The organism is Paraburkholderia sp. SARCC-3016 (assembly GCF_031119615.1).
In the GTDB taxonomy this organism is placed as follows: Bacteria; Pseudomonadota; Gammaproteobacteria; order Burkholderiales; family Burkholderiaceae; genus Paraburkholderia.
In genome coordinates, this window is sequence record NZ_JAVHZD010000010.1 from 170,840 (window position 1) to 212,902 (window position 42,063).

The 42,063-nt window shown below is 59.2% G+C and carries 37 protein-coding genes (1 of these 37 running past the window's edge); 17 read left to right on the forward strand and 20 right to left on the reverse strand.

Annotated features, from left to right (window positions below; translation table 11 throughout):
• From QYH69_RS12525 to QYH69_RS12535, 3 genes are all read left to right on the forward strand, one after another.
• Positions 1-479, forward strand: the final stretch of a protein-coding gene (locus QYH69_RS12525; protein ID WP_308832174.1) for a hypothetical protein. Its footprint begins 2,035 nt before the window's first position; only the last 479 of its 2,514 coding nucleotides appear in the window; its start codon lies beyond the left edge, outside the window; its stop codon occupies positions 477-479.
• A 204-nt stretch (positions 480-683) separates the two neighbouring features.
• Positions 684-1,856, forward strand: coding sequence for an acyltransferase (locus QYH69_RS12530; RefSeq protein WP_308832211.1), 1,173 nt, complete (start codon positions 684-686; stop codon positions 1,854-1,856).
• 1,094 nt (positions 1,857-2,950) lie between these two features.
• A complete protein-coding gene (locus QYH69_RS12535; RefSeq protein WP_308832175.1) occupies positions 2,951-4,069 on the forward strand; it encodes an acyltransferase in 1,119 nt (372 codons plus the stop codon).
• Positions 4,070-4,352: 283 nt separating this feature from the next.
• On the opposite strand, the gene QYH69_RS12540 is transcribed toward QYH69_RS12535, so the two are convergent.
• The 4 genes from QYH69_RS12540 to QYH69_RS12555 all read right to left on the reverse strand — a co-directional run bounded on the left by QYH69_RS12540 (position 4,353) and on the right by QYH69_RS12555 (position 9,300).
• The gene (locus tag QYH69_RS12540; RefSeq protein WP_374992397.1) at positions 4,353-5,048 is read right to left on the reverse strand and encodes a sulfotransferase domain-containing protein; all 696 of its coding nucleotides are present in this window, start codon (positions 5,046-5,048) and stop codon (positions 4,353-4,355) included.
• Between the two features lie 471 nt (positions 5,049-5,519).
• Complete coding sequence (locus tag QYH69_RS12545; RefSeq protein WP_308832177.1) at positions 5,520-6,524, reverse strand: glycosyltransferase family 2 protein; 1,005 nt, start codon at positions 6,522-6,524, stop codon at positions 5,520-5,522.
• 133 nt (positions 6,525-6,657) lie between these two features.
• Positions 6,658-7,719, reverse strand: coding sequence for a glycosyltransferase (locus QYH69_RS12550; protein ID WP_308832178.1), 1,062 nt, complete (start codon positions 7,717-7,719; stop codon positions 6,658-6,660).
• Between the two features lie 129 nt (positions 7,720-7,848).
• Complete coding sequence (locus QYH69_RS12555) at positions 7,849-9,300, reverse strand: mannose-1-phosphate guanylyltransferase/mannose-6-phosphate isomerase (protein WP_308832179.1); 1,452 nt, start codon at positions 9,298-9,300, stop codon at positions 7,849-7,851.
• A gap of 207 nt (positions 9,301-9,507) precedes the next feature.
• On the opposite strand from QYH69_RS12555, the gene QYH69_RS12560 reads away from it, so the two are divergent.
• From QYH69_RS12560 to QYH69_RS12580, 5 genes are all read left to right on the forward strand, one after another.
• Positions 9,508-10,689, forward strand: a complete 1,182-nt coding sequence (locus QYH69_RS12560) for a glycosyltransferase family 1 protein (RefSeq protein WP_308832180.1) — start codon at positions 9,508-9,510, stop codon at positions 10,687-10,689.
• A 447-nt stretch (positions 10,690-11,136) separates the two neighbouring features.
• Positions 11,137-13,014 (forward strand): nucleoside-diphosphate sugar epimerase/dehydratase, encoded by a 1,878-nt coding sequence (locus QYH69_RS12565; protein ID WP_308832181.1) that lies wholly within the window; start codon positions 11,137-11,139, stop codon positions 13,012-13,014.
• A gap of 128 nt (positions 13,015-13,142) precedes the next feature.
• On the forward strand, positions 13,143-14,327 hold the full coding sequence (locus tag QYH69_RS12570) for a glycosyltransferase family 1 protein (RefSeq protein ID WP_308832182.1): 1,185 nt from the start codon (positions 13,143-13,145) through the stop codon (positions 14,325-14,327).
• A 27-nt stretch (positions 14,328-14,354) separates the two neighbouring features.
• On the forward strand, positions 14,355-15,308 hold the full coding sequence (locus tag QYH69_RS12575) for an NAD-dependent epimerase/dehydratase family protein (RefSeq protein WP_308832183.1): 954 nt from the start codon (positions 14,355-14,357) through the stop codon (positions 15,306-15,308).
• Positions 15,309-15,314: 6 nt separating this feature from the next.
• Positions 15,315-16,334: a glycosyltransferase family 4 protein gene (locus QYH69_RS12580; protein WP_308832184.1), complete on the forward strand. Its 1,020-nt coding sequence runs from the start codon at positions 15,315-15,317 to the stop codon at positions 16,332-16,334.
• Between the two features lie 23 nt (positions 16,335-16,357).
• Here the strand turns inward: QYH69_RS12580 and QYH69_RS12585 are convergent, their stop codons facing one another.
• Positions 16,358-17,461 (reverse strand): glycosyltransferase, encoded by a 1,104-nt coding sequence (locus tag QYH69_RS12585; RefSeq protein ID WP_308832185.1) that lies wholly within the window; start codon positions 17,459-17,461, stop codon positions 16,358-16,360.
• Between the two features lie 200 nt (positions 17,462-17,661).
• Here QYH69_RS12585 and QYH69_RS12590 point away from each other — a divergent pair, with 200 nt between their 5' ends.
• Positions 17,662-19,296, forward strand: a complete 1,635-nt coding sequence (locus QYH69_RS12590; protein ID WP_308832186.1) for a methyl-accepting chemotaxis protein — start codon at positions 17,662-17,664, stop codon at positions 19,294-19,296.
• Between the two features lie 18 nt (positions 19,297-19,314).
• Here the strand turns inward: QYH69_RS12590 and waaC are convergent, their stop codons facing one another.
• Positions 19,315-20,340 (reverse strand): lipopolysaccharide heptosyltransferase I, encoded by a 1,026-nt coding sequence (gene waaC, locus QYH69_RS12595; protein WP_308832187.1) that lies wholly within the window; start codon positions 20,338-20,340, stop codon positions 19,315-19,317.
• Positions 20,341-20,535: 195 nt separating this feature from the next.
• Here waaC and QYH69_RS12600 point away from each other — a divergent pair, with 195 nt between their 5' ends.
• The 3 genes from QYH69_RS12600 (at position 20,536) to QYH69_RS12610 (ending at position 23,596) form a co-directional block, all read left to right on the forward strand.
• Positions 20,536-21,318, forward strand: coding sequence for a glycosyltransferase family 2 protein (locus tag QYH69_RS12600; RefSeq protein WP_308832212.1), 783 nt, complete (start codon positions 20,536-20,538; stop codon positions 21,316-21,318).
• 60 nt (positions 21,319-21,378) lie between these two features.
• Positions 21,379-22,275 (forward strand): glycosyltransferase family 2 protein, encoded by an 897-nt coding sequence (locus QYH69_RS12605; RefSeq protein ID WP_308832188.1) that lies wholly within the window; start codon positions 21,379-21,381, stop codon positions 22,273-22,275.
• An 85-nt stretch (positions 22,276-22,360) separates the two neighbouring features.
• Positions 22,361-23,596 (forward strand): O-antigen ligase family protein, encoded by a 1,236-nt coding sequence (locus QYH69_RS12610; protein ID WP_308832213.1) that lies wholly within the window; start codon positions 22,361-22,363, stop codon positions 23,594-23,596.
• A gap of 33 nt (positions 23,597-23,629) precedes the next feature.
• Here the strand turns inward: QYH69_RS12610 and QYH69_RS12615 are convergent, their stop codons facing one another.
• From QYH69_RS12615 to QYH69_RS12625, 3 genes are all read right to left on the reverse strand, one after another.
• Complete coding sequence (locus QYH69_RS12615) at positions 23,630-25,438, reverse strand: hypothetical protein (RefSeq protein WP_308832189.1); 1,809 nt, start codon at positions 25,436-25,438, stop codon at positions 23,630-23,632.
• A 75-nt stretch (positions 25,439-25,513) separates the two neighbouring features.
• Positions 25,514-25,903 (reverse strand): GtrA family protein, encoded by a 390-nt coding sequence (locus QYH69_RS12620; RefSeq protein WP_308832190.1) that lies wholly within the window; start codon positions 25,901-25,903, stop codon positions 25,514-25,516.
• Entirely contained in the window at positions 25,896-26,864 is a 969-nt protein-coding gene (locus tag QYH69_RS12625; protein ID WP_308832191.1) for a glycosyltransferase family 2 protein, read from the reverse strand. Before QYH69_RS12625 ends, QYH69_RS12620 begins: the two co-directional genes overlap by 8 nt.
• Before the next feature lie 233 nt (positions 26,865-27,097).
• On the opposite strand from QYH69_RS12625, the gene QYH69_RS12630 reads away from it, so the two are divergent.
• The 4 genes from QYH69_RS12630 (at position 27,098) to QYH69_RS12645 (ending at position 30,503) form a co-directional block, all read left to right on the forward strand.
• A complete protein-coding gene (locus tag QYH69_RS12630; RefSeq protein WP_308832192.1) occupies positions 27,098-28,531 on the forward strand; it encodes an O-antigen ligase family protein in 1,434 nt (477 codons plus the stop codon).
• 223 nt (positions 28,532-28,754) lie between these two features.
• The gene (locus QYH69_RS12635; protein WP_308832193.1) at positions 28,755-29,234 is read left to right on the forward strand and encodes a DUF3331 domain-containing protein; all 480 of its coding nucleotides are present in this window, start codon (positions 28,755-28,757) and stop codon (positions 29,232-29,234) included.
• A 113-nt stretch (positions 29,235-29,347) separates the two neighbouring features.
• On the forward strand, positions 29,348-29,701 hold the full coding sequence (locus QYH69_RS12640; protein ID WP_308832194.1) for a BON domain-containing protein: 354 nt from the start codon (positions 29,348-29,350) through the stop codon (positions 29,699-29,701).
• Between the two features lie 295 nt (positions 29,702-29,996).
• Positions 29,997-30,503 carry a response regulator gene (locus tag QYH69_RS12645; RefSeq protein ID WP_308832195.1) on the forward strand — a complete coding sequence of 169 codons (507 nt, stop codon included), beginning with the start codon at positions 29,997-29,999 and terminating at the stop codon, positions 30,501-30,503.
• A gap of 107 nt (positions 30,504-30,610) precedes the next feature.
• Here the strand turns inward: QYH69_RS12645 and QYH69_RS12650 are convergent, their stop codons facing one another.
• The 5 genes from QYH69_RS12650 to QYH69_RS12670 all read right to left on the reverse strand — a co-directional run bounded on the left by QYH69_RS12650 (position 30,611) and on the right by QYH69_RS12670 (position 34,545).
• Positions 30,611-31,288, reverse strand: a complete 678-nt coding sequence (locus QYH69_RS12650; protein ID WP_308832196.1) for a response regulator transcription factor — start codon at positions 31,286-31,288, stop codon at positions 30,611-30,613.
• A gap of 172 nt (positions 31,289-31,460) precedes the next feature.
• Positions 31,461-33,356, reverse strand: coding sequence for an ATP-binding protein (locus tag QYH69_RS12655; protein ID WP_308832197.1), 1,896 nt, complete (start codon positions 33,354-33,356; stop codon positions 31,461-31,463).
• Positions 33,357-33,699: 343 nt separating this feature from the next.
• Positions 33,700-33,996: a LysR family transcriptional regulator gene (locus QYH69_RS12660; RefSeq protein ID WP_374992398.1), complete on the reverse strand. Its 297-nt coding sequence runs from the start codon at positions 33,994-33,996 to the stop codon at positions 33,700-33,702.
• A 28-nt stretch (positions 33,997-34,024) separates the two neighbouring features.
• The gene (locus QYH69_RS12665; protein ID WP_308832198.1) at positions 34,025-34,318 is read right to left on the reverse strand and encodes a hypothetical protein; all 294 of its coding nucleotides are present in this window, start codon (positions 34,316-34,318) and stop codon (positions 34,025-34,027) included.
• Between the two features lie 80 nt (positions 34,319-34,398).
• Positions 34,399-34,545, reverse strand: coding sequence for a DUF3563 family protein (locus QYH69_RS12670; RefSeq protein WP_308832199.1), 147 nt, complete (start codon positions 34,543-34,545; stop codon positions 34,399-34,401).
• A gap of 348 nt (positions 34,546-34,893) precedes the next feature.
• On the opposite strand from QYH69_RS12670, the gene QYH69_RS12675 reads away from it, so the two are divergent.
• Positions 34,894-35,325 carry an HPF/RaiA family ribosome-associated protein gene (locus QYH69_RS12675; RefSeq protein WP_308832200.1) on the forward strand — a complete coding sequence of 144 codons (432 nt, stop codon included), beginning with the start codon at positions 34,894-34,896 and terminating at the stop codon, positions 35,323-35,325.
• A 121-nt stretch (positions 35,326-35,446) separates the two neighbouring features.
• Here QYH69_RS12675 and QYH69_RS12680 read toward each other — a convergent pair whose 3' ends face one another.
• The 6 genes from QYH69_RS12680 to QYH69_RS12705 form a co-directional block, all read right to left on the reverse strand.
• Positions 35,447-37,765, reverse strand: a complete 2,319-nt coding sequence (locus QYH69_RS12680) for an FdhF/YdeP family oxidoreductase (protein WP_308832201.1) — start codon at positions 37,763-37,765, stop codon at positions 35,447-35,449.
• Between the two features lie 141 nt (positions 37,766-37,906).
• On the reverse strand, positions 37,907-38,137 hold the full coding sequence (locus QYH69_RS12685; RefSeq protein ID WP_308832202.1) for a hypothetical protein: 231 nt from the start codon (positions 38,135-38,137) through the stop codon (positions 37,907-37,909).
• A 78-nt stretch (positions 38,138-38,215) separates the two neighbouring features.
• On the reverse strand, positions 38,216-39,214 hold the full coding sequence (gene cydB, locus QYH69_RS12690; RefSeq protein ID WP_308832203.1) for a cytochrome d ubiquinol oxidase subunit II: 999 nt from the start codon (positions 39,212-39,214) through the stop codon (positions 38,216-38,218).
• A gap of 104 nt (positions 39,215-39,318) precedes the next feature.
• A complete protein-coding gene (locus QYH69_RS12695; protein WP_308832204.1) occupies positions 39,319-40,707 on the reverse strand; it encodes a cytochrome ubiquinol oxidase subunit I in 1,389 nt (462 codons plus the stop codon).
• Between the two features lie 305 nt (positions 40,708-41,012).
• Positions 41,013-41,339 (reverse strand): helix-turn-helix domain-containing protein, encoded by a 327-nt coding sequence (locus QYH69_RS12700; protein ID WP_308832205.1) that lies wholly within the window; start codon positions 41,337-41,339, stop codon positions 41,013-41,015.
• A gap of 524 nt (positions 41,340-41,863) precedes the next feature.
• Positions 41,864-41,977 (reverse strand): DUF2165 family protein, encoded by a 114-nt coding sequence (locus tag QYH69_RS12705; protein ID WP_308832206.1) that lies wholly within the window; start codon positions 41,975-41,977, stop codon positions 41,864-41,866.
• Positions 41,978-42,063: the final 86 nt, after the last annotated feature.

Genomic DNA, 42,063 nt, shown 5'->3' on the forward strand with positions numbered 1-42,063 from the left:
CAGAAATATTTCGCTCGACCGCACGAATGTTCCGTGGAGATGGCAGTCGACCTATTTCCCCCATCTCTGACGTAAAGGGTGATTTCCAATGCGTCGTTGGGGGCAAGTCCGATCATAATGACGGCGGCATGCTTTTTCTCGATATCGAAAATCGTAGCGATTTTGACTGGTTCCTAGATCAAGGTGCACATCCTTTACGAATCGGTGTGCATTTTAAAGCCCAAAATGGACAAATTTTGAGTTGGGACACCGGGTATCGCGTTCCGTTGGGCAATGAGAAGTCGGATTCGTCAAGTGGCGGCAGGCCGCGTATGGTGGTTCCAGCAGGTGCATCGAGACAAATAGCCATTCCGACGGAACAGCTATTTGCGGCGTTACCGGCCGGAGGTACGCACGAGGCTGTTGCAGAGATCCGGCTGGTGCAAGACGGAGTTGCTTGGATTGACGGCGTTGGTTGCGACGTCAAATTGAAGCGGTGACTTGCCAATTTCACCGCAAGAAGATGATTGCTTCAGCCAAGACGAACATATTTTACTTGGAGTCGCGTAAAAGTATGGTTGGCATGCACGAACATGGCACTGCCAGCAGGAGGGCGAGTAGTGACTCTTGGTCACTAATCCCCTGTTATCACGAATGTCTTGCGCATCTGCCGCGATGCGTTAATCTTTGGGCTGTCTCTCATTATGTTGAAGGCGAAAACCAATGAGCGCATCGTTTTCCTTGACTACTTACGAGCGTTTGCGTGCCTACTAGTTGTGGTCGGACATATCTACTTTGTCGGCCCCAATGATCCAAAAACCGTAAGTAATTGGCTTCCCGACGTGTCAAGCTATATTTTTGGGCCCGATCCGAATGCCGAGAATCCGTATGGGCATGCTTTGGCGATGCTTACGATACATACGGGCATCGGATTGGGTTCGCTTGGGGTGGGGTTGTTCTTCTTGATCAGCGGATTTGTGATACTAAGAGCTCTTGACCGAGAGGCATGGCGAATTTTTATGACGCGACGCTTCTTCAGGATATTTCCGACCAATGCGACTTGCATGGTACTAATCGGTCTTGTCACGGCAATGTATTGTCGCTTAGCCAACGTGACCGATCCGATCCATCTACGTAGCGTTGTCACATCTAGTCTGCTGCTCATCAATCTGACGCAGGATTTTCCCGCAACGCCGGTGTTATGGACACTTGAAGTCGAGGTCCTATTTTATCTTTTAATGGGCGCACTGGCATGGCGATTCACGAGATTAACGCAGAGAATTCTTCTCGTTGCGTCGCTCGTGTGTATCTTCGTAAGCGCTATTGCTGATTTTTCCTCTAGATCGTCGATGGTCTTAAGTGCGCATGCTATTCAACTAGCACATTTAGGACTTTTGCTAAGCAATGTAACGATGTTATTAATTGGATCAATGATCTACAGAAATTTTTCTGATGGATGGTCGAAAAATTCGTGGATTTCGGTGTTAATTTCAATCGGGCTGTATGTGGTAGCGGTGACTAGTCATGAGATGATCACAGGTGCTTCCACCGGAATTGACATTGTAAATTCAGCCGTTGCACTAGGCATATTTAGTGCGGCTTTTGTCGCGAGAATGGAGTGGAAGTGGATACGCCCTCTGAGATGGATCGGGGATATCAGCTATCCGCTGTACTTACTCCATGTGCCGTTGGGTTGGATGGTTTTGGTCATGTTAGCAAAAGCTGGATGGAATATTCACGCGGCAGGAATATCGGCGGTGTTGACTGCAATTGCTTGCGCGTGGGTTATGCATGTTTTAGTGGAGAGAACCTCTCAACGTGTTGGGCGCAGGGTGGCCATCCAATTATTTTCGACAAAGTCCACGGTGGCCAAATAAGGGTGTGCCGGGAATTCTCGTCAGGTGCATGAATGATCAGGAACTGATTGACGTAAATTGGATATGAAAGGTCCCCAGCAAACCGATCATATTTGTTTCCGCTTGTCAGCGTGAACAAAAGCGGGATAATCCCACCAGTGCTAGAAATTCCCACCATGGGAATGCGGGATTCGTGAACAGAACCGCGAGTCGTACGAATACTACGGGCCCATTGCAACGCAGACGAGGCCTGCGGTCACATACCCGCGTCTGCTTCCGTCCCGCCAAGCCAATAGACGTGTGCAAGAGCGACTCGGATGATGAATATCCAAAGGACTTCGGCGCCTAGCGCGGCCCAGACGGAATGACGCTCAAGGCAAGTAGCAGACGCAACGTACCCATACCGTCATCCCGTTTTTTAGGCCGCCGGGATTGTACGCTTCCGGGCGCGTAGCCGTAGTCCCCTTTGAGGGAAGCTCTTATTTCTTGACGGGCGTAAGTCATAGGCACTTGAAAATCTTGCCTTGAAACGCGCATTTCGCCGGACTTTTGCGACTTTGAACCATTCAATCGCTGCGTGCCAGCCGCGTACGTGGCGAAGCGTGCTGTTAGGTCGGCTCGGAATACCGGCAGACATGGATCCTGCAAGCTTGTCGAGCATAATTAATGTCGCAAGCACCCCGGCACGGATGGGACTACGGGCGAGTCAGCTCATGAGTGCTCTTCCATGATCGAATGTGGTTATGAGTCTCCGACTCATCGCGCAATAACCCAACGAGCTTACGAAATGGCAGATTGCGTTTTGCGTTGAGCACGACCGGTTGCCGGCACAAGATGCGATAAGTCCACGGCACTTTCTGACTACGCCCAATGGCGTGTACGTGTTGATGCACTCAATTGGCACGATCGGTTGTTTTGGGTCCGCGTGAACTCCTATTGATGGCTTGATGAAGCTTACGTGGCAGATGCTGATTGTGCTTGGGAAATTGAACTCGAGGACAGTCAAGGTGCCGAGCGCGCATCGTGGTAGCATGCGGTCCTGTTGCGCATGCACGTCGCAGCGGTGGCGTGATCAACGCGCGAGCCAAACAAACGGACAAATAGAGCTGAATGACATGCCATTAAAAAAAAGCATAGATTGCCTAACAGGCATGCGGTTTTTCGCCGCTCTCTGTATTGTTTTCTGGCATTCACAGGGGGGATTTTTCTTCCGAAATTATGCTTTCAGGCCATTTCAGCTTGATGGTGCGGTTCAGCTTTTCTTTGCGCTATCGGGTTTCGTTTTGACCATTAGTCGAAACGATGAAAAGGGGTACGCAGAGTTTATGGGAGGGCGGATCGCTCGGATATGGCCCACTCACCTTGTGGCTTTCGCGTTCTTGATTTGCGTATTCTACTCAGTAGATAGCCCGCATTGGGTAATAGATCATCCTCTAGATTCGGGGCTCTTCGTGTTTCTGCTGCAAGCATGGGTGCCCAAGACTGAAGTCATATTTGGGTTCAACGGTCCGGCATGGTCTCTATCGGTGGAGTTGTTTTTTTATGCCGTGTTTCCGGTCTGCGTGATATTGTTGCGCAGAAATCCGGTGCTACGCTCAGCAGCTCTATTTGCATCAACATTGATAGCGATCTTACTTATTGGGAGATGGTTTCCGAACGTAAACGCGGTATGGCTTGGCTATGCAAACCCGCTCACTAACCTCTGCGTGTTTGCGATGGGGATTTCGGCTGGTTTGTTATGGAGGGACGCGCCTCCCGCGGGCACGAGCTTAACGAGAGCAACTGCTCTTGAGGTAGGCGCTATTTCTATCGCGCTACTGGCAAATTCAGCGTTTAGCGCACCTTACCAGGTGGATCATCCCACGGCAATTGGGTGGTTTATGCTAACTACTGCCGCTGCTCCAACGTATGTACTTGTTATTTATGTCTTGGCTCGCTACCGGGGGATTATTAGTTTGATACTGTCGCGCAAGCCTATCGTGCTGCTTGGGCAGGCGAGTTTCGCCCTATATTTGTTTCACCAGATTCTGTTGAAGATGTACTGGCAATACCGAGATTTTTTCGGGGTCTTAGGCCATTGGCCTTCGTTTGCACTTTTTCTTCTGTCATCGCTTGGGCTAGCCTTCGCGGCGCATTTTGGGGTTGAAGTTCCGACCTATCGGATCGTCACTTCGTGGTTACGCGCTAAGCGGCCAGTCGTGGAGGGTGGAAAAGTGCGCCTAACACGGCAATAGCGCTTGCACCGTGCTTAGTTCGACCGGCGTTGATAGCTCTCCCGAAACAGACGCCGATCTTGCCGAACAGCTTGAATGTTCTCACCGAGACACTTGGCATCTCGTGGTGGGATAACTAGCAAGACGAGAGCACTTTCCATAACTGCTATGGCTTCGTGCTTCGGACCAGCTCATAAGATGCTGGAGCGCAGTGTGACACGGTCATTGATTGACGTGAAGTGCTAAAGGGAAAGTGCTGAGCGCGGCCATGCGGCGGAGCGGCGGTATGGCGCAAACGTTTCACTTAGAGATAGGAATATACGAGGTCCATTCGCTGCAACTGTTGCTTGATATGGGCGGTTGTCTCCTTATCCAGCGACACGCGCTTCTCTTGGCGCACGTGTCTGCGATGGAAGAAATTTTCGTTGTCGTAGTAGGTGAAACCCAAATCAGTCGTGCTGCCAGCTTGCTGCGACATCTTGTTGGATACCTTCATTACGCGTTTCTTGTCGTACTTGCGGCGCAACCGCAGAACCTCCAGTGGGCCTGGCGTGACGCCTAAATACCTGGCAATCCGTAAAATGACCTTCATAGGTGAGGCGTTAATGGTTTTGTAGGGAATTACTAGCACATGGTCGTGAAAAGCATTGAACGAGTCGACCCAGAGCTGGAATGCGTGGATAGATTGTTGGATATCGAACCCAAAGATGTCCATCAAGGATTCAATAGCATCGAGAGGATCACGCACGGTGCAGATGCCTTTCATTGCCCCTGTCTTCAACAACTCGATGCCCGATTCATGGACGTTATGATTTTTGATGATGATGCTATCTGCATGTGACTGCGCGACAACGCGTTCAATTTCTTCCGTCGGTTCGGAATAGATCGAACCCCTACTGGCCAGTAATTCTCGGGCGATATTGAAAGAAAACGTTGATCCGCTCCTTGGCATACCACAAATGGACAGCAACATTATCCTTTTCCTCTTTCGATTTAACATGTTCGCACGCAATTATACTGGTGGTCGCATTGCGACGTGAATTCTGAAAATGGGACGGTGGTCGAACGAGGTACACGGCAATCGAATCCGGTAGTAGGCGGGACTAAGCCTGTGGGTATCGTGGATCCACTTCCGCGCTGTATATGTCGATGCGTCGGCGCCGGCACATAACTGTCCACAATGATTATCGAAACCCCCTCGGCTTGACGCGGCGGCTCCGAGTGCGCTGGCTCATGTGCGGGTCGCCCGGACTCTGATTGCGAGTACCTACATCAACCTGGCTTATGTTCTAAAGCCAGTTCGTCAACAACGAATGATGTGCCGCGCAGTGCTTTGATGCGGCTCAAGATAGAGCAGCGGTCGGCGACCGGGACTATTCTGTCGCTTTGAATTTGGTTTTCTGCGGAGTAATTCGGATCTGCCTGGTCAGCAGCGATATTCAGCTCCTGTGTAGCAATGCTTCGTTGACCCTTAATGCGATGGATGGGCTGGCTCCGCCCGTGCGCCGACTGAACGGGTCGTCACGATTTCCTGAATAACGAAAAGAGGCCTGCCTTTGGTCTCAATGTATAGGCGCCCCAAGTACTCACCGAGGATACCTACGACAACAAGCTGGCAACTGCCCATTGTGAGCATGATGATGGCAAGCGATGACCAGCCTGGGACCGATCGATCGAGCAGCCACGCCACGAAGACATACAGCATTAGCGCCCCGGACAGAGCGGCAGCGAAGAAGCCCATATACGTCGCAATCCGCAGCGGCTTTGTCGAGAAGCCTGTAATCGCATCGACAGCGAATTTCAACATCTTGATCAACGGGTACTTTGTTTCGCCGGCAAAGCGAGCAGACCGCTCATAAGGAAAGGCTTCTTGCTTTAGCCCGATCCAACTGACCATGCCGCGAATGAATCGATGGTTTTCCGGCATTGCATTGAGGGCGTTGACGGCCCGTCGGCTCATCAACCTGAAATCACCGGTATCGACGGGAATATCGATGTCAACCAATCGGTCGAGTAGGCGATAAAACGCAGATGCGGAAGTCTTCTTGAAGCGGCTTTCACCTTCTCTTTTGATACGTTGACCGTATACAACGTCGATACCTGCATCCATGCGTGCCATCATGGCAGGCAGCAGTTCGGGAGGATCTTGAAGGTCTGCGTCGATAACAAAAACGCGCCTGCCGGTGCAAATTTGCAGGCCGGCAGTGAGCGCGAGTTGGTGCCCAAAGTTGCGCGACAGATTGATCGCGACGATATGACTATCTTGTGTCTGCAGTTCGAGCATGAATTGCCATGTGCGGTCGCGGGATCCGTCGTTGACGAGTACGATTTCATAAGAACCGGCATTCATGCCCTTGCAAACATCGGACACACGCCGATGCAGCTCCGTAATTCCCTCCTCCTCGTTGTAGCAAGGTACAACGATTGAGAGGTCGACGTTATCGGCCTGTTCGGCCAGACTGTTGGTTGCGCGCATAGTAGATGCTAATGAAGAACGGGTTCAGAACGGATACCCGTTTAGATTTCGTAATAATAACGCAGTCGTATGAAGCCGAATGTAGTAGTAAAGAGAGGTTTTTGCGAACACTGTCACTGCGCTTCAGAAGGCATTACCGCGCAAGTCGTCGATAAAGGCTGATATAGCTGTCGACCATGCGTTCGGCAGTAAAGCATTTTTCGAACCGCATCCGTGCGTTGGTGCCGAGCCGAATGGCCAATTCGGGTTCGTTGTACAGTCGCGCCATAGCGTTGCGCAGAGCCGCGGAGTCGCAAGCGGGCACAACAAAGCCAGTTTCGCCATCTATGTTGACGTAAGACGTTCCTGTTCCGATTTCGGCGGTGACTAATGGCTTGCTGAACATCGCTCCCTCGAGCAGTGAAATACCGAACGCTTCCGAACGAAGATGAGACGGAAAGGTCAGCGCATGACAAAGGGTCAGCAGCGCAATCTTGTCAGAGTCATCTACGGGTCCAAGGAAGTGCACATGGCCCAGTGCAAGCCGCCCAGCTTGTTGTCGGAGAACATTTTCTACCGGACCGGCGCCTACGATTAACACGGGGAAATTTGTGCCTCGGCATGCTTCGAGCAGGATGTGCAACCCTTTGTAGTACCGCAAATTGCCGACGAAGAGAAAAAACGGCTGAGGAAAGCGTGCTCGCCAATGCTTCAACCGCTCTTCGCTTGGTTCCGGGTAACTGGCCTTGTCCAATCCTATGGGGATAATTTCCACCTTATCGCGAAATCGCTGCAGTACATCGCTCGTCGCAACGTAGTTCGGAGACGTTGCGACAATGCGATCAACGCTCCCCAGGAAACGGTTCCGAAGGGGTTTATAAATCTCATTGAGCGTCCGTTGCCTCACTATGTCCGAATGGTACGTCACAATCGATGGCTTCCCGCTGCGCGTCGCGAAGTGCACAAGGTCGGCGAATGGCCACGGAAAGTGGTAGTGGATCAAGTCGGCCTGCTTGGAAAGCGCGGCGAATCTTGAGAAAGCTCGCATCGAGAATGCGGTCGACGCGATCTTCACGTCCAGCTTCACGCGGTGATGCACATGATCGCCAAAATCGACGGAGGTTGTGTCGTGGCTGGTTGTTAGCACGTCACTCGATATCCCCCGTTTAGCCGCGCCAGAGCATATTTGATTGATCAGTTCCTCGACGCCACCCATCGAGTCTGGTTTATACGTTTTATAAAAATGTAGAACGCGCATAGGTAACGGCTAGGGCGCCTGACTTGCGGCGCTAAGGGGGGCTCGCATGAGGTCGGCGAGCCTCGCAGGCAAGTACATGCGGGCAATTTAATTCACGGGAGCCCGACCGTACACATCCTCAAAGCGAACGATATCGTCTTCTCCTAAATACTCTCCGCACTGCACTTCGATGAGCACGAGAGGTACAACGCCTGGATTAATAAGGCGATGCCTGTGGCCGGCCGGAATGTAAGTGGATTCGTTCGGTTGGAGTGATATGGTCTGTTCTCCGTTGACGATTTCAGCGCAGCCCCGCACGACGATCCAATGTTCGCTTCGATGGTGATGCATCTGCAACGAAAGAGCGGCCCCGGGCTTGACGACGATGCGTTTCATCTTGAATCGATCACCTTCCTCCAGCACCGTATATGTGCCCCACGGTCGATGTACCGTTCGGTGAAGCCGGTAAGCGTCGTGATTTGCGGCCTTAAGCTTGCTCACAATATGCTTGACGTCTTGCGCCCGATCACGCGCTGCGATTAGCAGGGCATCTTCCGTATCGACAACGATAAGGTCGTGTACGCCGACCACCCCTATCAATCGGCCGTTGCTGCGCACGAAGCAATTGTCCACGTCATGGAGTTCCGCTGTGCCGTGTACGCGATTGCCGCGTTCGTCTGGTTGCGTGAGTGCGCTGATTGATTGCCAGGAACCGATGTCGCTCCAGCCCATTTCGCAAGGGACGACGGTCACCTTGCTCGAGCGCTCCATCACTGCATAGTCGATAGAGATGTTCTCGGCACTGCGGAATCGGGCGGCATCAAGTTCGACGACGTAGCCTTCATCTGACGAACTCCGCTTCGCTTCGGCAACAGCTGCTAGTGCGGGCCGGAAAACATCCGGTGCAAACGTCTCGAGTTCATCGAGAAGGCTGTCCGCACGGAAACAGAACATGCCCGCATTCCACAGATGACGACCGTCAGCCACCAATTCCTTAGCGACGTTTAGCTCGGGCTTTTCGACAAAATGCACCACCTTATGGACGACCTGTGTGCCCTCAATCGGCAACTCTTCGTGTCCAATATAGCCGTAACCGGTCTCGGGCGAAGTCGGGCGAATACCAAACGTTACCAGGGCGCCGTGCTGTGCCGTCGCCGCAGCATGTTCGACAGCCGTGCGAAATGCCGACTCATTTTCGATTAGTTGGTCCGCTGGCATCACGAGCATGATCGCATCGGGTCCGTGCCGCTCGCGTACCACTTCGGCTGCGACGCCAATAGCAGCCGCGGTATTGCGCGCCATGGGCTCGAGTATGAAGCCGATCTGCGAGACGTTATGTTCTAGTTCAATGCACTCGTCCTTCGTCAAAAAATAGGTGTCTCTGCTCGTGACGAATAGCACTTCCGTTGTATCGGCCACGTTCGAGGCGCGCACGAAGGTTTTTTGGAGGAGGCTTTGACCGTCCGCCAGTTTCAGCAGGGGCTTGGGGAATGCTTCTCGCGAGACGGGCCACAGGCGTGTGCCGGCGCCCCCGCAGATAATAACGGGAATAATCTTCATGAAAATTTGGGGTGCACCTTACAAGATCGCACAATTCTATCGGAATTCGCCGGCCAGGTCGCCTGTTTGACAGTTCATCTGCCTGTGCGGGCTCTATCGATCCAGCGTCACCTCTGCGCGCTCGATATTTCCAGGCGCTTAACGTACGATTTCGCCTTTCGGCGTCGCTACGCGGTTGCCGTTCACTCTGTTCAATAAGTGTCCCGCATGAAGCTGCTATTCGATCTCAACTCCCTACGTCCACCCCGAAGCGGTATCGGCTACTACACCCAACACTTGCTCGAGGGGCTCAGCGCACTTCCGGACGTTGATGACATTGCAGGTTGGGCAGCCGACAGGAGATTTTATGGGGAGGAGTTTGACGCTGTAGTTCGCGGCGAAATGGATTTATGGAAGGCGATACCGCCTAGCTCCGAGAAGCCGGTTGGCCTGATTAATCGGCTCAAGAATTGGCCAGCGATTCAGCCGCTGCGCACAGCTGTTCATCGGCGCAAATCGAAGGATCTGCGCCGAGATTTCGCACGAAGCGGCTACATCTATCACGAGACGAATTTCATCGCCTCGCGGTACAAGGGGCCAACGGTAGTGACGGTGCACGATGTGTCCCATGTGCCTCACCCGGAGTTCCAGGCGCGCGTAACGGTCGAATACCTCAACCGTCATCTGCCAGGATCGCTCAAGCAGGCGCAAGTGATCATCGCCGACAGTCTGTACACCAAGAAGGACCTGGTCGAAATTTATCGTGTCCCTGAGCAAAAGGTTGTTCCAATCCATCTCGGCGTGGAGGCGTCTTTTCGGCCTTACCCAAACGAAGTCTGTTTGCCAGTGCTTGAGGCATTGGGTCTGAAGCGGGGCGGGTTCGTGCTTTCGGTTTGTACCTTGCAACCGCGCAAGAATCTCCCTCGACTCGTGCAGGCGTTCGCGAAGCTACCTGCCGATATGCGTCAGACCTTTCCGCTCGTTCTCATCGGCGCGGACGGATGGCAAAACAGCGAGCTGTTGACCCTGATCGAGCCGCTTCTTGAAAGCCGGGAAGCGGTCATGCCAGGGTATTTGCGTCGCGACGACCTTCTCAAGCTTTTCGCATCAGCGGCAGTGTTTGCCTATCCGTCGTTGTATGAAGGTTTTGGGCTACCGGTAGCTGAAGCAATGGCGAGTGGCGTTCCGGTGTTGACCTCGAATCTGACATCGATCCCGGAAGTCTGCGCTGGCGCTGCGCTGGAAGTCGACGCTTATTCTGTCGAAGACATCGCGTCGGGCCTTCAGCGGCTTCTCTCTGATTCCACCTTACGCGACCAACTCGTTCAGAAGGGGCTGCGCCGGGCCGCAGAATTGACTTGGGAATCGACGGTCGCGCAGACATGTAGCGTCTACCGAAGCCTCATATAACCGTACAAGCGAGTTTGTTACGAAGCTTAACCGTGCGTCTTCTGATGGTTTAACGATTTCGATGAATTGAACAGTGACGCATATTTTGCGGGGCGCCCGTTTTGTGCGCTTGGTCGAAATGCGTTATCACGTCAAGTACCGGAGTTGTCAAAAAGGTACATATCGTTACTCTTTTTGCAACCTTTACCGATTCGCCCGTCGCCACACGTACCGCAGTCGCGGTATCTTCGCCACTGTAGTGCGCCTATCTGCAAATGCGCACATACCGCTGACACGTTTGTTTGCCCTCTGAGCGAAGCCATTGGCATAATGCTTGCTGTTTGAGGCTCAGTTTTGGTTTCCGCAATGCGGCCGGATCCGTCGGCCGAGCCATCAAATGCCGGGAGAGCGGCACGCGGACTTAGCTTCGACTATATAAATCCACAAACATCAGAGGTACCCCGGGATATGTATCGACTCAGGTCGTCGTGGCTATCGTTATGCGCGTTTGCCTTCGATACGTGCGCGGTCGCGCTTGCATGGATTGCGGCCTATGTGCTCCGTTTCAATGGCGCCGTTCCGGATGAGTTCCGCATGGGCGGCATGCATGCTTTGGCCGGTGTTGTTGTCACCTACGCGGTCCTGTTCCGCATCTTCGGTCTGTATCGCGGCATGTGGGTCTTCGCGAGCCTGCCTGATCTGATTCGCATATCGAAAGCGGTCTGCGCTGGCGCGTTGCTCGTCATGATCGGAGCGGTGATGTTCCAGCCCACGCCGATCATCCCGCGCTCGGTCCTGCTCGTCTCGCCACTGCTGCTCTTTCTCACGATGGGCGGCTCGCGCGCCCTCTACCGCACCACCAAGGAATTCCGCCGCTATGGTGGCCTTGTCGCGCAAGGCAAGCCGGTTGTCGTGTTAGGCGCCGGCACAGCCGGTGCCAGTCTCGCACGCGAGTTGTCCCGCTCGGCCGAATGGCGTCTCGTCGGCCTGCTCGACGATGAACCTGCGAAGCAAGGTCGCGAAATTTACGGCTACAAGGTGCTCGGCAGCATTGGCGACCTGCCGCGCATCGCTGCTGAACTGAAGACCGAATACGCGATCATCGCCATTCCCACGGCGTCCGTCGAGGCGCAGCGACGTGCCGCGACATTGTGTGTGCGCGCGGGGGTCCGCGCGATGGTTTTGCCGGCGCTGACCGCGATGTCGCAAGGCCAAGGCTTCCTGTCACGCATCCGCCAGATCGACCTCGAAGATCTGTTGGGCCGCGAACCGGTACGCATCGACACGCCTCACGTCGAAGCGCTTCTGCGGGACCGTGTAGTGATGGTCACCGGGGCCGGCGGCTCGATCGGCTCGGAGCTATGTCGCCAGATCTTGCGCTTCGAGCCCGCGCAACTTATTGCATTCGATATTTCCGAATTCGCCACGTACCAGCTGGCCGAAGAACTGCGCGAACGCTTTCCGACCGTACCGCTAATTCCCGTAGTCGGCGACGCCAAAGACTCGCTGCTGCTCGACGAAGTGATCTCGCGCCACACGCCGCACATTCTCTTTCACGCAGCCGCATACAAGCATGTGCCGCTCATGGAAGAACTGAACGCATGGCAGGCCGTGCGCAACAACGTGCTCGGCACTTATCGCGTCGCGCGCGCAGCGATCCGCCATGACGTGAAGCATTTTGTGCTGATCTCGACGGACAAGGCGGTCAATCCTACCAATGTGATGGGCGCGAGCAAGCGGCTCGCGGAGATGGCCTGCCAGGCGCTGCAACAGACCACGACGCGCACGAAGCTCGAGACCGTGCGCTTCGGCAATGTGCTTGGCAGCGCCGGCAGCGTGATACCAAAGTTCCAGCAGCAAATCGCGAAGGGCGGCCCGGTGACCGTTACCCACCCGGAGATCACGCGTTTCTTCATGACCATTCCCGAGGCGTCGCAACTGGTGTTGCAGGCATCGAGCATGGGCATGGGCGGCGAGATTTTCGTGCTCGACATGGGGCAGCCCGTGAGGATCGTCGATCTCGCGCGCGATCTGATTCGGCTCTACGGCTTTAACGAAGAGCAGGTGCCGATCGTGTTCAGCGGATTGCGCCCCGGCGAAAAACTTTACGAAGAACTGCTGGCCGACGACGAGGCCACGGTCCGCACGCCGCATCCGAAACTGCGTATTGCCCGGGCGCGTGAGGCAGCCAATAATCTGCTCGATGAATTGTTGCCTTGGCTTATGCAAAATCGCGTGCCGCAGGACGACGAAGTACGGCGCGATCTGCGGCGGTGGGTGCCTGAATATCAACCGGTTACCCCGCCTCTGCTGCAACCCGTGCAGCCGGCACGGCAGGCCATGTAGGGCTGACACCGGGCGCCAGGTCTTTCGCTTCAGAAACTCCAGAATTCAAATCCGCCGCGGCGGCGCTTGCAGGAATGCGCCGCACGCGGCCTGTTTATTTGCCCGATGCGACGGCTCGTTCTCGACTAATGAAACTTCTCTATGATTTGAACTCGCTGCGGCCGCCCCGTAGCGGCATCGGCTACTACACACAGCATCTGATTGAAGGGCTGCTCCGGCAGCCGGACGTGGAGGACATCGCGGGTTGGGTCGGATCGACGGTGTTTCAAGGAGCAAGCCTCGACGCATTGATGCGCACCGACGCCGCCCTCGGCAAAGCCGCGCAATTCAGCGATGGCCTGACTGCGTCGATGTTGCGCGCTGCGCGCCACGTGCCGGGTGTCTACAAGTCGCGCACCATCGTGCGCAACATCATGTCCGCAAGCGCGCGCAAAGACTTCGGCAGCCGCGGCTATCTGTACCATGAAACCAATTTCGTCGCGTCGCCGTATAAGGGGCCGAGCGTCGTGACGATTCATGATCTGTCCCATCGCCGCCATCCCGAGTTTCATCCGCGCGTCGCCGTCAAGTATCTTGACGACGGTTTGCCGCCGACGTTCCGCCAGGTGGGAAGGGTGATCGCAGATAGCCACTATACGAAGCGCGAGATCCACGATATCTACGGCTTGCCTGACGAGAAGGTCGTGACGATCCATCTCGGCGTCGAATCGTCGTTCCGGCCTTATTCGCAGGAAGAGTGCGCGCCCGCGCTCGACGAACTGGGATTGCGACATCGCGGCTTCGTGCTCTCAGTGTGTACATTGCAACCGCGCAAGAATTTGCGCAGGCTTGTCGAGGCGTTCGCCCGGCTGCCGGCCGACTTGCGGCATGCGTTTCCGCTCGTGCTGATCGGCGCGGACGGCTGGATGAATTCGGCGCTGATGCGCGACATCGAACCGCTCGCAAACGCAGGCCAGATCATTACGCCGGGGTATGTGTCGCGCGCGACGTTGCTGAAGCTCTACGCGTCGGCCGCGGTATTCGGCTATCCGTCGCTCTATGAAGGATTCGGCTTGCCGATTGCCGAAGCGCTCGCGAGCGGCGTGCCGGTGCTGACGTCGAACGTCACGTCGATTCCCGAAGTGGTGGGCGATGCGGCGCTCGTCGTCGATCCGTATTCGGTCGAGGAAATCGAAGCCGGTCTCGAGCGGATGCTGAACGACGAGCCGCTGCGCAACGATCTGATCGCGAAGGGACTGCGCCGTGCGGCTGAACTCACATGGGAACAGACCGTGCAGAAGACCGCCGACGTGTATCGTTCGCTAGTCGGGTAAGCGCGCGACGAATACAAGAGGATCACGATGCGGATCGCAGTAACAGGTGCCAACGGTTTCGTCGGCCGTACGCTTAGTACGGTGCTGTGCGATGCCGGTCATGAAGTGACCGCGCTCGTGCGGCGGGAGGGTGCACACGACCCGCGCGTGCGCGAGCTGGTCGTCGCCGACGATAACTTCGCAAGCCTTGCTGCAGGCAAGCCCGCGCTCGAACCGTGCGACACGCTGATTCTTCTTGCCGCGCGCGTGCACCTGATGACTGACGATGCGTCGGACCCGTTGGCCGCGTATCGCGCGACCAATGTCGAAGGGTCGATGAATGCGGCGCGTGCGGCAGTGAGCGCCGGTGCATCGCGCATTGTGTTCGTCAGCAGCGTAAAGGCACTCGGCGAAGACGAACCCGGCCGCCCGTGGCGCGAAGACGATATTCCCGCGCCGGTCGATCCATATGGCGTATCCAAATACGAAGCCGAAGCGGCGCTAATCGATTTTGGCCGTGCGAATGGCGTCGAGGTGGCGATCGTCAGGCCGCCGCTCGTCTACGGACCCGGCGTGCGTGCAAATTTCCTCGGGCTCGTCAAGGCGATCGAGCGCGGCTTGCCGCTGCCGCTTGGTTCAGTGGAGGCGCGCCGCAGCATGGTGTACGTCGGCAATCTGGCGGACGCGATCCGAGCATTGGCCACGCACGTGGGACCGGTCCATGGCGTCTTCCACGTCAGCGACCTCGACGATCAGACCGTCGCAGGCATGGTCCGCGCGATCGCGACGGAGCTGCATCGCCCCGCGCGTTTGTGGCCAGTGCCGGTGACGTGGCTGCGTGCAGCCGGCAAGCTGACCGGGAAGGGGCCGCAGGTGCAGCGCCTGACGAGCTCATTGCGTGTCGATTGCGCTCGGCTGCCGCGCGAATTGGGCTGGACTCCGCCGTGGTCCGTATCGCATGGACTCGCGGAGACGATTCGGGCGTTCAGGGCATCGCGCTGATCTGATATGAGCACCGACATCTACATGGCACACCCGCTCGCTCTGCTCGCCATCGCTCTACTTGCTGCGGTGCTCAGCTTCGGCATTCTTGCCGTGCTGCTGCGCACAGGCCTGGCATGGAAGATCGCGATCGACGTGCCGAACCAGCGTTCGCTACACACGCGGCCGGTGCCGCGTATCGGTGGATGGGGCTTGCTGCCTGCCGCTTCGATGCTGATCGCGCTGGAGGCGCCGTCGATGCGCGCGTTAGCCGGTGGCGCCGTGCTGCTTGGCATCGTCTCGCTGATCGATGACCGGCGAGGGCTGCCGGCGCGCATCCGGTTCGCCGCGCATATCGTGGTTGCCGCAGCGGCCGTGATGTTTTCGGCGGTCGACATCAACTGGTGGCTGGCAGCGGCTGCGGTGCTCGTGATCGTATGGCTCGTGAATCTGTATAACTTCATGGATGGCTCGAACGGGCTCGCAGGCGGGATGGCGGTGTTCGGCTTCGCCACTTATGCAGTGGCCGCTGCGCCATTGGAGCCCCAGCTAGCGCTCGCTGCTGCCGTTGTCGCGGGCGCGGCGCTCGGCTTTCTGGTGCTCAACTTCAATCCGGCGCGGATCTTTCTCGGCGATGTCGGTTCGATTCCGCTCGGCTTTCTTGCCGGTGCGCTCGGCTTTTGGGGTTGGCAGCACGGCGTTTGGCCTGTGTGGTTTCCCGCGCTGGCCTTTGCGCCTTTTATCGCGGACGCGACCGTCACGCTGCTGCGTCGGCTCGCGCGGGGAGAAAAGGTCTGGCAGGCGCATCGCGAACACTACTATCAACGGCTCGTTCAACTGAACAGCACGCATGTGCAGGTCGCTTTGCTTTATTACTGGCTGATGCTCGTCGGGTCATCGATCGCGCTGCTCGCGCGCAACCTGCCGGACGCACTTCAGTGGATGATGGTTGCAGTCTGGTATGGCGTGCTCGCAGTCGTCGGCTTCGCGATCGACAGGCGCTGGCAAGGGCATCTGCGCGCCCAGCGCGATAGCGGCGGCAGGTAGCAGCGTCGAAACCGACTCTGCCGCTATCCCTTGTGCCCCTTACGCACCACCAACCACCGCGGCGACTTGAACCGCACGATACTCACATAAAGCCACACATAAGTCGCCGCAAACACCACAACAAAGCAGAACAGGTGCACCGTATGCCGCCAGAACAGCGTCGCCGGAATCACCGCGATCAGACACAGCAACCATAAATACGGCGACGTCAGCGAATTGCGCTGCGTCAGCTCCCGCGCCGTCTTCACGCCCACCGCCCAGCGCATCAACCGCTTATAAACGAGCATATGCAGGTGCACGCCATCTGGAATGCCAGGCGACATCCCGCGAATAAACTTCTTCCGGTAGATCGAGAAGCACGTCTCGAAGATCGGGTACATGAACAGCAGCACCGGATACCACGCCGATACATCGCGATTGCGCATCACGAGCATGATCGACAGCTCGCCGAGCATGAATCCCACGAAATAGGCGCCGCCGTCGCCAAGAAAAATCAGCCCCGCCGGGAAGTTCCAGATAAAGAAGCCCATCACCGCGCCCATCATGATCAGCGACGCCGAGAGCACGACCGGGTCATGCACCTGGAACGCGACATACCCGAGCGACGCGAACATCATGAACGCGACCATCGACGCAAGCCCGTTGAAGCCGTCGATGATGTTGATCGCGTTCGCGAGTGCCGCGACCGCAAGCACGGTGACGCCGCACGAAATAGCCGCGTAGGTCAGCAGAAAATCGAGCGGCGGCACGCTGATGCGTGTAACCGCGATATGCAGAAGAAAGTAGGCGAGCGCCGCGGCAGCCATCGTGCAGATAAGACGCGCCAGCGGCGAGACGCGCTTCGTCAGGTCTTCGATCAGTCCGGCGCCGAACGCGGGCAATCCGCATGCAACGAGAAACAGAATGCCGTTCGACACGGCCGGATATGCATGCTGCAACTGCACGGCCGAGGCAACGAGGCCCAACAGAATGCCGATCCCGCCGACACGCGGCACCGGGTGCGCATGGAATTTCTGGGCGCCCGACAGATCGTTGTCTAGCGAGAACCGTTCATGCAGATGCGCGTAGCGGACGATCAGCAGCGTAATCAGCAGGGAAACGATGAAACCGAGCGCGAAGCTAAGCATGAGAAGAGGCCGGGCAGTGGGCCGGCAAGTGCGGCCCGAACACAAAACGCACGATTATACAAATGATCCATGACGCATCCGGCATCGCGCTTGACCGCCGGCTTCTCATGGATTGTCCCTATCAGCCGGCAAGGCCCCGCTGCCGATATGACGAGTGCGGAGATCTCAGCACGCATCCGCGATCATGTTCGGGAGACTACATGCTTAAACACATCACCATCCGCGGGGGACTGACTTTCATTATCGTCCTGTTCGTCGCGCTGCTGCTGACCGTGATCGGCGTCGGTTACGGTTCGCTGAAGGCGACCAACGACGGTCTGCGCGATGCGCAACGCGGCTCCGCGTCGCTCGCTTCATTGAATGCGAGTTCGGAAAAGCTGCTCCAGGTGCGGCTTGCACTTGGCAGCTATGAAACGCTGTTTAGCGTCGGCAAGGCGACCGAAGCGATGCTCAATGCCGCCCATAAGCTGCTTGCCGATTCGAACAACGACTTCCGTGCCTATGCGGAAGGCGCGTTCGTCAGCGACGAGGAACGCGCGCTTGCGCAGACGGCCGCCAAGGCGCGCGCCGCGCTCGTTTCCGAGGCGCTCGAGCCCGAATACAAGGCGCTTGTCGATAACGACTTCAATACGTTCCGCACGATCCAGGGCGAAACCGCGGACCGCTACTACGCGCCGTACGCCAAAGCGATCGACGCATTACAGCGATACGAGGCCGACAACCAGCGCCGCGACGCGGAAGCGGCGGCGCGGCAGTTCCGCATCTCGGCGATCGCCTTCGGCAGTGTCGGGCTGGCGGCGATCCTGATAGGCGTGCTCGCGCGTATCGCCATGTCGATCGCGTTCGTGCGGCCCATCGAGCGAACGATCGCGCATTTCCGTAGCATTGCCGCCGGTGATCTGACGGTAGGCGTGCAAAGTCATTCGCGTAACGAAATGGGCCAGCTGCTTGCCGCGCTCGCGCAGATGCGCGATGGGCTTGCGAGTACGGTCTCCGATGTGCGAGGCGGCAGCAACGCGATTGCGCATAGCGTCACGGAAATCGCGGCCGGCAATCTCGATCTGTCGAATCGTACGGGGCAGCAGGCCGCAGCGCTCGAGCGCACGGCGGCAAGCATCGAGCAGATGTCGTCAACGGTCCGCCAGAACGCGGAAAACGCCAAGGAAGCAAACCGTCTCGCGCAGGGTGCGCTCCAGACAGTGAGTCGCGGTGCGGATGTCGTGAACCGCGTGATCGACACGATGAGCGGCATCACGAATTCGTCGCGCAAGGTCACGGAGATCACGGGCGTGATCGAAGGGATCGCATTCCAGACGAACATTCTCGCGCTGAACGCAGCGGTTGAAGCGGCGCGCGCAGGTGAAGACGGCCGCGGTTTTTCGGTCGTTGCGGCCGAGGTTCGCAGTCTCGCGCAGCGCTCGGCGACCGCAGCGAAGGAGATCAAGGATCTGCTCGGCGAGTCGGCGACGCAGGTCGAACTCGGTGCGTCTCTGGTCGGCGAAGCGGGCGGCACGATGGCCGATGCGCGTCTGGCCGTCGAACGCATGACCGGCATCATGGGCGAACTCGAAGACGCTGCCGATGCACAGCGTGCGCGCATCGAACAGGTCAATCAGGAGATCGCACAGATCGATCAGGTCACGCAGAACAATGCGGCGCTAGTCGAAGAGGCTGCCGCAGCGGCGAAATCGCTGGAGGAGCAGACCGACGCCTTGAGACAGGCGGTCGCGGTGTTCAGGCTCGGCAGTGGCAGCGGCGGGTTTGCACCTCACGACGCGCCCGTTCGCGACGCAGCCGCGCACTCGCCGATGCCCGCCGCCGCCATGGCCGTATAAGCGGATGTGCGCGCCGCGTCAGTTGCGAACTGCGGACTCCATGCGTATTTCGCTGCTGACTTCGCCGCTCTGAGCCGGCGCGCTACTGTGCACATAGTCGATCGCTTGGACGACCTCTGCGACCGTCGGCACCACGCCATCGCCGCCGATCGACGTCGAGCGGTAGGGCGCCTGATTGCCTGAGTGGACGGACGACGTCACGGTGAAGATCATGACTGTGCGCTTGCCGAGCGCATGTGCAAGATGCGCGAAACCGGTATCGACGCCCACGACGAGCGCCGACGCGTCGATCATCTGTGCGATGGCAGTCACGCTCAACTGCGGCAGCAGGTGCGCTTGCGGCGCCTGCTCGATGATCTTCTGTGCCTCTTCGCGCTCGGCTGGCGAACCCCAAGGCAAAACCACATGGAAACCGCGTTGGACGAGTTCCTTTGCCACCGCGATCCAATGTTCAGTGGGCCACTTTTTGTCGTCCTTGGATGTCGCATGAAACAGCACGGCAAGCGGGGCCCCGCCCGTATCGACGATCGGTTGATCCGGGCGCGGAATCCGCAGGTTGTAGACCGCGGGATTGTCGGCGCGATAGCCGAGCGCATCGGCTACCGTGTCACGCATGCCTTGCCACGCATTGACGTCCTGTCGCGGCACGAAGCGATGCGTATAGGCAAAAGCGGCGCCCTGTTCCCCGAGATTCTTCGAGTGATAACCATAGCGCCGCGCCGAACGCGTGAGAAACGCGATGATTGCGCTTTTATACACCCCGTGAATATCCATCACCGCGTCATAGCGGTGCGCGCGCAATTCCGATATCGACGCGAAAATCGCCTTGAAATCCGACCAGCGTCGCGCCTTTTTAAAACGACGCAGCGGCGCGCATAGCACACGGTCAATGCCTTCATTCCAATGCGCGACATCGGCGAACACTTCATCGCATGCCCAGTCGACCACGACGCCGGGAAAGGCGCGCTTCAAGTCCGCGACGACGGGCTGCGCCTGAATGACGTCGCCCAGTGACGTGACTTTGATGACGAGGATTCGCTTCATGGATAGCCCACAGATAATGTTTCGATGCCCGGAATCAAACCCGCGATCAAAAGCGTCGAAATGGGCATGGAATGGGATCGGCAAGTGCGGCATTCTAGCAGCGGCGGAACTCGAGAGGAATGCGGGCTTTGCGTCGGGCCAACTTGCAGTAAGGGAACGGTATACTCCTTTTCCTTTTGCATCGAGACCAGTGCAATGCCAGAACAGTTGCGTCCTTCGCCCCGGCCGACCTTGGGCGTTGCGATCATCGCGCTCAATAGCGCAACGCGGCTTGCGCAATGCCTTGAGGCCGCCGCATTTGCCGACGAGATCGTGGTGGTCGACGGCGGCAGCGCCGACGGCACGGCCGCCATTGCCGAAGCGCATGGCGCGCGCGTGATTGTCGAGCGCGAGTGGCCGGGCTTCGGTCCGCAAAAGAACCGGGCCTTAGCCGCGCTATCGACAGACTGGATTCTTTCCATCGATACGGACGAAGTCGTGACGCCTGAACTTGCGGCCTCGATTCGCGCCGCAATCGAGGCGCCGCGCGCCGATGTTTATGCAGTCGACCGCTTATCGAATTTTTGCGGCCATTGGGTGCGCCATAGCGGCTGGTATCCGGATTGGGTACCGAGACTTTTCAAACGCGGTGCGGCGCGCTTTTCAGACGATCTCGTGCATGAGCGGCTCGTATTCGAATCGCCTGCGGCAAATCTCACGGGCAAGTTGTTGCATTACTCCTACGATGACTTCGACACCGTGTTGCATAAACTCAACGCGTATTCGAGTGCCGGCGCACGTCAACGGCTTGACCGGGGCGCGCACGGCGGACTGGCGCGCGCCCTGGGGCATGGATTTTGGACCTTCGTGCGCAGTTACGTGCTTAAACGAGGGTTTCTCGACGGACGGGCCGGCCTTATAATCGCGATATCGAGCGCGGAGGGCAGCTATTATCGCTATCTGAAGCTAATGCTCGCGGGGGCCATTAAAAAGAAGTAGAAGCAGCGGGGCTAATGGCAAAGGTTGAAGATAACCAACCAGCATAAAAAGAAGTGAAAAATGGCAGATATAAAAAAGACCAACGACCTTATTTCGGTCATCGTCACGACCTATAACCGTCCTGATGCTTTGCAACTGGTGCTCGACGGATGCTTCGCACAGACGGATCGCAACTTCGAGATCGTGATAGCCGACGACGGCTCCGGCATGTCGACGCGCGAATTGATCGAGCGAATTGCACAACGGGCAGCGGTGCCCGTTACTCACGTCTGGCAACCGGACGAAGGCTTTCGCGCAGCAGCGAGCCGCAACAAGGGCATTGCGCGTGCACGTGGCAAGTATCTGATTTTCCTCGACGGCGATTGTGTGCCTCAACGCGATTTCATCGCACGGCACCGGGCGCTTGCGGCGCCGCGTACGGTTGTCACCGGCAGCCGCGTTTTGCTTGGCCAGAAGCTGACTAAAGCGGCGCTCGCCCGACGTCTGCCGATTTTCGAACTGTCGACATGGTTCTGGCTGCGCCAGCGCGCGACGGGGCAGATCAACAAGGTGCTGCCGTTGCTGACTCGGTTACCTGATATTTCCCGACGACGTGTAAATGGTTTCGTCTGGCGCGGCATCAAGACGTGCAATCTGGCCGCGTGGCGTTCGGACATCGAAGCGATAAACGGCTTCGACGAAACCTTCACGGGCTGGGGACACGAAGACGCCGATCTCGTGGTTCGCCTGCACAATTCGGGCGTCGCGAGAAAGAACGGATTCTGCGCGACGGAGGTGCTCCATCTGTGGCATGCACATGAAGCGCGAGACAGAGAAAAGCAAAACCAGGAACGTGTGATTGCCCGGCTTGCGCGGGGCACTACGCGCGCCGAGCGCGGGCTCCACGAACCGGAGCACGCCGTTGAAGAGAACCAGCACGCGGATGTGATCGACACACCGTCTTTATTGGAGCAATGAATTGCAAGTATCGATGCAGGACATCCGAAAAACTCCCTCGCACCGGATCACGGCTGCGCGTGTCTGCGCAGTCCTCGCGCTTTGCATGGTGCCGATATCGACAGCGGTGACTAACATAGCATGCGCGCTTTTTGTACTCGTGTTGCTTAGCGCTCCGGAGTTCTGGCGCAACCTGCCGTCAGTGCTTCGACACCGCTCGGCGCTTTCGGCGCTGCTATTGTTCGGCGCTCTGCTGGTCGGTGTGGGTTATACCGTGGCGCCGCATTCGGAAGCGTGGTCCTGGCTCGGCAAGTATGTGAAGCTGCTGATCCTGCCGTTTGCCGTCGTCGCTTTCGAAGACGCCGACGCGAACTGGCAGGCTATCGTGTGCCGCAGTCTGTTCGTGACGCTCGCTGTCGTCGCCGTGCTGTCGACGACGAACTACATCGGCCTGACCGCTCTCGGCCCCGCGCATAATCCGCTGGAGCCTGATACGCGTGCATGGGTGTTCAAGAATCGTATTTCAGGCGGCATGCTGAGCGCGCTTCTGTTCTACCAGGCCGCCGATCTGGCATTCACGGCACGCAGCTCCCGTTGGCGCCTCGTTCTGGCGGCGGTTGCCGCGCTCGCATTCGTCAACGTGCTCGTCATGCTTCAGGGCCGAACGGCGCAGATCGTTGCACTGATCTTCTTGCTCGTCGTGGCGGCACGGTTGTCGTTTGTTAACCGCAGCACGCTGCGCTTGCATCCGGTGCTTTGCGGTGCGGGTCTCATCGCGGTTGCTGGACTGACGCTGGTTGTGGCGTGTTCAGTGCCCAGCGGGAGATTGTTGCAGGTGGCCTCGGAAGTGCGCGAATACCGCCAGACAGATGCTATGACCTCGTCTGGTTTGCGTCTCGAGTGGTATCGCAAGAGCCTGGAACTGATCAAACAGAGGCCGGTTTTCGGATACGGCACGGCCGGCCTTGGCACCGAGTTCACGAAGTTGACTGCCGGCAAGACTGGCGCGGAAGGTTTGCCGACTCATAACCCCCATAACGAATATCTGCTGCTGGGCGTGCAGCTGGGCGGGCTCGGTATCGCGCTGTTTATCAATCTGCTCGCGCAAATCGCCCGTGATGCAATGGCGCTCGAGCGGCGGCCCCGACATTTGCTCCTGGCTTGGCTCGCCGCATTTGCGCTCGGTTGTCTCGCTAACTCGATGTTGCTCGACTTCACTGAAGGGCACATGCTGGTGCTGCTTGCCGGTATTCTGCTCGGCTGCGGCTATCGCCGCAGCGCTGCGACAAAAGATGAGCGTTTGAGCAGGCAGAGCGGAAGCGCTACACCGCGAGCTGCGTGAGAGGTGCGCGCCGAAGGGCGCGTACGCCTTTCGCTAGCGCTTGAGGCGTGTATCGAGCGGACACAGCTGATAAATAAACGGTTCGCTGCCAACATGAGCGGCATACCGCTCGCATTTCAACGACCGTAGCGACATCCCGTGTTGCATCAGGACTTCGTTAGTGCGAGCGGCTTCAGGGATATTCTGTTGCTCCAGGTCGCGCTTGTCGTCGTCGCGCAGTCCGAGGCGACATGTCCCGTCCGCATTGTTCTCCACGGCCGCGTGAAGGTGCAGTCGCGCGATTGTCCGTCGAACCATTCCGCAACCTGAGGGCGAGTCCATCAGGCCGAAGTGGCGCACGATCGAATCCACTCTCGCGACATTTGCGATGCGCCAGTTCTCGTAGCCCTTCATCACGACGAATGCGGGGCCCCCGCGTTGCTGGATCAGTGTCTTCACCTTCTCGTCATAGACCGGTGTCGTCGGGAACGCGTCCACTTTGACGAACGCGACGTTCGCCGGATAGAAAGACGCAAGCCAGCCCCAACCGGACGCAGCGCCGACGATCACGACCGTCGTATGCGCGGGATCTGCGAGTGCCGGCACCTCGGCGCGAAATGCGCGCCAGGCCCATCTCTCGTGGCCGAACGTCGGCGCGCCGCCCAATACGACAACCAGTGTTGCAACCACGAGCGCGCCAGCGGTAACACGTTTGCCCACACCGCGTTCAGGCAGAAGATCGACTAGCACCACGTACAACGCAAGCGGTGTCAGCACTTCCATTGCAACCGTGTACCGGTAAATGCTGAAAACCTTGAGCCAGACGATGTAGCCTACGCAAACGTACACAATCAGGAATGCCCGTTTCGCATCGATGGCCGACCTGGGCTCATTCGCGTTGCGGGCCCGCAGTGCACGCCATGCGGCAACGGGCGCCCAGACGATCAGACTGACGTATAGCAGTGCCCAGATAATCTGGTGAACATGGAGTTCCGTTACGCGCTGCGAATTCCACGAAAAAATGAACGGCCAGAGCAGCACTTCGTGCCAACTCGTCGGGAACCAGCGCGTGTCCGCGACAGCGACGGGCGGGACTAGATCATTCGGAAAGATGTTGCTGAACTGCGGAAACACCGGGTTGCGGAACATGTCCCACATCTTCATGAACCAGAACCCGGCGGTTGCGGCGATGCCGGCGAGTACCCCTAGTCCGACGAAGAACGCGGCGCGTAGTCTCGCCACGGCATGACCGGGCAAGGTGAGGCAGGCCGAGCAGATCGCGACTGGATAGACAGCATTGGTCAGCTTGAGCCCTGCGGCGCAGCCCGCCAACAGACCCGCCAGGAACGCAAACGCGAATGCGCGAACCGACAGGACCGTGAGTTGATGCCAGCGGTTCAGGATCAATGCGACGGCCGCGAGCACGAGTAGCGCAGTGGTATCGTCACCCATCGTATTGCCGATGCCAACGAGGAAATTCGCCGTCAGGCAGCCGGCGAGGGCGAGCAGCAGGGGCGTCCGGTAACGCTCATCTGGCGACAAACCGCTTAAGATGCTGCGCGCGATCTCGAGCACAAGCACAAACACGAGCACGTGCAGCACACCCAGCGCGAAACCAACGAAGGGGGCGGGCAGATACTTGTAGAGCAACCATGGAACGACATCGAGCAACGGATTGAAATACGTCTGCATGCCCGCCGGCGCAATGTCGATTTCCAGCTTGCCGTTCAGCAGAGCGAACGCGTTATAGAGGTGATAGTTCAGCTGATCCCAGTTGCGATCCTGCCCAAGCCACAGCGAGTAAACGCCAAACAGGAGCGGCACGAGAAAACGCGCACGCCGCCACGCTTCTCTGCTGTTCAAATCGATTGTGCGCAAGCGAGCAAGTCGACTGCAAGTGCGACGCAAAAGGCCGGACCTGGAAGCAGTTTGCATCTTTTAATGCCCCGGTTTATAGACCCAATGCCGGGCCACCAGAAAATTGAAAACGAGCCCCGCAAGCGACCCCGCTGCCACCGCGAACAACGGCAGCATCGCATTCTTCGGCAACACCGCGATCGCCGCGCAATACGCGCCGTAGTTGACGAGCCCTCCGCCGCACATTGCAAGCAGATAGCGTCCGCCTTCCCGCCAGATCGAACCGCCCCTGGCCGGCGCAAACGTAAACCGCCGGTTCAGCTGCCACGTCGTATAGACCGCGGCAAGAAACGACACCGCCCGCCCCAAGTAATACCCCGCGCCGAGATGCAGACACAAATAAAGCACCGAAGCGTCGACAACGAACCCAACCGTGCCGACAATGACGAATCGCAAGAGCTGACTATTCATTCGGTAAAGACGCCGATTGCCGGATCGCGTTCGAAGGAGCGCCCACGCTCAGATACGCAAACCGTTTGGCTTCCGCGCGGCCGCGCGTAACCGTATCGAGCACGAGGCCGCAAACGAGCAGCAATGTGCCGAACAACATCAGCGCGGCGCACAGCAGGGCGGTCGGCAGCCGCGGCACGAGCCCCGTTTCGACGTAGGTCTCGAACACCGGCACCGCAAGCAGTATCGACGCAAGCGCGCACACGGCAAATCCGATCGAAAAGAACAGCAATGGTTTCTCGACCTTGAAGAGACGCAGGATCATCAGCAGGATGCGGACACCATCGCGATACGTGTTGAGCTTGCTGGCCGAGCCTTCCGGCCGCGACCGGTAAGCGGTGCTGATCTCGGCCACGGGCATCCGCAATTCGAGCGCATGCACGGCGAGCTCGGTTTCGATCTCGAAGCCCGTCGAATGCGCGGGAAACGACTTCACGAAGCGGCGCGAGAAGATCCTGTACCCAGACAGCATGTCGGAAAACGAATTGCCGAAAATGCGCGCCGCGAAACGTGTGAGCATCGCATTGCCGAAGCGATGGCCGCGCCGGTACGCGAGTTCTTCATCGGAAACGCGCGCGCCGACCACCATATCGAGGTCTTCGTCGATCAGCCGGTCGATAAACGCCGGAGCATCGGCCGCGTCATACGTATCGTCGCCGTCGACAAGCACATAGACGTCCGCATCGACATCGGCGAACATGCGGCGCACGACATTGCCTTTTCCCTGATAGGCAACGCGCCGCACGATCGCGCCGGCCTTCGACGCTCGTTCGATGGTCCCGTCGGAAGAGTTATTGTCGAACACATAGACGCGCGCGCCGGGCAATTGCGCCGCAAAGTCCCGGACCACGGCCTCGATCGTCGCTTCTTCGTTGTAGCAAGGGATCAGAACGGCGACATGGGCCGCAGAGATATTTTTCATTGAGTAGCTGGTCGTCGGCGGCAAGCGCGGCACCCCGTGGACGGCCGCGGCGGATTCACGCTTCGCTATAAGGCACGGCTGTAAGCGGCGGTTATTTTCTCATGAGTCCGCGCGCACGCGAAATCCAGTCATTCTGACCGTACCTGTAAGGCAATTCAGGTATGCATGACACGTAACCGTCTTGCGTATCGGGTAAAATCGTCTTCAGCCCGGAATTTCAAGGAAAAATTACCGTGAACCTAAGGCTGAGATCCTGGGTCGGGGAAGTGCTGTCCGCTTTTTGCGCCGTGCTTCTGTTCGTCGTGATGTTCGATCACATGATGGCGATCAAATTCGCCGCCATCGCCGTCGTTGTCGCGATCACCGTCTTCCTCATCGTTCATTCGCTCGTGCACGCGCCGCGCGAGGTCCGCTTTCCGTTGTCGCTGCCGCTCGGCCTGTGGGCCGGATGGGCGCTGCTATCAACAATCTGGAGTGTCGACCCGCAAGCGACGCTGCATGCGTGGCTCGATGAAATCGCCTACCCGGGCGCCTGCTTTTTCGCGTTCTGGCTGCTCGGCCGCGAGGCGATGCATCAGCGGCGCATGCAGGCCGCGTCGTGGCTCGCGTGCGGCGCGCTCGCAGTGGCGAGCGTCGTCGGCTTCCATTTTCTCGATCCCGCTGCACCGAAGCCGGGCCTGCTGCACTTTTACGCGCGCGTCGGCCATACGAGCACGGTCGCGCTGATGGCAATCTCCGTGTTCGCCGCGATGGCGGCCGTGCGCAACACGCGGCTGCTCGGCGTGGTCGGTGTCCTGTTTTGCGTCGTGATCGGCGCGGCGACACTGAACCGGTTCTTCTGGATCGCGCTGGCAGTCGTCGGCGTCGTGCTGTTGTGGCCGCACGCGGGCTCGAGGCAAGCGCGGCGCCGCGCATATCTGATGCTCGGCGCAATGCTCGTCGCCATTGCTTGCGCGACGCTGCTGAGCAACCAGATGCGCTTGATGGCGCTCGTGCCGGCAGCGATCGCGCAGGGCAGCGGCACGAGCGTGACGCAGCGCCCGGCCGATGCGCCGCTTGCCGATTCGTATCGCGCCGCGAGTGGTGCAGCGTCGCAGGATCTGCTCGAACGCCTGGACCATCTGGGCGGCATCGACGCGGCGACTTCGCACGACACGCGTCCGAAAATCTGGGCCTTCTATGCGAGTCAGTTGCATAAACATCCGTGGCTAGGCGTCGGCTTCGGCAAGCCGCTGCCCGCGCTCGCCTATGGGCATCTGGTTCCTGCTGCGCTGTTCAAGCTAGACGAGAACGTAAAGACGCATGCGCATAATCTGTTTCTGAACACGCTTCTGCAAACCGGCGTAATCGGTCTTGCACTGCAGCTCGTGCTGTTCGCGAGCATTGGCCGGCGCTTTTACGCGGTGCGCGTCACGCGCCCGATGCTGTGCCGGGCAGGTCTTGCGCTTCTGCTCGGCATGCTCGCAAAGAATATGACCGACGACTTCATGTGGCAGTCGACCGCGCTGATGTTCTGGGCATGCTGCGGCTGGCTGCTCGGCCAGTGCGAAGCGGCCACCGCGCGGCGCGCCAGTCCGGGCGTGCGCGATGCCGGCCAGCGCTTTGCGCATGAACGGCCGGCGGCGCCGCTCGCGGTGCACTCGAAGCAAGGCGAACTGCAGATCTGAGGTCCGTCGTACAACATCGCGCGCAACGCGTTCACCCCAAAGCGACGCCCGCTTAAACCTTCGTATCACCCTGCTCAACTTTCGTGTAGCGCGATGTAACACGTTGGTGGAATGGCTCCTGTCCGGATAACGCGCTAACGTAGCGAAACCGCCTCAATTGAAGTGGCCTTCGCGGATTGCAACGCGCGAGGACCTCCACGAGCGACGATGGGGGGACTGCTCGATGCACGCGAAACACAGCCGGACCGATCCGTGGTCGCAGACCTTGTGTCTGCTCGATTCGCTATCGTGTGCGGAAGAAACATCATCGGGCCAGAGCCTCGCCCGCTCATCGGGCGCCAGGGTTTCCGCGCGCCGCAGCGCGCACCGCCGCGCTGCCGCGGTTGCCTGCGCGTCGGATAAACGCGGCGCGCACATCAAGGTGCTCGAGCGGCCGACCAGCAGGACCGCCATCGTCACATGGGGCGATCCGACCTCGTGTCATTACGGCGATCAGGTCTGGCGCGTTGCGCGAGCGTCCAGTGACGGCTATTGTGCTTTGAGCGGGCAGCAGATCCGCCGGGGCGACGTGGTCTATCGTCCGTCGCACTATCGGCTTGCACCGGCCAATGCCGGCTCGATGATGCTCGCGGCATGCGTGCTCGTCGCGCCGATCGGCGAAGAAGTCTGCGAGCCGGAGCTTGAACTTGAAGCCACAGGTTGAAAACGAAGCGGGTTGAAGAAAAGAAGTCAACGAAGAAAGTAGATCAGCAGCAAAGAAACGGGCGCCGCCGGCGCCCGGAAAACTAAACACCCTTGGCAACGATGGAGGTTCACGTGAATAAGCCGTTGAAGATGTTGGTCGGTACCAGTATTGCCCTGATGATGTCGTTTGGCATCCAGGCCGCGCATGCGCAGGACGACACCGCGGCGTCCGCGCCGATGGCGAAGCCGACCCATAAGCAGAAGTGGCATGCCGATCACAAGCTTGAAGGTCAGGTGCGGCACGCACTGACGACGCACAAGATCGAGTCGTCCGACATTCGTGTGGTGGCGCGCGGCGGCGTCGTGACGCTGGACGGCACCGTCCAGGACGAGTCGCAGATCGCACAAGCGGCGACCGTCGCGCAAAGCGTGACGGGCGTCAAGTCGGTGAAGAACAACCTCAGCAAGCACGAAGCAGGCAACTGATCTCGTGTCGGATCCAGCCGGCGGCATCTGTCGATCAGCGCGACTTCGACAGATCCGGCGGCTGGTCTTGCAGAATGAAGTAGCGGTTGTTTTCGCGGCACTGAGTTTGACGATTCAATGGCGCAAATCGCCGCTATTCATATTTGCGCCGGTTATGCACGGCCTGGTATTAATCGATTGAATTGGGCCTGCATATAAGGCGGGAGAAAGAAAGCGCGCGAATACGGTTTCTGCAGCGCTATGCAATTTGAATAATTCGACTACTTGATGCGAGTCATCGACGTGCCGCCGCACAATGGGCGGTTTTGCTATACGTTTGTATGATTTGCGGGCCGCATCCCGCGATCTATTCTCTTGCAAGCAAAGAGAAAAAGGCACGGCCTGGATCCGTAAATTTGCAGAGTTATTCTCCAGACTCAGGGTCCGCCGCGTGGATACGTCCCACATTGTTAGCATTGTCGATGACGACGACGCGGTGCGCCTCGCAACCGCAAGCCTGATCCGTTCGTTTGGCTGGGATGTCAACGATTTTGCGTCCGCAGAGGCCTATCTCAGTTCCGGCCAGATCGATCAAACTTCGTTTCTGATTTCCGATATCCGTATGCCGGGAATGTCGGGCATTGAATTGCTCGATTGCCTAATGAAACAGGGCTGCGCGCCGCCGACCATATTCATCACCGCTTTTCCGACCGCCGTTCTGCATGCGCAAACCCAGGCGCAAGGCGCATTGGCGCTGCTCGAAAAACCGGTCGACGCAAACGTGATCGCGCACTGGTTGACCACCGCGCTCGGTAGTCCATAGAGCATCGTTAGCGTCGTGCCGCTGCGATCGGCGCGATCGGCTCAGTTAACTGCCTCGGTCAGCCGCCTCAGTCGGAGCGTCGCCCGTCGGGCCGCGACGCACGCGTGTTACGACGCACGTTCACCGTGCGTGCCGATGCCGATCGCTTCCGCTTTCCTGACGAGATCGGCTACCGAGCGCGCTTCCATCTTCTTCATCACCTGGCCGCGATGGATCTTCACGGTGATCTCGGAGAGTTTCATTTCCGCGGCGATCTGCTTGTTCATGAGGCCGACCACCACATATTCCATGACCTGCTGTTCGCGCGGCGTGAGCGTGTTGTAGCACGAGCGCACCGATGCAACGGCCTGCTCTGCGTCGATGCGCTTCGCGTCCTGCGCGAGCGCATGCGCGACCGCGTCGAGCATGTCCTGATCGCGAAAGGGTTTGGTAAAGAAATCGAGTGCGCCTGCTTTCATGGCCTTGACCGACATTGCGATGTCGCCGTGTCCCGTCATGAAGACGATCGGTATGCGCATATCGGTCTTCGCGGCTTCTTCCTGGAATGCCAAACCGCTTTCGCCGCGTAAACGGACATCGAGTACGAGACAGCTCGGCGCGTCCGATTTCGGGTAATCGAGAAACGCACGCGAAGACGCGAAGGTTTCCACGCGCAGGCCGACCGAGCGCAACAAGGCGCCAAGCGCGGTGCGCATCGCTTCATCGTCGTCGACGACATAGACCACCGACGGCGCCGCCTGCGCCGTCACGCTGGTCGAAGTTGAAAGCATTTGCTGCGAATTCATGTGCCCCTCCAACTGTAGCGGGAGACCCTACCGCATCTCATTAGCCGCTGTCGGTTATTTGATGTCAAGTTTGCATGCAGTATAGATACTAGTTGTTTCGCTTTTGCTGTTAAAGCAGTTCGGCGGAAAAAATATTCCTGTATGCGTGGCTACGCCGCGACATTGGTGTCGGTTATACGATGTTTTTTGCAAGCGGGGGCAGGATGCACTCGAATGTCGCACCGTGCGTTTCGTTGTTGAAAGCCGAAATTCTGCCGCCGTGTGCATCGATGATCGAACGGCAGATCGACAGGCCCATCCCCATGCCATGCGCCTTCGTACTGAAGAATGCATCGAAAAGGCGTTCCGCGTGGCCAAGGGCGATCCCGCTGCCGCAGTCGCGCACCGCGAGCTGAACATCGCCGTCCGCCGTGAGGGCGGTCTCGATCGACAGCTCGCGCGCCCATCCGGTCACGCCGTCCATCGACTGAATCCCATTCATCACGAGATTGATCAGCACCTGCTGCAACTGAACGCGGTCGCCGAGCACCGGCGGCAGGAGCGGCGCGAGCCGTACGCGCAGCGACACCTGGTGGCTCAGCACTTCGCGCTGCGTGAGCGAGACGACGTCGTTGACGACATCGTTGAGCTCGAGCGGCACCCTTTGCCCCGTGTCCTTCTTCGCGAGCGTGCGGATACGCCTCACGATTTCGGTCGCGCGCCGTCCTTCGCCGATGATACGGCTGACGCCCGCGCGCACCTCGTCGGGTTGCGGCGCGGGATTGTCGAGCCAGCGCAGGCACGCTTCGCCGTTCGTGACGATCGCCGCGAGCGGCTGTCCGACTTCGTGCGCGATCGACGCGGACAGCTCGCCGAGCGTCGTCACGCGCGTGACGCGCGCAAGCTCCGCCTGTGCGTGGTGCAGTTGCTGCTCCGATTGCCGCGCTTGCGTCACATCCATGATCGCGCCGGCGTAATGCAGCCGCTCGGGCTCGTCTTTCATCACATGCGCGACCACGTGCAGGTATTTCACCGCCCCGTCCGGCAACACCAGACGAAACTCGAAGTCGAAATCGTGCTTGTGCGTCGACGCGCGGCCGATCGTGTCGCGAAACCGTTCGACGTCGTCGGGATGCACGCGTTGCAGCACGAGTTCGAGCGTCGGCACGATGCCCGGATCGAACTCGAAAATCCGGAACGTTTGTTCGGACCAAAGCACCTCGCCGCTCCATACGTTCCAGCCGAAACTGCCTGTGCGGCTCAAGCGCTGCGCTTCGGCGAGATAGGTCGCCTGGCTGCGCCGCAGCGCTTCTTCGGCCTGTTTGCGCGCGGTGATGTCGTTGCCGGTCTCGAGTATCGTGGCGGCTCGCCCGCTGCCGTTACGCTGCAGCGACCAGCGGCTCGCGATCACGAGCACCGTGCCGTCGCGCCGCGTATGAATCAGTTCGCCGTCCCAGCGGCCGGTGCGCAGCAGCGTGGCGGTCACTTCCTCGAGCGACGTCGGAAACCGCGTCTTGAGCAGCAGATGAATGTTCTCGCCGATCGCATCGCGTTTCTTCCAGCAGTACATCTCCTCGGCGCCGTAATTCCAGAACAGGATCGTGCCGTCCATGTCGCGCACGATAATCGTGTCGTGCGTGAGATCGAGCAGCCGCGCCTGTTCGAGTTGCGTCACGCCGAGCATGCGCGCATGCCGCACGAGCCCGGTGATCGCGAACGCCGCGATCAGATACGTTACTAATGCGGGAACGTCCTGTTTGTACTGGATTTCGAAGGTAAGGACCGGCGCGATAAAGAAGTAGTCGATAAACAGCACGGCCATGATGGAAAGCCCGATCGACATCACGAAGCTGCCCACGAGCGAAATCAGCACGACCGCAATCAGAAAGATCGACTCGGCGGCAATCGGATTCAGGCCAAGCTTGTAGCACACCCAACCGAGCAGGCCGAGCGCGACGAATCCGCCCGCCCAGCCGAACGCAAGCCGGCGCAGCGTATCGGACGGATGAGAGAGATCGGCGCGCACCCAGCGCACCCATACGTCTCGCCAGCGGTTGCTGCGTGGTGTCGCTTCAAAGAGCGAAGTCATGGCTTCCGGACAAGGTCACAAAGTCACTCGATGGTCGATGCGGTAGCTGGACGTTGCCGATCCGGGTGCGCCTTTGGTGTGATCACGATGCGTGGTCGCTGCGTGGTCAGGGGGCGGCCGTGTTGCATCAGGCGACGTGTCGGTTCGAGACGGGCGTCAAGCTGATCTTACCTGCGCGCGCGTTTCGCATATATCGAAGGGGAAAGCTATTCAGTCGAAAACGAAAAACCGTGCGATTCTTGAATGGAATTGTATGAGGAAAGCGCGGCGACAGGAATGAACTGCGGCGGCTTTGACGACACGTGTCGTATCGGCCGCCATGCCGGCGCAGGCACAGTGGTATTCAGTTTAGCGCGCGCACGTCTTCGTCTGTGCTCGCATTCGCGTAGCTCTTCAGCGCACCTTCGAGTTCTTCGCCGAGCAGGAAAATTTCCTCGGCATAGCCGGCGGCGACGCGGCCTGCTTCGGTGAGCTGTACATTACGCCCGGCGCGCTCGAACAGCTGGCAGCCGAGGCGCGCTTCGAGCACCTTGATCTGGCCGCTCAGCGTTTGCGGCGTGATATGAATCCGCTGCCCGGCACGGATCATGCCGCCGGTGCGTGCGGCCATCCAGAAGTAGTACAGGTGTCTGAAGTTCATGGCGATCTCTCCACAGCGGCGCCGGATACTAGTCGCGCGGTTTGTCGAGCAACTGCGCATTCAGCTTGTGCGTTTCGAGTTCGAGCAGACGCGCCTCCACATCGCAACGGCGTCGATGGTCGGCCGTATCGCGGTCGCGCGTGAAAACCCCGAGCAGAGCGGCGCGCGTGCGTGCAAGAAGACCGGGCGCTGCGGCGGCGGTCGCGCCTATGCTCTGCATCGATGCGCTGCTCGTCGAGGCATGCGTGCGCGTGCCGAAGTCGATGCGCAGCACGGCCGTTTCGGCTCGAGCGGGGCAGTGTGAAAGCGGTTCGGATTTCATGGCGTTTCTCCTGGCAACCGGGACGGTTCTACGTGTCGCGTGGCGCGGGCCCGGTGTCGCTGTAAAGGCCCGCGCGGCGTTCAGAACGAATAGCCGTGACGTTCGATGCGTCGCATGCGCAGCTCGACGTCGGCCAGGTCGGAGGCCTGAGCAAGATAGTCGTGACGGCGCCGCTCTTCGGCGCGTTCGATCCATTCGCCCAGCTTTTCGAGGAAATACGCAAACATGATGTCTCTCCAATCACTCGTGAAACACTCGCGGTCCGGCGGATGTGCGGCCGCGATCCAGTCGACGTGCTCGGGAACCGATCGATTTGCCCGGTCCGCTGAGGCTGGATCAGGCGTGGCCCGTCGATGGCCTGCATCGTAGAGATCGAGAATGAGGCGAAAGTGAGCATCGCGAAGGATCTGTGCGGCAAGCGTGTATGAAGCGTTTCCTGTGGCCTCGTGCGTGTGTTGCTTCGAACGAACCGAACCGATCATCAGAAAAATTCGACTGTTCGCCGCGCACGCGGCACCGTAGATTGGTGGCTACCCATTTGGGATCGGAATGTGACCTCGAAGGAGACGTCCACCATGGAAATCAGCATTCAAACCTCGGGCCTTTGTCTATCGCGTCGCGAATCGGACGCGCTGCGCGAGCATGTGCATTCGCGCATCAGGGAAAGCTTCGCGCGTATCGCGCGGCGCATTTCGCACGTGAGCGTGCATCTCGAAGATGTCGACGGACCGCGCGGCGGCGGCCACGCCATGCATTGCCTCGTGAAGGTCGGCATCGGCGGCGCGACCGCGGCGCTCGCGCAAGGGCGCGACCGGAATCTGTTCGCGCTCGTGAATCGCGTATCCGCGTGTGCGGCGGGCAATACGCTAAAGCGCCTGAAGCGGCGCATCGACATCGCGTCGTTCAGGCGGAAGAACGGGCCTGCCGATAATGGTCCCGCGGAGAATGAGCCCGCGCCGGATGAGCCGAGCTTGCCTGCCGGACCGATCTGCAGTCGCGGCGATTGATATTCGAGGCCAGCGCAAGCTTCGGGCAACGCTGAAGCGAACCTCGAGCAGGTGCATCGAAGGGTGATGTGCGAAGGCTGCATCACCCTTTTTCGTTTGCGTGCAGCACCTGTCGCAATCGCTACGACTGCGGCGCCCACGCCCCCGAAACGATGTTGCGCGCCGATTTCACGATCTTCACCGGCACCGACTTGTACGACGGCGTGCGGCTGCGCTTGTCGTACGCGTAGAGCGGCACGAGCGGATTGGCCTCCGGGTAGTAGGCGCCGCAGCAACCGTCGGGCAACTGATACTCGACCACTTTCATGTTGCGCACGACGCGCTCGATGCCGTCGTTCGACATCGCAACGAGATCGACGAGATCGCCCGGATGCAGATTGCGCTTTCTGATTTCCTCCGAGTTGACGAACACGACGTCACGCTGGCCGAACACACCGCGATAGCGGTCCGACAACGAATAGAGCGTCGTGTTGTACTGATCGTGGCTGCGCATCGTGGTGAGCCACAGGCCTTCGTCGTCGCCGTGCCACGGGTCTTCGTCGAGGCCTTCGAACACCGCGAAGTTCGCCTTGCCGCTTGCCGTCGCCCAGATCCGTTCGCGCGCGGTCGATCCGAGATGAAAGCCGCCGGGCACGCGAATGCGCGCGTTGTAGGCCTCGAATGCGGGGAACACCTTTTCGATCGCATCGCGAATGCGGTCGTAGTCGGCGACGAGCGCTTCCCATGGAACCTTCGAGGTGTCGCCGAGCGTCGCGCGCGCGATGCCCGCCACGATCGCCGGTTCGCTCTTCAGATGGTCCGAGGCCGGATCGTTGATGCCGGCCGATGCATGCACCATCGACATCGAATCTTCGACCGTGATCGATTGCGGCCCGGTTTCCTGAATATCGACTTCGGTACGCCCAAGGCACGGCAGAATCAGCGCTTCTTTGGCGTGCACGAGATGGCTGCGGTTGAGCTTGGTCGAAATATGGACGGTCAGGTCGAGCTTGCGCATCGCGTCCTGCAGGCGCGGCCAGTCGGGAATCGCCGCGGCGAAATTGCCGCCGAGCGCGACAAACACCTTGCAGTCGCCGGCAAGCATCGCTTCGAGTGTCCCGACGACGTCGCGTCCATGCTGCGGCGACGGCTTGAAGCCGAACGTCTGTTCGATGCGATCGAGCCACTCCCTGGCGGGCTTTTCGGTGATGCCGACCGTGCGGTTGCCTTGCACGTTCGAATGGCCGCGCACCGGGCATATGCCCGCGCCCGGCCGCCCGATATTGCCGCGCATCAGCGCGAGGTTCGCCATCTGCTGCACGTTTTCGGTGCCGCGATGATGCTGCGTGAGCCCCATGCCGTAGACGAGGATCACGCTTTTCGCTTCCATATAAACGTTGGCGACGGCCGTCAGGTCCGAGCGCCGCAAGCCGGACGCATGCTCGATCGCTTCCCAGTCCGTTGCGCGCAAGTCGTCGACGAGCTTTTCGAAGCCGACCGTATGGCCGCGAATAAAGTCGACGTCGATCTTGCGCGGCTGGTCTTGCGCAATCGCTTCGTCGTCGGCTTCGATAATCGCCTTCATGATGCCTTTCAACGCGGCGACATCGCCGCCCACGCGCACCTGATACAGCGGATTGCTGATCGCAGTCCACGAGAGCGTAACCATTTCGACGGGATTCTGCGGCGCCTGGAAGCGCTCGAGCGCGCGTTCGCGAAACGGATTGAACGAGATGATGCGCGCGCCGCGCCGCGAAGCGTCGTGCAGGCTCGTCATCATGCGCGGGCTATTCGTGCCCGGGTTCTGACCGAAAATGAAAATCGCGTCCGCATGGTCGAAGTCTTCGAGCAGCACGGTGCCTTTACCGACGCCGATCGACTCGGGCAGGCCGACGCTCGTCGCTTCGTGACACATGTTCGAACAATCGGGGAAATTGCCGCTGCCGTATTCGCGCGCAAACAGCTGATAGAGAAACGCGGCTTCGTTCGATGCGCGGCCCGACGTATAGAAGTCGGCCTGGTTAGGCGAATCGAGCGCATTGAGGTGCGAGGCGATGAGCGTGAACGCGTCGTCCCAGCCTATCGGCACATAGCGGTCCGACGCGCTGTCGTAGACCATCGGGTGCGTGATGCGGCCCGCCATCTCGAGGTCGAAGTCTTCCCACGCGCTTAGCTCGGTAACGGTGTGATTTGCGAAGAAGCCCGGTGTGCAGCGGTCCGCGGTCGCTTCCCACGCGACGGCTTTGGCTCCGTTTTCACAGAACTCGAACGACGACGTATGTTTCGGATCGGGCCACGCACAGCCTGGACAATCGAAGCCTTCCGGCTGATTCATCCGCAACAGCGTACGCGCGCCGAATACCGGAATGCCCTGTTCGGCGAGCGCTTTGCCTGTTGCCTTCAGCGCGCCCCATCCGCCGGCCGGTTCGCGATAGATGCGGATCGATTTCCTTTCTGCCATGGTGACCTCTTAAGCGCAAGACGATGGTGATGTTGAACGAAGCGATGTTATGCAGAGGCACGCCAACGGTCTTTCAAGATCGCCGATGGTTTTTCGAAACACACGTAAGGCCGCGACTGCGAGACATGCGGCATCGCACCGCTAGTGATGCGACGCCCACTGGACGAGCAGATGGAACGGCAGCACGACGATAAAGGTCACGCCGAAGCCCGCACACCAGAGGATCACGAGCCACATGATCTTGTTCGCGAGGCTGCGCGGCCGGGCCGCGGGGTGCGCGGCCGCGTGCTCGACGATCTGCCTCGCTGCGTCTTCGGCGATCGGCGGCTCGATAGCGTTTTGAGCAGCGTGTTGAACGGCGGATTGCGACATCTTCAAACTCCTTCGGCACGGACATGCGAATTCATGCACCTGGCTTCAGTGCCTTTCGGCATAGAACCGGGGCGTGCGCTATTCGTAACGTGCGCCCGGTTCGACCTTGCCGCGGAATACCCAATAGCCGGCGGTCGTATAGACGGTGATGATCGGAATGATGATGACCGCGCCGACGAGCGTGAACACCTGGCTCGCATGCGGCGCGGCTGCGTCGGCAAGCGTGATCGTGTTCGGAATTGCATAAGGCCAGATGCTGACGAGCAGCCCGATATAGCCGAGCAGGATCAGCGCGAGCGCGAGTACGAACGGCATCGCGTCGCTGCGCCGCTTTACCGCCGCATACATCCACGCGGCGACGACCAGCACGAGAATCGGCACCGGATAGAGCCGGTAGCGGAACGGCGACTCGAACCAGCGCGCGGCGATATGCGGATCGGTCAGCGGCGTCCAGATCGATACCGCGGCGATGAAGCCGAGCAGCACGATGGTGAGCGGGCCGATCAGGCCATGCATGCGCTGCTGCAGATCGCCGCTCGTTTTCAGCACGAGGTAGCCGCAGCCGAGCAGCGCATAAGTGGCCATCAGCCCCATGCCGGTGAATACGCTAAACGGCGTGACCCAGAAGAACGGGTCGCCGGAGAACACGCCGTTGGTCGCCGGAATACCGTGCAGATAGGCGCCGAGAATGACGCCCTGAAAAAACGTGGCGCCGGCCGAACCGCAGATGAAGGCCAGATTCCACAGGTTTTTCGAACGCGTCGCCTTGCCGCGGATTTCGAACGAGACGCCGCGAAAGATCAGGCAGATCAGCATGAAAATGATCGGCAGGTAGAGCGCGGACAGCACGATCGCATAGACCGTGGGAAAGACCGCGAGCAGCGCGGCGCCGCCGAGCACGAGCCAGGTTTCGTTACCGTCCCAGACCGGTGCGATCGTATGCATCATCATGTCGCGCTCGGCATCGTCGGGGAAGAACGGAAAGATGATGCCGATACCGAGATCGAAACCGTCGAGCGCGATATACATGAAGATGCCGAGCGCAATGATTGCCGCCCAGATTGTGGTGATGACCATGCGTGCCTCCGTGCCTGGCTTCAGTGTGCGAGTGAGCGATGAAGCGGGCGTATGTAGCGATCCTGTGATACGGGCGTTCAACGCGAAACCTGAACGGGCTGCTTTTATTCCGCGACGGCCAGCGGGCGCCGGCCGGTTGGCGAGTCGTAGCTCGTCTGTTCGGCGGGTTTGCGCTCGTCGATTGCAGACGGTCCGAGACGGATGAATTTCACGATGTAGAAGATGCCGGTGCCGAACACGAGGAAATAGACCATCACGAAGATCAGCAGCGAAATGCCCGCTGCTTGCGGCGTGATCGGCGACACCGCGTCGGCCGTGCGCAACTGCCCGTAGACGACCCACGGCTGACGCCCGACCTCGGTCGTGATCCAGCCCGCGACGAGCGAGATAAAGCCCGTCGGCCCCATTAGCACCGTCAGCCAGTTGAACCAGCGTGTTTCGAAGAGGCGCCCGCCGCGCCGCAGTACGGCGCCGATCAGCGCCGTCAGGATCATCAGCATGCCGAGGCCGGCCATGATGCGGAAGGTCCAGAAAATGATCGACGAATTCGGCCGGTCTTCCTTCGGAAACTCCTTGAGGCCCTTGATTTCGCCATCCCATGAATGCGTGAGGATCAGGCTGCCGAGGTGCGGGATCTGGATCGCGTAACGCGTCACTTCGGCATTCATGTCGGGAAAGCCGATCAGGTTCAGCGCCGTGCCGCCGTGCTCGGTTTCCCACAGGCCCTCGATCGCAGCGATTTTCGCGGGCTGATACTTGCGCGTGTTGAGCCCGTGCTGGTCGCCGACGAACGCCTGGATCGGCGCAAGAATGAGCAGCAGCCACAGCGCCATCGAATACGTGGTCTTCACGGCCGCATCGCGCCGGCCTTTGAGCAGGTGCCAGCCGCCCGTCGCCGCGACCACGAGCGCCGCCACGATAAACGCGGCGAGAGTCATATGCGCGAGGCGATACGGAAACGACGGATTGAAGATGATCTTCAGCCAGTCGACCGGAACGACATGGCCGTTCTCGATGATGAAGCCCTGCGGCGTCTGCATCCAGCTGTTCGATGCCAGAATCCAGAACGTCGAGATCAGCGTGCCGATCGCCACGAGCAGCGTCGCGCCGAAATGCATCCTGGGTCCGACCTTCTCCCAGCCGAACAGCATGACGCCGAGAAAGCCCGCTTCGAGAAAGAACGCGGTCATCACTTCGTAGGTCAGAAGCGGGCCCGTGATCGGCCCGGCGAAATGCGCGAAGCCCGACCAGTTCGTGCCGAACTCGTAAGCCATCACGACACCCGACACGACACCCATGCCGAAGCCGATGGCGAAGATCTTCGCCCAGTAATGGCAAAGCTCCTTGTAATGCGGCTTGCCTGTCTTGAGCCATGCGAACTCGAGCACCGCGAGAAAGCTTGCGAGTCCGATGCTCAATGCAGGAAAAATGATGTGCATCGAAACGGTAAACCCAAACTGGATGCGGGAGAGTTCTAGAGCGCTCGGATTCATCGTCGTACCCTGCTGTCTGTATTGCGTTCTCGAGACGGGATACGCTGCAATGCGAATGCCTGGCCTTGCGCATCGGCACACATTGGGGGCGAAACGCGTTTCCCACGGATTCCCGCAAGATATATGCGCACTTCGGGCGACGATAGTCTACGGGTGTAGCGCCCGGATAAACGAAGGTTTAGGGTACACCGGTGCGCGCCGAGGCGTGGTTTTCACGGGGCCGCGCCAGTCAAGGCGGCGCGCGATGTTTCGCGAATCGACGAGCGGCGCGCGGCCGGGCCGTCGGCCGCAGTACGAAACGTGCGTTAAAGAAATTTTCCGGACTTCAGTGCAACCGGACGGCACCCGTCGCCATCGCAGCAGTTGCCCATCAGGTAGGCGAGCAGCGCATTGATTTCGTCGTAGCGCGCGGCATAGATCACCGAGCGGCCTTTGCGGTGCCGCGTGACGAGCTTCGCATCGAGCAGCCGCTGCAGATGAGGCGACAACGAAGGGGCGGGCGAGTCGACGAACGACGCGAGCATGTCGGCGGAGAGTCCCGCGGGCCCGAACTGGACCAGCGTGCGGAATACCGTGAGCCGCGACTCCTGCGCAAGCGCGTGAAGCGCGGTGAGAGCGTGGGTCGTTTCCATGATGATCTGTCTTTGCGCGGTATCGGCGGCGCGAGCCGTCTTGCCGCCGCTGTCATTTACGCGGTGGGAATGGGCACGCCCAGCGATTGCTTCGGCATGCAAAGTACGATCGCCGAAGCCGTGTCGTCGACGAATTCGATCAAAACATGCGTCACGTCGCCGCGCATGGCGGCGCCGACGTTCGCGTAACCGGTTGCCTGCATGGTCGGCCTTTGTCGAGTGTCTGTTGAGTGTCTGTCATGTATTGTCCTTGCACTCTAAACACGCTTCGCTTTCGCTTTATTCCGCTTGCCGTGCGCGGCTAGGGCGCGGCTAGGGCGCGGATGCCGATCGATGAAAGTTGCAGAGCAGGCGCGCATGCCGCTACCCGCACACGGCGCCGCGCGCCCCACATAGGAGGAATTTCGCCGTCCGATATGTCGCGCGTCATGAAACGCGGTACGCAGGCGAGACCTTGAGTTGGGATCCCGAAGACAATCCGTACGCGAAGCAGCTATCTGCATAACGGTGGTGCCAGCCTCCGTTCAGCGGGAGACAAGATCGTCATCGCGCTGGTTGACGAAAATCAGCACGCCTGCAATCGCCACATAGAAGCGGAATGCCGCTTCCTGGCCATTCCAGATCTTCGATTGCCACATCGCGAACCATTAAGTCGGATCGTAGCCATGTCGTTCTGTGAGCCAAGGAGTTGGTAGAATGTTTTGTCTTCCTAAGACCGCTTGGC

What these genes read in the sequence shown, in the direction of transcription:
- QYH69_RS12540 (WP_374992397.1), bottom strand. Translation starts at nt 5,048, where the DNA reads ATGTTAAATCGAAAGAGGAAAAGGATAATGTTGCTGTCCATTTGTGGT.
- waaC (WP_308832187.1), bottom strand. Translation starts at nt 20,340, where the DNA reads ATGAAGCGAATCCTCGTCATCAAAGTCACGTCACTGGGCGACGTCATT.
- QYH69_RS12585 (WP_308832185.1), bottom strand. Translation starts at nt 17,461, where the DNA reads ATGCTTAGCTTCGCGCTCGGTTTCATCGTTTCCCTGCTGATTACGCTG.
- QYH69_RS12580 (WP_308832184.1), top strand. Translation starts at nt 15,315, where the DNA reads ATGAGCACCGACATCTACATGGCACACCCGCTCGCTCTGCTCGCCATC.
- QYH69_RS12575 (WP_308832183.1), top strand. Translation starts at nt 14,355, where the DNA reads ATGCGGATCGCAGTAACAGGTGCCAACGGTTTCGTCGGCCGTACGCTT.
- QYH69_RS12665 (WP_308832198.1), bottom strand. Translation starts at nt 34,318, where the DNA reads ATGAAATCCGAACCGCTTTCACACTGCCCCGCTCGAGCCGAAACGGCC.
- QYH69_RS12660 (WP_374992398.1), bottom strand. Translation starts at nt 33,996, where the DNA reads ATGAACTTCAGACACCTGTACTACTTCTGGATGGCCGCACGCACCGGC.
- QYH69_RS12675 (WP_308832200.1), top strand. Translation starts at nt 34,894, where the DNA reads ATGGAAATCAGCATTCAAACCTCGGGCCTTTGTCTATCGCGTCGCGAA.
- QYH69_RS12625 (WP_308832191.1), bottom strand. Translation starts at nt 26,864, where the DNA reads ATGAAAAATATCTCTGCGGCCCATGTCGCCGTTCTGATCCCTTGCTAC.
- QYH69_RS12635 (WP_308832193.1), top strand. Translation starts at nt 28,755, where the DNA reads ATGCACGCGAAACACAGCCGGACCGATCCGTGGTCGCAGACCTTGTGT.
- QYH69_RS12670 (WP_308832199.1), bottom strand. Translation starts at nt 34,545, where the DNA reads ATGTTTGCGTATTTCCTCGAAAAGCTGGGCGAATGGATCGAACGCGCC.
- QYH69_RS12700 (WP_308832205.1), bottom strand. Translation starts at nt 41,339, where the DNA reads ATGGAAACGACCCACGCTCTCACCGCGCTTCACGCGCTTGCGCAGGAG.
- QYH69_RS12620 (WP_308832190.1), bottom strand. Translation starts at nt 25,903, where the DNA reads ATGAATAGTCAGCTCTTGCGATTCGTCATTGTCGGCACGGTTGGGTTC.
- QYH69_RS12605 (WP_308832188.1), top strand. Translation starts at nt 21,379, where the DNA reads ATGGCAGATATAAAAAAGACCAACGACCTTATTTCGGTCATCGTCACG.
- QYH69_RS12600 (WP_308832212.1), top strand. Translation starts at nt 20,536, where the DNA reads ATGCCAGAACAGTTGCGTCCTTCGCCCCGGCCGACCTTGGGCGTTGCG.
- QYH69_RS12565 (WP_308832181.1), top strand. Translation starts at nt 11,137, where the DNA reads ATGTATCGACTCAGGTCGTCGTGGCTATCGTTATGCGCGTTTGCCTTC.
- QYH69_RS12610 (WP_308832213.1), top strand. Translation starts at nt 22,361, where the DNA reads ATGGTGCCGATATCGACAGCGGTGACTAACATAGCATGCGCGCTTTTT.
- QYH69_RS12535 (WP_308832175.1), top strand. Translation starts at nt 2,951, where the DNA reads ATGCCATTAAAAAAAAGCATAGATTGCCTAACAGGCATGCGGTTTTTC.
- QYH69_RS12560 (WP_308832180.1), top strand. Translation starts at nt 9,508, where the DNA reads ATGAAGCTGCTATTCGATCTCAACTCCCTACGTCCACCCCGAAGCGGT.
- cydB (WP_308832203.1), bottom strand. Translation starts at nt 39,214, where the DNA reads ATGGTCATCACCACAATCTGGGCGGCAATCATTGCGCTCGGCATCTTC.
- QYH69_RS12650 (WP_308832196.1), bottom strand. Translation starts at nt 31,288, where the DNA reads ATGAATTCGCAGCAAATGCTTTCAACTTCGACCAGCGTGACGGCGCAG.
- QYH69_RS12590 (WP_308832186.1), top strand. Translation starts at nt 17,662, where the DNA reads ATGCTTAAACACATCACCATCCGCGGGGGACTGACTTTCATTATCGTC.
- QYH69_RS12645 (WP_308832195.1), top strand. Translation starts at nt 29,997, where the DNA reads ATGGGCGGTTTTGCTATACGTTTGTATGATTTGCGGGCCGCATCCCGC.
- QYH69_RS12530 (WP_308832211.1), top strand. Translation starts at nt 684, where the DNA reads ATGTTGAAGGCGAAAACCAATGAGCGCATCGTTTTCCTTGACTACTTA.
- QYH69_RS12685 (WP_308832202.1), bottom strand. Translation starts at nt 38,137, where the DNA reads ATGTCGCAATCCGCCGTTCAACACGCTGCTCAAAACGCTATCGAGCCG.
- QYH69_RS12695 (WP_308832204.1), bottom strand. Translation starts at nt 40,707, where the DNA reads ATGAATCCGAGCGCTCTAGAACTCTCCCGCATCCAGTTTGGGTTTACC.
- QYH69_RS12680 (WP_308832201.1), bottom strand. Translation starts at nt 37,765, where the DNA reads ATGGCAGAAAGGAAATCGATCCGCATCTATCGCGAACCGGCCGGCGGA.
- QYH69_RS12705 (WP_308832206.1), bottom strand. Translation starts at nt 41,977, where the DNA reads ATGTGGCAATCGAAGATCTGGAATGGCCAGGAAGCGGCATTCCGCTTC.
- QYH69_RS12655 (WP_308832197.1), bottom strand. Translation starts at nt 33,356, where the DNA reads ATGACTTCGCTCTTTGAAGCGACACCACGCAGCAACCGCTGGCGAGAC.
- QYH69_RS12570 (WP_308832182.1), top strand. Translation starts at nt 13,143, where the DNA reads ATGAAACTTCTCTATGATTTGAACTCGCTGCGGCCGCCCCGTAGCGGC.
- QYH69_RS12555 (WP_308832179.1), bottom strand. Translation starts at nt 9,300, where the DNA reads ATGAAGATTATTCCCGTTATTATCTGCGGGGGCGCCGGCACACGCCTG.
- QYH69_RS12550 (WP_308832178.1), bottom strand. Translation starts at nt 7,719, where the DNA reads ATGGGTGGCGTCGAGGAACTGATCAATCAAATATGCTCTGGCGCGGCT.
- QYH69_RS12545 (WP_308832177.1), bottom strand. Translation starts at nt 6,524, where the DNA reads ATGCGCGCAACCAACAGTCTGGCCGAACAGGCCGATAACGTCGACCTC.